Annotated in this window: 45 protein-coding genes (1 of these 45 running past the window's edge); 18 read left to right on the forward strand and 27 right to left on the reverse strand. The window is 70.9% G+C overall.

The features are described 5' to 3' along the window. The 3 genes in view from ACFC1K_RS17685 to ACFC1K_RS17695 are tightly spaced (at most 17 nt apart) and all read right to left on the reverse strand, a layout consistent with a single transcriptional unit that may run on beyond the window. Positions 1-338 carry the 5' portion of a phage tail protein gene (locus tag ACFC1K_RS17685; protein ID WP_056369810.1) on the reverse strand. It extends 184 nt beyond the left edge of the window, so the window shows 338 of its 522 coding nt (coding positions 1-338); its start codon is at positions 336-338; its stop codon lies beyond the left edge, outside the window. A 17-nt stretch (positions 339-355) separates the two neighbouring features. Next, positions 356-1,255 (reverse strand): phage tail sheath family protein, encoded by a 900-nt coding sequence (locus tag ACFC1K_RS17690; RefSeq protein ID WP_375872607.1) that lies wholly within the window; start codon positions 1,253-1,255, stop codon positions 356-358. Beyond that, positions 1,252-1,860, reverse strand: coding sequence for a hypothetical protein (locus ACFC1K_RS17695; RefSeq protein WP_375872608.1), 609 nt, complete (start codon positions 1,858-1,860; stop codon positions 1,252-1,254). The genes ACFC1K_RS17690 and ACFC1K_RS17695 overlap by 4 nt, the downstream gene beginning before the upstream one ends. Positions 1,861-2,297: 437 nt before the next feature. On the opposite strand from ACFC1K_RS17695, the gene ACFC1K_RS17700 reads away from it, so the two are divergent. Next, positions 2,298-2,981 carry a hypothetical protein gene (locus ACFC1K_RS17700; RefSeq protein ID WP_310292145.1) on the forward strand — a complete coding sequence of 228 codons (684 nt, stop codon included), beginning with the start codon at positions 2,298-2,300 and terminating at the stop codon, positions 2,979-2,981. A gap of 3 nt (positions 2,982-2,984) precedes the next feature. Here ACFC1K_RS17700 and ACFC1K_RS17705 read toward each other — a convergent pair whose 3' ends face one another. Continuing rightward, positions 2,985-4,088, reverse strand: coding sequence for a class I SAM-dependent methyltransferase (locus ACFC1K_RS17705; RefSeq protein WP_375872609.1), 1,104 nt, complete (start codon positions 4,086-4,088; stop codon positions 2,985-2,987). Positions 4,089-4,178: 90 nt separating this feature from the next. Here ACFC1K_RS17705 and ACFC1K_RS17710 point away from each other — a divergent pair, with 90 nt between their 5' ends. Then, positions 4,179-4,598, forward strand: a complete 420-nt coding sequence (locus tag ACFC1K_RS17710) for a MarR family winged helix-turn-helix transcriptional regulator (protein ID WP_082497048.1) — start codon at positions 4,179-4,181, stop codon at positions 4,596-4,598. A 64-nt stretch (positions 4,599-4,662) separates the two neighbouring features. Further along, positions 4,663-5,127, forward strand: coding sequence for a DUF3817 domain-containing protein (locus tag ACFC1K_RS17715; protein ID WP_375872610.1), 465 nt, complete (start codon positions 4,663-4,665; stop codon positions 5,125-5,127). An 81-nt stretch (positions 5,128-5,208) separates the two neighbouring features. Here the strand turns inward: ACFC1K_RS17715 and ACFC1K_RS17720 are convergent, their stop codons facing one another. After that, complete coding sequence (locus tag ACFC1K_RS17720) at positions 5,209-5,580, reverse strand: VOC family protein (protein ID WP_375872611.1); 372 nt, start codon at positions 5,578-5,580, stop codon at positions 5,209-5,211. Between the two features lie 168 nt (positions 5,581-5,748). Here ACFC1K_RS17720 and ACFC1K_RS17725 point away from each other — a divergent pair, with 168 nt between their 5' ends. The 6 genes from ACFC1K_RS17725 (at position 5,749) to ACFC1K_RS17750 (ending at position 13,129) form a co-directional block, all read left to right on the forward strand. Further along, positions 5,749-8,307, forward strand: a complete 2,559-nt coding sequence (locus ACFC1K_RS17725; protein WP_375872612.1) for an ATP-dependent Clp protease ATP-binding subunit — start codon at positions 5,749-5,751, stop codon at positions 8,305-8,307. Positions 8,308-8,546: 239 nt separating this feature from the next. Beyond that, on the forward strand, positions 8,547-9,422 hold the full coding sequence (locus tag ACFC1K_RS17730; RefSeq protein WP_375872613.1) for an LLM class flavin-dependent oxidoreductase: 876 nt from the start codon (positions 8,547-8,549) through the stop codon (positions 9,420-9,422). Further along, positions 9,419-10,183, forward strand: a complete 765-nt coding sequence (locus ACFC1K_RS17735; protein ID WP_375872614.1) for an LLM class flavin-dependent oxidoreductase — start codon at positions 9,419-9,421, stop codon at positions 10,181-10,183. Before ACFC1K_RS17730 ends, ACFC1K_RS17735 begins: the two co-directional genes overlap by 4 nt. Beyond that, complete coding sequence (locus ACFC1K_RS17740; RefSeq protein ID WP_310292303.1) at positions 10,183-10,581, forward strand: hypothetical protein; 399 nt, start codon at positions 10,183-10,185, stop codon at positions 10,579-10,581. Before ACFC1K_RS17735 ends, ACFC1K_RS17740 begins: the two co-directional genes overlap by 1 nt. Further along, positions 10,578-11,549 carry an epimerase gene (locus tag ACFC1K_RS17745; protein WP_375872615.1) on the forward strand — a complete coding sequence of 324 codons (972 nt, stop codon included), beginning with the start codon at positions 10,578-10,580 and terminating at the stop codon, positions 11,547-11,549. Before ACFC1K_RS17740 ends, ACFC1K_RS17745 begins: the two co-directional genes overlap by 4 nt. Positions 11,550-11,596: 47 nt before the next feature. Beyond that, positions 11,597-13,129, forward strand: a complete 1,533-nt coding sequence (locus ACFC1K_RS17750; protein WP_375872616.1) for an ATP-dependent DNA ligase — start codon at positions 11,597-11,599, stop codon at positions 13,127-13,129. A 13-nt stretch (positions 13,130-13,142) separates the two neighbouring features. On the opposite strand, the gene ACFC1K_RS17755 is transcribed toward ACFC1K_RS17750, so the two are convergent. Beyond that, positions 13,143-13,799: a response regulator gene (locus tag ACFC1K_RS17755; RefSeq protein WP_375872617.1), complete on the reverse strand. Its 657-nt coding sequence runs from the start codon at positions 13,797-13,799 to the stop codon at positions 13,143-13,145. Next, on the reverse strand, positions 13,796-15,445 hold the full coding sequence (locus ACFC1K_RS17760) for an ATP-binding protein (RefSeq protein ID WP_375872618.1): 1,650 nt from the start codon (positions 15,443-15,445) through the stop codon (positions 13,796-13,798). Before ACFC1K_RS17760 ends, ACFC1K_RS17755 begins: the two co-directional genes overlap by 4 nt. A 181-nt stretch (positions 15,446-15,626) precedes the next feature. On the opposite strand from ACFC1K_RS17760, the gene ACFC1K_RS17765 reads away from it, so the two are divergent. From ACFC1K_RS17765 to ACFC1K_RS17775, 3 genes are all read left to right on the forward strand, one after another. After that, positions 15,627-17,159 (forward strand): CitMHS family transporter, encoded by a 1,533-nt coding sequence (locus ACFC1K_RS17765; protein WP_310292127.1) that lies wholly within the window; start codon positions 15,627-15,629, stop codon positions 17,157-17,159. A 91-nt stretch (positions 17,160-17,250) separates the two neighbouring features. After that, positions 17,251-17,871, forward strand: coding sequence for a hypothetical protein (locus ACFC1K_RS17770; RefSeq protein ID WP_375872619.1), 621 nt, complete (start codon positions 17,251-17,253; stop codon positions 17,869-17,871). Beyond that, positions 17,868-18,575: an NAD-dependent deacylase gene (locus ACFC1K_RS17775; RefSeq protein WP_375872620.1), complete on the forward strand. Its 708-nt coding sequence runs from the start codon at positions 17,868-17,870 to the stop codon at positions 18,573-18,575. Before ACFC1K_RS17770 ends, ACFC1K_RS17775 begins: the two co-directional genes overlap by 4 nt. Before the next feature lie 59 nt (positions 18,576-18,634). On the opposite strand, the gene ACFC1K_RS17780 is transcribed toward ACFC1K_RS17775, so the two are convergent. The 7 genes from ACFC1K_RS17780 to ACFC1K_RS17810 form a co-directional block, all read right to left on the reverse strand. Beyond that, positions 18,635-19,903: a sugar ABC transporter permease gene (locus ACFC1K_RS17780; RefSeq protein WP_375872621.1), complete on the reverse strand. Its 1,269-nt coding sequence runs from the start codon at positions 19,901-19,903 to the stop codon at positions 18,635-18,637. Next, on the reverse strand, positions 19,900-20,730 hold the full coding sequence (locus tag ACFC1K_RS17785) for an ATP-binding cassette domain-containing protein (protein WP_375872622.1): 831 nt from the start codon (positions 20,728-20,730) through the stop codon (positions 19,900-19,902). The genes ACFC1K_RS17780 and ACFC1K_RS17785 overlap by 4 nt, the downstream gene beginning before the upstream one ends. Before the next feature lie 93 nt (positions 20,731-20,823). Continuing rightward, on the reverse strand, positions 20,824-21,903 hold the full coding sequence (locus tag ACFC1K_RS17790) for a sugar ABC transporter substrate-binding protein (RefSeq protein WP_375872623.1): 1,080 nt from the start codon (positions 21,901-21,903) through the stop codon (positions 20,824-20,826). 298 nt (positions 21,904-22,201) lie between these two features. After that, the gene (locus ACFC1K_RS17795) at positions 22,202-23,449 is read right to left on the reverse strand and encodes a sugar ABC transporter permease (RefSeq protein ID WP_375872624.1); all 1,248 of its coding nucleotides are present in this window, start codon (positions 23,447-23,449) and stop codon (positions 22,202-22,204) included. Continuing rightward, a complete protein-coding gene (locus ACFC1K_RS17800; protein ID WP_375872625.1) occupies positions 23,446-24,378 on the reverse strand; it encodes an ATP-binding cassette domain-containing protein in 933 nt (310 codons plus the stop codon). The genes ACFC1K_RS17795 and ACFC1K_RS17800 overlap by 4 nt, the downstream gene beginning before the upstream one ends. Before the next feature lie 51 nt (positions 24,379-24,429). Continuing rightward, positions 24,430-25,527 carry a sugar ABC transporter substrate-binding protein gene (locus ACFC1K_RS17805; RefSeq protein WP_375872626.1) on the reverse strand — a complete coding sequence of 366 codons (1,098 nt, stop codon included), beginning with the start codon at positions 25,525-25,527 and terminating at the stop codon, positions 24,430-24,432. Positions 25,528-25,536: 9 nt separating this feature from the next. Continuing rightward, entirely contained in the window at positions 25,537-26,739 is a 1,203-nt protein-coding gene (locus ACFC1K_RS17810) for an ROK family transcriptional regulator (RefSeq protein ID WP_310292115.1), read from the reverse strand. Positions 26,740-26,838: 99 nt separating this feature from the next. Here ACFC1K_RS17810 and ACFC1K_RS17815 point away from each other — a divergent pair, with 99 nt between their 5' ends. Both ACFC1K_RS17815 and ACFC1K_RS17820 read left to right on the forward strand, forming a co-directional pair. Beyond that, positions 26,839-28,224: an FAD-binding oxidoreductase gene (locus ACFC1K_RS17815; RefSeq protein WP_375872627.1), complete on the forward strand. Its 1,386-nt coding sequence runs from the start codon at positions 26,839-26,841 to the stop codon at positions 28,222-28,224. A gap of 1 nt (position 28,225) precedes the next feature. Further along, positions 28,226-29,038 (forward strand): alpha/beta fold hydrolase, encoded by an 813-nt coding sequence (locus ACFC1K_RS17820; protein WP_375872628.1) that lies wholly within the window; start codon positions 28,226-28,228, stop codon positions 29,036-29,038. 1 nt (position 29,039) lies between these two features. Here ACFC1K_RS17820 and ACFC1K_RS17825 read toward each other — a convergent pair whose 3' ends face one another. The 4 genes from ACFC1K_RS17825 to ACFC1K_RS17840 form a co-directional block, all read right to left on the reverse strand. After that, positions 29,040-29,915, reverse strand: a complete 876-nt coding sequence (locus ACFC1K_RS17825) for an NYN domain-containing protein (RefSeq protein WP_056368154.1) — start codon at positions 29,913-29,915, stop codon at positions 29,040-29,042. Between the two features lies 1 nt (position 29,916). Next, complete coding sequence (locus ACFC1K_RS17830; protein ID WP_375872629.1) at positions 29,917-30,909, reverse strand: Gfo/Idh/MocA family protein; 993 nt, start codon at positions 30,907-30,909, stop codon at positions 29,917-29,919. Positions 30,910-30,957: 48 nt separating this feature from the next. Further along, complete coding sequence (locus ACFC1K_RS17835; RefSeq protein WP_375872630.1) at positions 30,958-31,815, reverse strand: hypothetical protein; 858 nt, start codon at positions 31,813-31,815, stop codon at positions 30,958-30,960. Positions 31,816-31,876: 61 nt separating this feature from the next. Next, a complete protein-coding gene (locus ACFC1K_RS17840) occupies positions 31,877-33,247 on the reverse strand; it encodes an O-acetylhomoserine aminocarboxypropyltransferase/cysteine synthase family protein (RefSeq protein WP_375872631.1) in 1,371 nt (456 codons plus the stop codon). Positions 33,248-33,362: 115 nt separating this feature from the next. Between ACFC1K_RS17840 and ACFC1K_RS17845 the strand changes: the two genes are divergently transcribed. Further along, the gene (locus ACFC1K_RS17845) at positions 33,363-34,214 is read left to right on the forward strand and encodes a sulfurtransferase (RefSeq protein WP_375872632.1); all 852 of its coding nucleotides are present in this window, start codon (positions 33,363-33,365) and stop codon (positions 34,212-34,214) included. A gap of 9 nt (positions 34,215-34,223) precedes the next feature. On the opposite strand, the gene ACFC1K_RS17850 is transcribed toward ACFC1K_RS17845, so the two are convergent. Both ACFC1K_RS17850 and hrpA read right to left on the reverse strand, forming a co-directional pair. Further along, positions 34,224-35,165 carry a zinc-binding alcohol dehydrogenase family protein gene (locus ACFC1K_RS17850; protein WP_375872633.1) on the reverse strand — a complete coding sequence of 314 codons (942 nt, stop codon included), beginning with the start codon at positions 35,163-35,165 and terminating at the stop codon, positions 34,224-34,226. 29 nt (positions 35,166-35,194) lie between these two features. Further along, complete coding sequence (gene hrpA, locus ACFC1K_RS17855) at positions 35,195-39,139, reverse strand: ATP-dependent RNA helicase HrpA (protein WP_375872634.1); 3,945 nt, start codon at positions 39,137-39,139, stop codon at positions 35,195-35,197. A gap of 79 nt (positions 39,140-39,218) precedes the next feature. Here hrpA and ACFC1K_RS17860 point away from each other — a divergent pair, with 79 nt between their 5' ends. Then, the gene (locus ACFC1K_RS17860) at positions 39,219-40,055 is read left to right on the forward strand and encodes an aldo/keto reductase (protein ID WP_375872635.1); all 837 of its coding nucleotides are present in this window, start codon (positions 39,219-39,221) and stop codon (positions 40,053-40,055) included. A 28-nt stretch (positions 40,056-40,083) separates the two neighbouring features. After that, the gene (locus tag ACFC1K_RS17865; RefSeq protein ID WP_375872636.1) at positions 40,084-41,934 is read left to right on the forward strand and encodes a thioredoxin domain-containing protein; all 1,851 of its coding nucleotides are present in this window, start codon (positions 40,084-40,086) and stop codon (positions 41,932-41,934) included. Positions 41,935-41,941: 7 nt separating this feature from the next. Here ACFC1K_RS17865 and ACFC1K_RS17870 read toward each other — a convergent pair whose 3' ends face one another. After that, complete coding sequence (locus tag ACFC1K_RS17870; RefSeq protein ID WP_375872637.1) at positions 41,942-43,525, reverse strand: dolichyl-phosphate-mannose--protein mannosyltransferase; 1,584 nt, start codon at positions 43,523-43,525, stop codon at positions 41,942-41,944. 23 nt (positions 43,526-43,548) lie between these two features. Between ACFC1K_RS17870 and rsmI the strand changes: the two genes are divergently transcribed. Continuing rightward, positions 43,549-44,367 carry a 16S rRNA (cytidine(1402)-2'-O)-methyltransferase gene (rsmI, locus tag ACFC1K_RS17875; protein ID WP_375872638.1) on the forward strand — a complete coding sequence of 273 codons (819 nt, stop codon included), beginning with the start codon at positions 43,549-43,551 and terminating at the stop codon, positions 44,365-44,367. On the opposite strand, the gene ACFC1K_RS17880 is transcribed toward rsmI, so the two are convergent. The 6 genes from ACFC1K_RS17880 to ACFC1K_RS17905 all read right to left on the reverse strand — a co-directional run bounded on the left by ACFC1K_RS17880 (position 44,340) and on the right by ACFC1K_RS17905 (position 57,641). After that, positions 44,340-48,698 carry a hypothetical protein gene (locus tag ACFC1K_RS17880; protein ID WP_375872639.1) on the reverse strand — a complete coding sequence of 1,453 codons (4,359 nt, stop codon included), beginning with the start codon at positions 48,696-48,698 and terminating at the stop codon, positions 44,340-44,342. The two genes, rsmI and ACFC1K_RS17880, sit on opposite strands and share 28 nt — an antisense overlap. Before the next feature lie 179 nt (positions 48,699-48,877). Beyond that, positions 48,878-51,607, reverse strand: a complete 2,730-nt coding sequence (locus tag ACFC1K_RS17885; protein ID WP_375872640.1) for a glycosyl hydrolase 53 family protein — start codon at positions 51,605-51,607, stop codon at positions 48,878-48,880. A gap of 44 nt (positions 51,608-51,651) precedes the next feature. After that, positions 51,652-52,572: a sugar ABC transporter permease gene (locus ACFC1K_RS17890; protein WP_375872641.1), complete on the reverse strand. Its 921-nt coding sequence runs from the start codon at positions 52,570-52,572 to the stop codon at positions 51,652-51,654. Continuing rightward, the gene (locus ACFC1K_RS17895; protein WP_375872642.1) at positions 52,572-54,191 is read right to left on the reverse strand and encodes an ABC transporter permease subunit; all 1,620 of its coding nucleotides are present in this window, start codon (positions 54,189-54,191) and stop codon (positions 52,572-52,574) included. The genes ACFC1K_RS17890 and ACFC1K_RS17895 overlap by 1 nt, the downstream gene beginning before the upstream one ends. A 159-nt stretch (positions 54,192-54,350) precedes the next feature. Further along, entirely contained in the window at positions 54,351-55,580 is a 1,230-nt protein-coding gene (locus tag ACFC1K_RS17900) for an extracellular solute-binding protein (RefSeq protein ID WP_310292091.1), read from the reverse strand. Positions 55,581-55,622: 42 nt separating this feature from the next. Continuing rightward, entirely contained in the window at positions 55,623-57,641 is a 2,019-nt protein-coding gene (locus tag ACFC1K_RS17905) for a beta-galactosidase (protein WP_375872643.1), read from the reverse strand. Between the last annotated feature and the right edge of the window lie 30 nt (positions 57,642-57,671).

Here is a 57,671-nt window from a genome sequence, read left to right on the forward strand (position 1 = left end):
TCGTTGTAGAGCTCGACGATGAGGTCCTTGCGGAAGTCTTTGAGCGACACCTCCGCCCCGAGTCCCGACCCGAAGTTCCACACCTTGTTCGCCCACTGCTCGAACTCGACGTCGTGCGTGACACCGCGCTCGAGGGTGATCGCCTCGAACTTGACCCGGCCGGGCGACTTGCGCGACGTGGACGGGTCTCCGCCTTCGCGGTGCTCCACGACCTCCGTGGTGCGTTTGAGGCCGCTCACCTTGCTGACACCCGCGACGTACTTGCCGTCCCACTTCACGCGGAACTTGAAGTTCTTGTACGGGTCGAACCTGCTGGCGTTGACGCTGAACTGTGCCATGTCCCGATTCCTTCGGCTCAGACGGCGCTCGCGCCGGCGATCTGCTGCAGTCGGATGACGACGAACTCCGCGGGCTTGAGCGGCGCGAACCCGACGTGGATGTTGACGATGCCCCGATCGATGTCGGACTGCGTCGTCGTCTCCTTGTCGCACTTGACGAAATACGCGTCGCGCGGGGTGCTGCCCTGGAAGGCGCCCTGCCGGAAGAGGTCGTTCATGAACGTGCCGACGTTGAGGCGGATCTGCGCCCACAACGGCTCGTCATTGGGCTCGAACACCACCCACTGGGTCCCGCGGAAGAGCGACTCCTCGATGAAGAGCGCCGTGCGCCGCACGGGGATGTACTTCCACTCGTTCGCGAGCGAGTCCGCGCCCTTCAGCGTGCGCGCCCCCCACACGACACGGCCGGCGCCGGCGAACGCGCGCAGGCTGTTGATGCCGAGCGGGTTCAGCTGCCCGATCTCGCCGTCGCTCAACGGGACGGAGAGCTCCGGCACGCCGTTGAGGGTGGCCTCCAAGCCCGCCGGCGCCTTCCAGACGCCACGGGTCGCGTCGGTCCGTGCGAGAACGCCGGCCACCGCGCCCGACGCTCCGAACGTCTCGAGCTGGTTGTCGCGCAGCGGGTTGGTCTGCCGCAGTCGCGGGAAGTACACCGCCGCGTTGGCGCTCACCGTCCCGAGCGACGCGAGGCCGGACTTCGCGTCGCCGACGGAGTCCCAGGTCGGCGGTGCATCGATCACGAAGAACGCGCGCCGCGCCTCGGCGTACGTCGCCGCCTCGGTGACCACATCGGCCTCGATCTCCCCGCCCGGACCGTCGGGCGAGACCCCCTGATAGGGAGGGATCACGAGGAGGTTGAAGATGTCGGCATCCTCGAGCGCGTACATCCCCGACTTGGCGCCGAGCGAGCCCTTCACATCGGCGGCGACGAGATCGTCGCCGTCGTCTCCGCCTGCGAGCCGTTGGCTCGCCTCCTGCGAGGGATCGCCCGGCGTCGGCGTGATGCGTCCCAGATCGTCTTGCCCGCGGCGGGCGTGCCGGTGTGGACCTTGGGGCGACTGCTGTCGGGCACGGTCCCTGCGGTGCGCACGAGGTCCGACTCGTTGTCGAGCACGCGCGACAGCAGCCGGGGATGGTCGGCGGGCGTGAGAACGACGTTGCGGTGCGCCTCGATGGCTCCCGTCGCGCTGTCGCGGACGGTGAGGTTGAACAGCGTGTCGGGTTCGTCTCCGAACGCGGGGTCTTCGGGACGCGTGTCGTGGTCGATGCGCACGCGCAGGCCGTCGCCCCACAGGCCCACGTCCACGGCCTGGAGCGTGAGGAGATCCGCACCGGCGTCCAGGGCGAGGTCGACCGAGGACGATGCCGGGTCGTCGGCGTCCGAGGCCGCATCGTTCACGACGCGGACGATGACGGCCGTACCGCCGCCGTTGAGGAAGAAATCGCGGACGGAGAAGCCGAGCCGGCTGAGCTTCCACAATCCGCCGAACGTGCGTTCGTATTCACCGAAGTTGGTCACCACGATCGGTCTGTCCACCGGTCCGCGGGGCGCCCGCCCCACGAAGGCGGTGACCGAGGTGGAGACCCCGACGATAGTCCGAACCCCGCTGGCCACCTCCTCGATGTACACGCCGGGATAGGTCAGTTGGGACGGCATGGCTGTCTCCAGAGAGGATGCATCGATCTGGGGGCCCCGCCGGCGGTACCCGAAGCCGACGGGAGGGTGGCGACCCCACCACGTGGCGTCGTCGGCGTGGCCTCGACGGCCACGGTGCGAAATGCAAGGACCTCGATTCGAGAGTCAATCCCTCGCGGTGGGGGCTGTCAAGAGCCCGGCGTGCAGGGACGAATTCCCGGCGAACAGGTGACACGGGGCGTCCACGTTCCTACAGTTGAGTCACGACGCCGAGGCTGTGGGAGTCCGGCGCCGAAGACGCGCGCGGTGGAAGGGGAGATGCCGTGGTCCAGGACGTGCAATCGACCGAGGACCCTGCGCCTGCGGCCGCCGCCGCGCATGCCGCACCGCCGGTGACCCGCGGCACACTCGTGTGGTTCGGTCTCGGCTTCGTGGTGCTGTCGTTCTTCGCCGCGTTCCTCGGATCCTGGCTCGCGCGCTCGGTCGACACGGCCACGCCCGCGCCGGCGCCCGAGACGTCGGCTTCGGCGACGGCGTCGCCGGAGTACGAGGACGTGCTCGCCGAGATCCTCCCGGCCGGGTCGGCGGTTCGCGCCGGCTCCGGCGCACCCGAGGAGGGCAAGGGCTACGAGGGCGACGTCTACATCGACATCCTCAACGCCGACGTGTACCTCTTCAAGGACGACGCGTGGACGCTCGTGGGCAATCTCCGCGAGGCGGCCGCCGAGAACCTCACGGGTGAGCAGGGGCCGGCCGGCGCACAGGGTGCGCAGGGCGAGCAGGGCGAGCAGGGTGCCTCGGGTGCTCAGGGACCGAGCGGCGCCCCCGGGGCACCGGGAACGCAGGTGATGCTCGGCACGGCTGCGCCCGAGGACGACACCTGCACCGCCGACGGCGACGTGTTCATCGACACGGCAGCCGTCGAGTTCTACGAGTGCAGCGATGGAGCGTGGGTGCTGTTCGGGCCGACGACCGGGCCGGAGCCGAGCCCGGACGCCGGCGAATAGACGTCAGCGGCGAGTGGATGCCGTCACCGTGAACTTGGCGTTGCGTGCGATCTGTCGCGTCGGGCCGACCGCGCGCTCCAGCGCAGGGCGATAGCGCAGGCCCGAGTTCCACACCGCCCAGAGCTCCCCGCCCGGCCGCAGCACGCGGGCGGCCTCGGCGAACATCCGCGGCGCGATCCTTTCGTGCACCGCGGAACCGGAGTGGAACGGCGGGTTCAGCGCGATGAAGGTCGCGCTCGCGTCCGGCTGCGTCCCGAGCATGTCGTCGCGGACCACCTCGACGCGGTCGGCGACGGCGTTCGCCTCCGCGGTCGCCCGCGCGGAGGCGACCGCGGCCGCCGACTGGTCGCACGCGAGCACGCGGAGGGACGGATGCCGCATCGCCAGCGCTGTCGCCACCACGCCGGTTCCGCAGGCGAGGTCGATGGCCGCCCCGTCGGGGAGCGGGGGCAGGTGCTCCAGCAGGAACCTCGTGCCGATGTCGATCGACGCGCCCGCGAAGGCGCCTCCGAAAGCACACACGATGATCCCGTCGTGCGTCGCGCGTGCAGGCACCGGGTCGCGGCCGTCATGAGGTTCGCGCGCGACGAGCACGCGCGACTTCTGGCGGGCATGCGTGACGTCGAGGCGGGTGAAGCGCTCGCGCAGCACGTCGTTCATGGCGAGCGTCATGTGCTTCACCCGACCGCCGGCGAAGACGACGACGTCGGGTGCCGCGTGCGCGGCGATCAGCCCGGCGATGTCGCGAAGCGCGTCGAGTGACCGCGGCAGCCGCAGCAGCACGACACGCGCGTCGCGCACCAGCTCGGGGGAGAGGGGCAGCGACACGAACGCGTCCCCGAACCCGAAGCGCTCGGCGTTGGCCGCGAGGGCGCGCTCGCCCGTGAGCGGGTCCTGATGGACACGGATGCCGCGACCGCCGTCCGCGGCGGTGCCGAGTGTGAGCGCACCGTAGCCGTCGCCGATCACCACGATCCCGCCGTCGCCGGCGCCGGTTCGGGCGGCGGCGGACTCGTCGAGGAGCAGCCGGTCCGCAGCATCCGTCGCCAAGAGGTCGGGAGCCTCCACATCGGGCCACCGGCGCAGGGCGTCGAGCGAGAATGTCACCGTCCCACGGTAGCCGGACCGTCGGCGTCCGGTTCCGGGAACTGCGGGCGAATGCGTGCCGTCCCGCAGCAGCGGGACTAGCATTCAACGGTGCCAGACCGTGCGTTCAGTCCCGTCATCTCGCTGCTGACTGTGGCCGCCGTGTGGGACGCGCACCTCGGCGCGCAGCTGCGCGATCTCGGTCTCACCACGCGGAAGTACGGACTGCTCGCCCACATCGAGGCGACGCCGGGCATCTCGTTCAGCGAGCTCGCGCGGCGCTCGCAGATCACCGTGCAGTCGGCACACACCGCCGTGCAGACCCTTGTCGCCGATGGGCTCGTCGCGGATGCGACGAAGCACGCGGGCGCGGCATCCGATCTGCGGGTGACCGACCGGGGCAGCGAGGTGCTGCAGGCCGCCGAACAGCGCCTGGCGGCTCTCGACGCCGGACTCGCCGCAGGCGCGCCCGCGCTCGCCACGGCGCTCGAGGGGTTGCACGAACAGCCGTTCGGGCTCGCTCCCGAGTAGATCGAGCCGCCCGCGTACGGCCAACCTTCAGAAAGCCTGAAGCACTTTCAGTTAGACTGAAGGTGTGTTCCGCAACCCCCATACCCTGTTCCGTGCGCTCGCGATTCTCGAGGCGATCTCGTGGACGCTCCTGATCACCGGCCTCATCCTCCGCGCCACCACCGACTGGGCGCTCGGCGTCACGATCGGTGGCGGCATCCACGGCTTCATCTTCCTCTCGTACGGCGCGACCGTGATCCTCGTCGCCCTCAACAATCGCTGGCGCGTCGGGCCCACTGTGCTCGCGCTCGTGAGCGCCGTCATCCCCTACGCCACGATCCCGGCGGAGCTGTGGCTCCAGCGCACTGGTCGTCTTGCGGGCGCGTGGCGTCTCGAGGCCACGGACGACCCGCGCGACGCCACCTGGTACGACCGGCTCATGCGGTGGTTCCTTCGGCGCCCATGGGTGCTCGGCGCCCTGATCGCTCTCGCGGTCGCGCTGCTGTTCGTCGTGCTCCTCATCCTGGGCCCGCCCGGAGGTCGCGACTGACGACACCCGACCCCGGCCGCCTCACTCCCTCGGGAGTGGGGCGGCCGCATCGCGTCGTGGATCGGTGACGGACGTCGCGGCTCAGCGCCAGGCGGGCAACTGCTGCAGCGTCCAGGTGTTGCCGTCGGGGTCGTTGAACTGGACGAACCGACCCCAGTCCTGCTCGTCGACACCGCGCCCCTCGACGCCGTTCGCCCGCAGGTGGGCGAGCGCCTCGTCGGCGTCCGGCACGACGATCTGAACCGTGTTCTGCTGACCGGGCTCGAGGGTGTTGCCGAGACCGGTGCCGAAGGCGATCGAGCAGGCGGAGCCGGGTGGGGTCGCCTGCACGAAGCGGAGGCCTTCGACGGGCGTCTGATCGTGGTCGATGTTCCAGCCGATCCTCTCGTAGAACTCCTTCGCGCGATCGACGTCCGTCACCGGCACGAAGATGAGCTCGATCTTCCAGTCCATCGTGTTCCCTCTCGTCTCTGAAGCAGGTCCCCCGTGGAGGCGACGTTACGCCGGGGGTCCGACATCCGCCGCTGGGGAATACCTGCGGATGGGTGCGGTTGAACTTGACAATGCCTGTGTCAAGTTCAAAACTTGATACTCCTCCACTCAAGTTTCAGGAGAGATGGAATGCCAGAAGACTTCACCCCCCAGGCCGGCGACGACGCGAGCTCGTTCGACGAGTTCCTGTCGCGGTACCTCGCGGGCGAGCGCGCCCGCGCCGAGCGCTCGATCGACCTGAGCCGCTACCTCGGCGCCCGGACCCAGGAGCTGCTCCAGCGCGCCGGCAAGTACGCCCTCGAGCGCGGCCAGCACGAGCTCGACGCTCTGCACGTCCTGCGCATCCTCGTGGCCGAGGCCCCGGCGCGCGACGCCGTGCAGCGCATCGGCGCCGACGCCGATGCCATCGCGCGCGCCACCGAGGAGCGTCTTCCCGCCGCGACCGCGGCGGCCGACGTCGACGGGGCCGTCGTGACCTCGTCCGTGCAGCGGGCGCTGTTCCACGCGTTCCAGGTCGCCCGCTCGTCGGGATCGACCTACGTCGACCCCGAGCACCTGTTCTTCGCCCTCGTGCTCGCCCAGGACACGCCCGCCGGCCAGGTGCTGGCCCGTGCCGGCGTGACGGCCGAGGCCCTCATGCAGGGTGCGCGCGAGACCGTGACGCCGGGCGAGAGCACCCAGGCTGAGGTGCGGCCCGAGGGCGCAGCATCCGACACCCCCCTGCTCGACACGTACGGCACCGACCTGACGGCGCGCGCCGTCGCCGGCGAACTCGACCCGGTGATCGGGCGTGCCGACGAGATCGAGCAGACGATCGAGATCCTCAGCCGCCGCACCAAGAACAACCCGGTGCTGGTCGGCGAGGCCGGCGTCGGCAAGACCGCGATCGTCGAGGGGCTCGCCCAGGCGATCGTCGACGGCTCCGTGCCCGAGCAGCTGCTCGGCAAGCGCGTGATCGCGCTCGACCTGCCCGCCATGCTCGCGGGCACCCGTTACCGCGGCGACTTCGAGGAGCGCCTCACCAAGACGATGGACGAGATCGCCGCCCACAAGGGCGAGCTGATCGTTTTCATCGACGAGGTGCACACGGTGGTGGGCGCGGGCGGCGCCGGCGACGGCGGGATGGACGCGGGCAACATCCTCAAGCCGCGCCTCGCGCGTGGGGAGCTGCACCTCGTGGGCGCGACGACGCTCAAGGAGTACCGCGTGATCGAGAAGGATCCCGCGCTCGAGCGCCGGTTCCAGCCGGTGCGCGTGGGGGAGCCGTCGGTCGAGGACGCGGTGCTGATCCTGCGCGGACTCAAGCCGGCCTACGAGGAGCACCACGGCATCGTCTACACCGACGAGGCGCTGCGTGCGGCCGTCGAGCTCAGCGACCGGTATCTGACCGAACGCGTGCTGCCCGACAAGGCGATCGACCTCATCGACCAGGCGGGTGCGCGACTGCGGCTGCGTCTCGGGTCGAAGGTGGACGTGAGCGGGCTCATCGAGCGGCTTGCGACCCTGGAGGCCGACAAGAACGCGGCCGTGTCGGCGGAGCACTACGAGGAGGCGTCGCAGATCCGCGACCAGATCGCCGAGGTGCAGGACCGCCTCGAGCGTGCCACCGCGGCGGGCGCCGCCGTGCGTACCGAGGCGATCGTCGACGAGCCCGAGATCGCTGCGGTGATCAGCCGGGCCACCGGCATCCCGGTGAACCGCCTGACCGAGACCGAGCGCGAGCGCCTGGCGTCCCTCGAGGACGAGCTGCACGACCGCGTGATCGGACAGGACGACGCCGTGACCGCCGTCGCCAAGGCGGTCCGCCGCAACCGCACCGGCATGGGCGACGCCCGTCGCCCGGTGGGGTCGTTCCTCTTCCTCGGCCCGACCGGCGTGGGCAAGACCGAGCTCGCGAAGGCGCTCGCGGCGTCGCTGTTCGACGACGAGGGTGCGGTCATCCGCTTCGACATGAGCGAGTTCGGCGAGCGGCACACCGTGTCGCGCCTCGTCGGCGCCCCTCCCGGATACGTCGGCTACGACGAGGCCGGGCAGCTCACCGAGCGCGTGCGGCGCAACCCCTACTCGATCGTGCTGTTCGACGAGATCGAGAAGGCGCACCCCGACGTGTTCAACCTGCTGCTGCAGGTGCTCGACGACGGGCGTCTCACCGACGGGCAGGGTCGCACGGTCGACTTCCGCAACACGGTGGTCGTCATGACCTCGAACCTCGGCTCGGAGTTCCTCGCGTCGCGCGGCGGTGCGATCGGCTTCCTCGCCGATGGGGGAGGGGGGACCGGCTTCGGCTCCGAGAAGGATCTCCGCGACCGCGTCTTCGGCAAGCTGCGCGAGGCGATGCGCCCTGAGTTCCTCAACCGCATCGACGAGATCGTGCTGTTCCGCAAGCTCGAGAAGCCGCAGCTGCAGAGCATCGTGCGACTGCTACTCGGGGCATCCGATGCGCGCCTCGCGAAGCGCGAGGTGGAGCTGGTCGTGACCGACTCCGCCGTGGCGTGGCTCGCCGACAATGGCTACGAGCCCGAGTACGGCGCGCGGCCGCTGCGCCGCCTCATCCAGCGCGAGGTGGACGACCGCATCGCCGACCTGTTCGTCACGGGCGCGCTCGTGGACGGCGGGATCGTGACGGTGGATGCCTCGGCCGAGGCGCTCTCCGTGGTCGCCGGTTCACCCTTCGCGGTGGCGGCCTGACCTGACACGGTCGGCAGAGAGGCGCCGGGCCTTCGGCTCGGCGCCTCTCGCCTTGCATGAGCGCGGGAGCGGGCGGGCATCGCGCCGCTTCGACAGGTCAACCGCGGCTGTGCAGGACCCATTCGGGCCGAGATCTCCTGCGGAACCCTGGTTGACCTGTCGAAGCGGTGGGCAATGGGTGCCGCCGGTCGCCGAGGCCGCGCTTCGCGTGTGTCGGCGCGCCCTGCCAGAGTGGGTTCATGACCCGCATCGGCGCGATCTTCAATCCGTACACCCACACCCCCGACGAGTTCCGCGACGCCGTGCTGGCGGCGGAGTCCGCGGGACTGCCCGAGCTGTGGATCTGGGAGGACTGCTTCAAGCAGTCCGCGTTCGCCACGGTGGGCGCGGCCCTCGCGTGGACCGAGGCGCTGCGCATCGGCATCGGTATCGCTCCGATGCCGCTGAGGAACGTCGCCGCGACGGCGATGGAGATCGCGACGGTCGAGCGCCTGTTCCCCGGCCGGCTGCTTCCCGGCGTCGGCCACGGCGTGCTCGACTGGATGGGGCAGGTCGGGGCGCGCGTCGCCTCGTCGCTGACCCTCATGCGCGAGTACGTGCCCGCGCTGCGCGGCCTGCTCGCCGGTGACCAGATCAGCCTCGACGGTCGCTATGTCACTCTCCGCGACGTGCGTCTGGACTATCCGCCTGTCGCGCCGCCGCTCGTGTACGCGGCGGCAGAGGGGCCGAAGACACTGCGGCTGAGCGGCGAGGTGGGCGACGGGACCGTGCTCGACAGCGGGCACACGGCGGGGGAGTATGCGATCGCGACGGCCGCCGTCCGCGAGGCGCGTGCCGCGTCGGGTCGCGCCGGTGACCACGACGTGGTGGCCTACGTCGTCACCGCCTTCGGCGCGGATGCCGAGGCCCGGGCGATCGCCGACGTGGGCGACAAGCCCGATCCCGCCGAGCGCGCGCTGTGGGGCGACCCGGCAGACGTCGCCGCGGGCGCGCAGCGCTTCTTCGACGCCGGGGTGGACGACGTGGTGCTGCTGCCCTCGTCGCGCGGCGACATCGCCGAGTTCTACCGGTCTGCCGCCGAGGTGTCGCGCCTCGTCGGCGCGAGCGTCGCATGACGGCGGCCCTGTCGATCGGGATCGCCGCCGCAGCCGGCGCGGACGTCGGTGCGCGCGTCGCGGCGGCTGCCGAGGCCGCCGGGCTCCACGCGCTCTGGGTGAACGACACCCCCGGACACGACGCACTGGCCGTCCTCGCTGCCGCTGCGGGTGCCACCGAGCGGCTCGTGCTCGCCACGGGAGTGCTTCCGGTCGACCGTCGCACGCCCGACGGCATCCTCGCGAGCGCCGAGGCGCTTCCGGCCGACCGCCTCGTGCTGGGCATCGGCTCGGGCCAGCTTCGCACCGGAGCCGTCGCGAGGGTCACGGATGCTGCCACCGCCCTTCGCGCCCACACTCGCGCCCGCGTCGTGGTCGGCGCTCTGGGGCCGAAGATGCGCCGCGCGGCCGCCGCAGAGTCTGATGGACTCCTGCTCAGCTGGCTCACCCCGCAGGTCGCCGCCACGCAGGCGGCGCAGGCGCGGGAGATCGCACCGGCCACGCACGTCGCGCTCTACGTGCGGGCCGCCGCAGATCCTGCGGCGCTCCGCGCCCTCGAGGACGAGACCGCCCGCTACGCGGGATACCCGGCGTATGCCGCGAACTTCGCGCGGTTGGGCGTCGCCGCCGCAGACACCGTGATCCGTCCGGAGGAGCTGCGCGACCGGATCGCCGCGTACCGCGCGGCCGTCGACGAGGTCGTGCTGCGCGTCATCACGGCGTCGGGAACCGTCGACGACCACCTCCGGTTCATCGACGCGATCGCGGACGCCGTCGCGTGATCCGGACCATCGCCCGCTGGGCGCTGGCGGCACTGGTCGTGGCCGCAGGCGTGTCGCACCTGACCTGGGGGCGCCGCGGCTACCGCATCGTCGTCCCCGACTGGGCGACGCGACTGTTCCGCACCGACCAGGACACGATCGTCGTCGTGTCCGGTGTCGTCGAGCTGATGCTCGGCGGTGCTCTCATAGCGCTCCCCGGCGAGCGGCGCCGCACCGGATGGGCGGTCGCCGCGTTCTTCGTGGCGGTCTTTCCGGGCAATGTCCATCAATGGCGGACGCGCCGGCCGGCACCCCTGCTGCGCACCGATCGGGCGCGGTTCGTCCGGTTGCTGCTGCAGCCGCTGCTCGTCGTGTGGGCGCTGTGGAGCACGAGCGGCACCTCGGGAACCGGCCGGTGAGCCGACCCGTCGCGGTGGTCGCGGGGGCGTCCGGCTTCGTCGGTCGGGCCCTCGTCGGGGCCTTCGCCGAGGATGGCCACGACGTCCGCACCATCGGCCGGGCAGGCGCCGACGCGACGTGGGACGACAGTCGCGGCATCCGTGCCCTCATCGATGGCGCCGCGGTGCTCGTGAACCTCGCCGGGAAGTCGGTGGACTGCCGCTATACCGACGCGAACCGCGACGAGATCCTGCGATCCCGGGTGGAGACGACGAAGACGCTCCGCGAGGCGGTGACGGATGCTGCGACCCCGCCTCCGCTGTGGCTCAACGCCAGCACCGCCACCATCTATCGCTACGCGATGGACCGGGCGCAGACCGAGGCCGCCGGCGAGCTCGGGGTGGGATTCTCCGTCGACGTCGCGCGGAACTGGGAGGACGAATTCTTCGCGGGCGATCTGCCGGCGACGCGACGCGTCGCGTTGCGCATGGCCATCGTCATCGGCGACGGCCCGGCGACGAACATGCTCCTGCGCCTCGCGCGGCTCGGTCTCGGCGGCCCGCAGTACGACGGCTGGTGGTGGGCGCACCGTCGGTACCGCGGGATCGGTGCGCGTCCGACAGGGAACGGCAAGCCGCCGTGGCACCGGTCGGGCGGGCGGCAGCGCTTCAGCTGGATCCACCTCGACGACGTCGTCGGCGCGGTGCGTTTCGTGCGCGACCGGTCCGAGATCGACGGTCCGGTGAACCTCGCGGTTCCCGAGGCGAGCGACAACCGGACGCTCATGGCGACGCTGCGACGCCTCGTCGGGCGGCCGATCGGTCTTCCCGCCTACCGCTTCATGCTGGAGCCGGCGATGGCGGTGCTGCGCACCGAACCGGAGCTCGTGCTCAAGAGCCGGTGGGTCGCGCCCGAGGTGCTGCTGTCAGCCGGGTACGAGTTCGCGCACCGTGACCTGGAATCCGCGCTGAGGACGGTCACGCGCTAGCCGTCAAGCCGGGGACATGTGTCGGGGGCCGATGCCAGAATGCCGGTGTGCTGCTGAACGAGCTGGTGACCGCGACGGGCGAGGTCGCGGCGACCTCATCGCGCCTGGCCAAGATCGCCGTCCTCGCCACTGTGCTGCGCGGGCTTCAGCCCGACGAGATCGCTCCCGCCATCGGATTCCTCACCGCCAACCCGCGGCAGGGGCGGCTCGGCGTCGGGTGGCGGAGTCTCATGGGCCTCGATGTCGTCCATGCCGAGACGCCGACGCTGACCGTGCTCGATGTCGACGCATCCCTCAGCCGACTGGCGGGGGCCGACGGCGCGGGCTCGGTGCTCGCGCGCCGCGGCGAGCTCGATGCGCTCGCCGGGGCCGCCACGGCCGACGAGTGGGACTTCCTGGCGCGCGTCATGATCGGCGAGCTGCGCACCGGGGCGCTGGAGGGTGTGCTCCTCGATGCGATCGCGAAGGGTTCCGAGCGCGAAGCGCCCGTTGTGCGGCGGGCAGCGATGCTGTCCGGCGACCTGGGTGCGACGGCGCGCATCGCGCTCACCGGCGACGTCGACGAACTCGCGGCGGTCGGTCTGGAAGTAGGGCGCGGCGTGCTGCCGATGCTCGCCGCGACGGCAGGCTCGACGACGGAGGCGCTCGAGACGCTCGGGGCCGCAGCATCCGTCGAATACAAGCTGGACGGGGCGCGCATCCAGGTGCATCGCGACGGCGACGACGTTCGCGTCTTCACCCGGAGCCTCGCCGACATCACCCACCGCGTGCCCGAGCTCGTCGAAGCGGTGCGGGCACTGCCCGCCGAGCGGATGATCCTCGATGGCGAAACGCTGTCGCTCGACGAGGACGGTGGCCCGCGGCCGTTCCAAGACACGATGTCGCGATTCGGATCGATGGGCGACGACGCGGCGGCCACGGTGCTGAGGCCGTGGTTCTTCGACATCCTCCATCTCGACGGCCGCGACCTGATCGACGAGCCGCTGGCCACGCGGCTCGAGCTCCTCGATCGAGCCGTCGGCGCCGCACGCATGCCCGGCGTCGTCACCGACGACCCGGCAGAGGCCGAGGAGTTCTCGCGGCAGGCGCTCGCCGCGGGCCACGAGGGCGTCATGGTCAAGGCGCTCGACGCTCCGTATGCCGCCGGGCGGCGCGGCAAGAGCTGGCTCAAGGTCAAGCCGGTGCTCACCTACGACCTCGTCGTGCTGGCGGTCGAATGGGGGTCGGGTCGCCGCACCGGAAAGCTGTCGAACCTGCACCTCGGCGCCCGCGACCCGGAGGGGGTCTTCGGCGAACCGGGCGGCTTCGTGATGGTGGGCAAGACGTTCAAGGGCCTGACCGACGCGACGCTGACGTGGCAGACCGAGCACTTCCCGACCATCGAGACCCACCGCTCGGCGTACGCCGTGCACGTGCGGCCCGAGACCGTGGTCGAGATCGCGATCGACGGCGTGCAGCGGTCGACGCGGTACCCCGGCGGCGTCGCGCTGCGCTTCGCCCGTGTGAAGGGTTACCGCCCCGACAAGCGCTCCGACGAGGCCGACACGATCGAGTCCCTCCGGTCCCTCCTGCGAGGGTGACGACGTCGCCCCGTCAGCCGCGGGCGGCGACGTACCGGTGCTCGGGTCTTCCCGTGGTGCCGTAGCGCAGCCGCACCTCGACCTGTCCGCGCGCGGCGAGCGTGGCGAGATGGCGCTGCGCGGTCGCGCGCGAGATGCCCACCCGGTCGGCGACCTCGGCGGCGGAGGCCTCGTCGTCGCCGAGGCCCTCGAGGATCAGCTGCTCCGTCGCGGATCGGGCGACGGTGGCAGGCTCCGCAGAGCCGTGGAGGATCGTCAAGGCGCGGTCGATCTGCTCCTGCTCGAGCGGGCGGTCGGTGGCGAGGAGATTCCGCATGCGTGCGTAGCGGTCGAGGCGCTCCGCCAGCACGCGAGCCTCGAAGGGCTTCGTCAGGTACGCGAGTGCGCCCGCGCGCAGCGCACGACGCACGGTCGCAGCATCCGTCGCAGCCGACAGCACGAACGCGTCCACGTCGACGCCCGCAACGAACTCGACTCCGTCACCGTCGGGGAGGAATGCGTCCACGAGCAGCAGGTCGGGAGCGTGGGCCCGCACGGCCTGGCGCGCGGCCCCGAGCGAATGCACGGGGTCCAGTGCGGTGAAGCCGGCGCGGGAGGCCACGACGTCGCGGTGCAGCCCGGCGACGCGGAAGTCGTCGTCGACGACGAGCACACGGATGGGCTGGCTCATGCGTTCTCCTCTCGAGGGACAGCGGTGTCGATGCGCAGCGCGCCCGGTAGCCGCGCCCCGAACACGGCACCCGAATCGAGGCCGCCTGCGTCGATGAGCCACACGTCGCCGCCGTGCCGGCGGGCGAGGTCGCGGGACAGCGGCAGACCGAAGCCGTGTCCGTGCACCGCGTCGCCGGGGCCCGAGTCTGCCGAGCGAGAGCCGGCGCGCCCGAATGGATCGCTCCCGACCGGACGGATGCCGCGGCCCGAGTCGGCCACCGTGACCACGAGTGCATCGCCGTCGCCGAGCAGCGCGACCTCGACCCAGCGGGGTTCGTCGCCGGCGACCGCCGCGGTCACCGCGTTGCCGACGAGGTTGCCGAGGATCGCCGCGACGTCCTCCGGCAGCGCGACGTCGCTCAGCAGCAGAGTGTCGTCGGAGACCCGCACGCTCACGCCCCGTTCGCGCGCCGCCGCGCCCGTCGCGCCCAGGAGGGACTGGAGGAATGCGTCGGGAACGCGCTCGAGCCCGGCGACGGCGAAGTCGACGGCTCCGCGTTCGGTGAGGTCGCCGAGGAACGCGCGCGCCTCGTCGACGCGGTCGGCGTCGATCAGCCCGGATGCGACATGCAGACGATTGGCGAACTCATGGCGCTGCACGCGGAGCGCCTCGGTCATGGCGCGGACGGTCTCGAGCCGCCCGGCGAGCGCCTCGACATCGGTGCGGTCGCGCACCACGACGATCTCTCCGAGCGCGCGGGCGTCGCGGCGCACCGGACGCGTGTCGAGGTACAGGACGCGGTCACCCACGACCGCCTCCACGGCGGTCGCGCCCTCGCGCACGGCCCGGAGCACGTCTTCCGGCAGCGTCAGCTCGTCGAACCGGCGGCCGACGGGATCGTCGAGTCCCAGCATCCGCTCCGCCGCCTCGTTGCACACACGGACGACGCCGTCGGGATCGAGGGCGACGACGCCGTCGCCGACGCCTTCGAGCACCGCGGCCTGGTTCTGGACGAGGGCCACGAGCTCCTCCGGCTGAAGTCCGAGGGTCAGCCGTTCGAAGCGCCGCCGCAGGAGCAGCGTCGCCAGCGTCGCCAGGGCCACTCCGCCGAGCGCGGCGACCGCGATCGTCGTGAGGAGCGCGGGGAGGTCGTCGAACACGCTCGCGCGCTCGAAGCCGACGCTGACCTCGCCGGCCGGGGCGCCCCCGTCATCGGCGTAGATCGGCACCTTCGCGCGGGCGGACTCGCCGAGCGTGCCGACCTCCCAGTCGACCACCTCGTTGCCCTCGAGCACCTCGGCGAAGGGGGTGGAGACCACCTGGCCGAGCAGGTCCTGATTCGGGTGGGCGAGACGGATGCCGTGGTCGTCGGTGATGACGACGAACAGCGCGTCGGTGCGGTCGGCCACATCGGTGGCGATCTGCTGCAGCGGACCGTCACGGAGGTCCGCGGCATCCGGGGTTCCCGGGTCCGCCGAGAACTCGGCGACGAGGGACTTGACGTCGGGGTCTTCCGCGACGGTGCGGGCGATGTTGAGGGCTGCGGCCTCGGACTCCGCGCGCAGCTGGCGCACGCCCAGCCATCCGAAGACGAACGCGCACACGACGACGACGGCGGCGACCGTCGCCAGCTGCACCAGCAGCAGCCGTGTCGCGAAGCGCATGACACCTCCCGGGTGTGTGAGCGGACTGCGCGTGAGCAGAATGCGCAGAACACACGCTACGCGCACAACGTGAGGGAATGCGACTTACCGCGCGCCCGTCCGGGGCTCGACCCTAACCTCTCTCAGACGCACCGCGAAACGGTGCGAGAGACCTGACGCACCCCACGACGAAGGAGTCGACATGAACGCGGCAGCACCGTTCCTCCTCCAGGCCGCCGAGGCCGACGAAGGCTACGCGACGGCCTTCGTCCCGCCCGAATGGGTGCTGGTCGCCCTCGGGTTCACCATGGTGCTCGTCTTCATGGCGCTCATCATGACGCGGCGGCTCACGCCGATGGTCGCGCTCATCCTCGTGCCCACGGTGTTCGGCCTCTTCGCCGGCGCGGGGCTCGGGCTGGGCGACATGATCATCGACGCGATCGGCAGCATGGCTCCCACCGCCGCTCTGCTCATGTTCGCGATCATGTACTTCGGCATCATGATCGACGTCGGGCTGTTCGACCCGCTCATCCGCGCGATCACGAGGCTGCTGGGCGACGACCCGGCGAAGGTCGTGCTGGGCACGGCGCTCCTCGCGGGAGCGGTGTCGCTCGACGGCGACGGGTCGACCACGTTCATCATCACGACCTCCGCGATGCTGCCGATCTACCTGCGTCTGGGCATGAGCCCGGTCGTGCTCACGTGCGTGGCGGGCCTCATGAACGGGACGCTCAACATCGTGCCCTGGGGTGGTCCGACCGTGCGTGCCGCGACCGCTCTGGGCCTGCAGCCGACCGACATCTTCGTGCCGATGCTGCCGTCCCTCGCGGCCGGCCTGGTCATCGCGCTGACGTTCTCGTGGTTCCTCGGCCTCTCGGAGCGCAAGCGCATCGGCAGCATCGACGCCTCGCGCCTCGGCGACGACGGCTCGCTCGCCGGCCCGCGGATCTTCCGCGGCGCCGACACGAAGCCAGGCGCCCGTGCGACGCTGCGCACCGGCAACATCGTCACCGTCGCCGGCGGTCACGGGGGCGTGCCCGCGGCGACCGCGGTGGTGGACCGTGAAGACACCGCGATGGCGGATACCATGCTCGACCCGAACCGCGCGACGCTGCGGCCGAAGCTGATCTGGTTCAACCTGGCGCTCACGCTCGTGGTGATGGTGTTGCTGGTGCTCGACATCTTCCCGCTCGCGTACGTCTTCATGGTCGGCGCCGCGATCGCGCTGGTGGTCAACTTCCGAAAGCTCAAGAGCCAGGCCGACGAGATCGTCGCGCATGCCCCGAGCATCGTCGGCGTGGTGTCGATGGTGCTGGCCGCGGGCGTGCTGGTGGGCGTGCTGAACGGCACGGGCATGGTCGACGCCATGGCCACCTGGATCACCACCGTGATCCCGGCCTCGCTCGGCCCGTTCCTCGCCGTGATCACCGGCATCCTGTCGATCCCATTCACGTTCTTCATGTCGAACGACGCGTTCTACTACGGCATCCTGCCGGTGCTCGCGCAGAGTGCGGAGCACTTCGGGATCGCACCGGTCGAAATGGCGCGGGCATCGATCACCGGCCAGCCGGTGCACCTGCAGAGCCCGCTGGTGCCGGCGATCCTCCTGCTGGTGTCGCTGGCGAGCGTGAACCTCGGCGACCACCACAAGAAGGTGCTGTGGCGCGCCACGATCGTGTCGCTCGCGATGCTCGCGGTGGGCGTGCTGGTCGGCGCTATTCCGCTGATGGCCTGACCGACGGCGAAGCGCGGGCGGCGGGCATCCGTCGCCCGCGTTCCGCTGTCAAGGCCTGCGGCGTCGCCGCCCGGGCTCGTAGGATTTCGCCATGACCAAGGGACCCGCGCCCGACGCCTCGTATGAGAACCGCAGCTTCGGGGCCCCCGGGGCGAAGCGCACCGTGGTGCTCCTCCGTTCGGGGGTTTCGACCCTGTCGGACCCACGCCCCGATGCCACCGCACGGCGTGACGCGAGGATCGTCGCGGTGGGGCTCACGGTCGACGACATCGACGACCCCGCCGCGTACCGCGGCGCGACCCCTGCGGAAGCGACCGCGAGCGTCATCGCGCGGTTCGTCGCGGAAGAGTCGCACGGGCGCCCGGTCGGTCTGGTGGGAGTCGGAGAGGCCGGCGAGCTCGCGATCCTGGTCGCGGCCCATCTCGGCGAGGGCGTCGACAGGCTGGCGCTCGTCGCCGTCCCCCGACCCGAGTCCGAGCTCGGCGCGAGCGAGGTCGCCGAGATCCTCGACCGCATCGCCGCGAAGACGCTCCTCATGAACGGCCAGGCGGATCCGGCCGCCGCGTCGGGCGCGGCGCAGTGGTTCAAGAACCACCTGTCGTCGGCGCGCGTGGAGATGGTGCCGCGGACAGACGACCTCGAGGCTCGGCTGATCCTGGCCGACGTCTGGGAGCGCGTGCTGTCGCACGTCGCGCCCGGCACCGTGCGATGACCCGCATCGTCGTGCTGACCGGCGCCGGCATCTCGGCCGAGAGCGGCGTGCCCACGTTCCGCGGGGCGGACGGGCTCTGGGAGGGGCACGAGATCGAAGACGTCGCGACGCCGGAGGGCTTCGAGCGCGACCCCGACCTCGTTCAGGCGTTCTACGACGCCCGACGCCGGGCCGTCGCATCCGTCGTTCCCCACGCGGCGCATCGCGCGCTCGCCCGGCTGGAGGGCGCCATCGGCGCCGACCTGCTCGTGGTCACGCAGAACGTCGACGATCTGCACGAACGCGCCGGCACCCGCAACCTCGTGCACATGCACGGCGAGCTGCGCCGCGCGCTCTGCCTCGCGTGCGGATCCCGCCCCGAGTGGGACGACGACCTCCTCGACCGTCCCGCCTGCCCGGTCTGCGGAGAACGGATGCTGCGCCCCGACGTGGTCTGGTTCGGCGAGATGCCGTACGAGCTCGATCGCATCGAGCAGGCGGTCGTCGCGTGCGACGTGTTCGTCTCGATCGGCACGTCGGGGGAGGTGTATCCGGCTGCGGGATACGTCGCGCTCGCCGCCGCCTTCGGGGCGCGCACGGTGGAGCTGAACCTCGAGCCCAGCGACCCGGCCGTGCCATTCGACGAGGCACGCGCGGGCCTGGCGAGCGAGCTCGTGCCGGCGTGGGTCGACGAGGTGATCGCCGCACGGAGCGCATCGCGCTAGCGACATGAGAGCGCCGGGTGGACGAATCCACCCGGCGCTCTTCGCATGCCGTCGCGACGCTACCGCGCGCCGCCCGACCGCACCCTCGAGAGGGCGTCGACGGTGGCCGCGAGGATCAGCACGCCGCCGGTGACCAGCAGGTTGACGCCGGCGGGCAGGTTGAGCAGGCCGAGGCCGTTGGTGATCGTCGCGATCACCAGCGCACCGATCGCCGCATGCATGAGACGGCCCTTGCCGCCGAACAGGCTGACGCCGCCGACGACTGCTGCCGCGACACCCGACAGGACGATGTCGCGCCCGACGGTCGCGTCGACCGAGCCGACGCGGGCGACGCTCAGCAGAGCCGAGAACACGGCCAGGCTGGAGCAGATCACGAACGCCCACCACTTGATCCAGCGCACCTTCACGCCGGACCGGCGAGCCGCCTCCGCGTTGCCGCCGATCGCGTAGATGTAGCGGCCGAACTTGGTGCGATCCAGCAGGAAGGTACCGATCCAGAGGATGACCAGCACCACGGGCACCACGATCGGCACGCCGGCGACCTCGATCACGGACTGGCCGCGGTTCTGGTTCAGCACATACACGACGATGCCGCCGATGACGGCGATGGCGGCGAGCTTGATCCACACCATCGACAGGGCCCGGTTGGGAACGCCCGCGCGCTTGCGTCGCGCTCGGTCCCAGAACGACGTCCCCGCCGAGATGGCGAGCATGATCACCAGCATCGCCCAGCCGCCCCACACCGGCAGGTTGCCGTTCTGCAGCGCGATGAGCTCGGGCACCTCGAGACGGAACAGGCCGCCCGGGCCGATGATGACCAGCGCGAGCCCCTGGAAGCCCAGGAAGAGGCCCAAGGTGACGACGAACGACGGGATGCCGACTCTCGCGACGAAGAAACCTATCAAGGCGCCGGTGAGGAACCCGAACCCGAACCCGATCAGCAGCGCCAGCGGCCACGGGATGCCGAACTGCGCGTTCAACACGACGAACAGCGCCATGCCGACGCCGCCGGTGACACCGGCCGACAGGTCGATCTCACCGAGCAGCAGCACGAACACGAGCGCCATGCCGAGCACGACGAGCGTCGCGGCCTGGTTGAGAAGGTTGGCGAAGTTGCGTTCGGTGAGGAAGAACGGGCTGAGGATCGAGAACAGTGCTCCGAGGACGACGAGGCCGCCGATCGCGGGGAGGGCGCCCATGTCGCCGCCGCGCACGCGCTGCCACCACGCGCGGATCTGATCGCCGACGCCGCCTTCGACGCCGCTGCCGATCATGTCGCTGGCGAGTGGGTCGGGAGCGGCCTCGGTGCGGGTGACGTTGCTGCTCATTCCGCGCCTCCTTCGGTGCGAACGGTCGACGTGTCGAGGATCGAGACGCCGGCGGGTGTCTTGGTGCCGGTGATGTAGCCGACCACGTCGTCGCGGGTGGTCGAGGACGTCGGGATCTGCGCGACCATCTGGCCGAGGTACAGCACGGCGATGTCGTCGGCGACCTCGAACACGTCGGCGAGGTTGTGGCTGATGAGGATCACCGCGACGCCCTGCTCGGACAGGCGCTTGACGAGGTTCAGCACCTGCTCGGTCTGCGCGACGCCGAGCGCGGCGGTCGGCTCGTCGAGGATGACCACGCGCGCCTTCTTGAGCACGGCACGGGCGATCGCCACGGTCTGGCGCTGGCCGCCCGACAGGCTGGACACCTTCTGGCGGACCGACTTCACGGTGCGCACCGAGAGGGAACGCAGCGTATCGGAGGCCTCCTTCTCCATGCGGCCCTCGTCGAAGGTGCCGAAGGAGAGCTCCTCGCGGCCGAGGAACATGTTCTGCACGATGTCGAGGTTGTCGCACAGTGCCAGGTCCTGGTAGACGACCTCGATGCCGAGGCCCGAGGCGTCGCGCGGGGCGTGCAGATCGCGGTGCTGGCCGTCGATCAGGACTTCGCCCTCGTCGTAGGGCTGCACGCCGGCGAGGCCCTTGATGAGCGTGGACTTGCCGGCGCCGTTGTCGCCCACCAGGGCGGTGACCTTGCCGGGGTGGACCCTCAGGTCGACGCCCTTCAGGACGCTGACCGGTCCGAAGGATTTCTTGACGCCGACCAGCTGGATGATCGGCTCGGCGCCGGCCGTGGTGGCCGGGGCGGTGGTGATTGTGTCTGACATGCTCGCTTCCTTGGGAATGCCATGGTCCGGCGCGAAGGGGCGTCACGCCGTGCGGCGCGACGCCCCTTGCGGTTCAGTCCGCAGACCGCTCCATTACTGGGCGGTGACTCCGTACTGCTCGCAGGCTGCCATCACGTCCGGCGTGCAGACATCGTCGTAGTCGGCGTCACCGGCGGCGACGACGTCCTTGACCTTGTCGGGTCCGACCAGGATCGGCGTGACCTGGATGTAGGGCGTGCCGTCGTCGAGCTTGGCCTGCGCGGTGACGTCCTCACCCTTGAGCAGGGAGACGGCGGTGTCGACAGCGGCCGTGGCCTCGTCCTTGACCGGCTTGTAGACCGTGGCGGTCTGCCAGCCGAGCAGGATGTTCTGCAGGCCCGCGACGTTCGCGTCCTGACCCGACACGGCAACACCGGTCAGGTTGTTGTCCTGCAGGACCTTGATGACGCCCGCCGCGTTGGTGTCGTTCGCGACCCACACGCCGTCGACCTTGCCGCCGAGCGAGGTCAGCGCCTGCTCGAAGTTGGTCTGCGACTTGGCCTGGTCCCACACCCCGGGAGGCTCGGCGGCCGCCGTGATGCCGGCGGCCTCCATGACCTCGACGGCGCCGTCGTGGAACATCTTGGCGTTGCCGTCGGTCGGGTCGCCGCCCATGTACACGACGACCGCGGTCGCCGGGTCCTTGCCGGCGGTCTTGAGGCCGTCGAGGACGGTCTGGCCCTCGAGCTTGCCGACCTCGTTGTTGTCGAACGACACGTAGTAGTCAGCGCCGGTGAACGGACGGTCGTAGGCGATGACCGGGATGCCCTCGGCCTTGGCCTTCGTCGCGACGGCCTCGGCCGCGCCCTGGTAGTCGACCAGGAGCATGACGCCGCAGCCCTGCGTGAGCTGCTGGTCGGCGATCGTCGAGTACTTGTTGACGTCACCCTGCGCGTTCTGGATGTCCGCCTCGAATCCGGCCGCTTCCAGGCCCTCCTGGAGGTACTTGCGGTCGAAGTTCTCCCAGCGCGGCGACGAGGCCGCGTCCGGCAGGATCACGCATGCGCGGCTCGCGGCGTCGCCGCCGCCCTCGGTGGAGCCACCGTTGCCGTTGCCGCTGCTGGAACAGCCGGCCAGCATCACCGCGGCGGCGCCCGTGAGGGCGACCACGGCGAGGATCGAAGACTTCTTCATCTCTTGCCTTTCGTCATTGAAGCGGGCGAGTCCCCAGGATCGTCCCTGGCGTTCATCGCGCTGATGCGATCATCGACGACATGGATTCTTATCGTCAAGTCTTGAACATAACGCTTTGGCAACGCCCGGGATAGAGCGCCGCGCCCGCCGGTGCGCGGGGCCGTTAGAGAGCGTTTACCGTGCAGAATGCATGAAAAGCGGGTGAAAACCACTGTTTTCGCGTAAGCGAAGCCATTTCAGAACCTGTACTCCCGCTGGGAGCGTTCGTCAAGTGAAGACAGCGAGCGTGAGGAAGCGCTCAGGCTCGGCCCGTCGCGGCGCGGGTTCGGCGCGACAGCGAGTCGACGATCACGGCGAGCACGAGCACGACGCCCGTGACCATGAACTGCACCGACGAGTCGAGGTTGAGCAGCGTCAGGCCCGATGAGATCGACTGGATGACCACGATGCCGATCAGGGCCGAGAAGGCCGATCCGCGCCCGCCGAACAGGCTCGTCCCGCCGATGACGGCGGCGGCGATCGCGTTGAGGTTCACGTCTCCGGTTCCCGAGCTCTGGTTCGCAGACGCCAGTCGTGCGGCCGCGAGGATGCCGCCCACCGCCGCGAGCGTGGAGCACATCGCGAAGACGGAGAGGTAGATGCGATCCACCCGGATCCCGGCGCGCCGGGCCGCCTCGACGGACCCGCCGGTCGCGTAGACCGCGCGGCCCCAGCGGGTGCGCGTCAGGGCGAAGTTCATCGCCACCACCAGCCCGAGGAAGAACAGGAACATCACGCCGATGCCGCGGTAGAGGTTCAGGTACCAGGAGGCGGCCAGCAGGAACGCAAGCAGCACGCCGCTGCGAACGGCGATCTCTCCGTAGCTCTGACTCACGAGGTTGGCCGCCGCGCGCCGCCGCGATCGTCGTACGAGCGACCAGGCGAAGGCGGCCACGGCGAGCACGGCCACCACGTACGAGGCCCAGGCGGGCAGGAACATCTGCTGCGCGAACTGCACGAGCCACGAGTCGAACGGGATCGCGATCGACCCGGTCTCGCCGAGCACCCACAGTTGCAGCCCGAGGAAGCCGAGCAGACCGGCGAGCGTGATGACGAAGCTCGGTAGCCCGAACCTGGTGTAGAGGAAGCCGTAGAGCAGCCCGACGAGGCAGCCGATCGCGACGGCCGCGATCAGCGAGAGCACGAGGTTCCACTGCAGCTGCACGAAGGTCACGGCCAGCACGGCCGCGGCGAGGCCCGACACCGAGCCCACGGAGAGGTCGATCTCGCCCACCAGGAGCACGAGCACCACGCCGAGCGCGATCGTGCCGATGGCCGCGCACTGCATCGTGAGGTTGACGAGGTTCTCGCTGGAGAGGAACACGGGATTGAGCAGCTGGAAAACCGTCCAGATCACCGCGATGCCGAGCACGACGGGCAGCGCCCCCAGGTCGCCGCCTCGGACGCGGGAGACGAACGCCTCGAGCGCGTGGCGGATGCCGCTGCCGCTGAGGAGGCGCTCCTCCGCGATGGGCTCGGCGAGGCGCTCGTCGCCGTGCAGACTCATCGGGACCCGTCCCCGCGGGGACGAGGCGTGCGGGAGCCGGCGCGGGGCATGCGGATCACGGTGCCGCCGGCGGTGTGCTCGTCCAGCGGCGGCTCGTCGATCGGCGGGCCCGTCGGCGTCGGAGGGGGCGCAGCATCCGTCCGCTCCGGTGCGCGTCGGGCGGCCGAGTGATCGACCGCACCGGTGATGGCCGCGATGAGCGTCTCGCTCGTCACGTCGGCGACGTTGTAGACGCCGTTGTTGCGGCCCAGGCGCAGCACGACCACGCGGTCGGCGACCGCCATGACGTCGGCCATGTTGTGACTGATGAGGATGACGCCGTGGCCGCGTTCGCGCAGCCGCTCGATGAGGTTCAGCACCTCGGCGGTCTGCGCCACGCCCAGCGCGGCGGTCGGCTCGTCGAGGATGACGACACGGGGCTCGCCGATGAGCGACCGCGCGATCGCGACGGTCTGGCGCTGCCCGCCCGAGAGCGAGGCGACGGGCACGCGCACCGACGGGATCTTCGCCGACAGTTCGCGCAGCAGGGTCCAGGTGCGCTGCTCCATGTCGACCTCGTCGAGCGTCGCACCGTCACGCAGCTCCCTGCCCAGCCACAGGTTGGCGACCACGTCGAGGTTGTCGCACAGGGCGAGGTCCTGGAAGATCGTCTCGATCCCGAGCTCCTGGGCGTCGGCCGGGGTGTCGATGCCCACCGGCTCGCCGTCGAACTCGATCGACCCGCTGTCGGGCGGGTGCACGCCGGCGAGCACCTTGACGAGCGTCGACTTGCCGGCGCCGTTGTCGCCGACGAGGGCGACGACCTCGCCCTCGTTGACCCAGAAGTCGACGTCGGTGAGCGCCTTGACCGCGCCGAAGCGCTTGCCGATGCCACGCATCGTCAGCACGCGTTCGCGCGGGCGTCCCGCCCGCGGGTGCGTCATCGACATCCTCGCCTCGTCCTCATCGATCCCCAGCCGACCCCTGTCAGAGTCAGGACCCTACCCGATGCCCGCCGCTTCGCACGCATCCGCGTACGCCGGGGTGCAGATGTCTTCGACGGTCCAGAACCCGTCGGCGACAACGGTATCCATGATGTCGTCGATCGTCACGGCCACCGGGTCGAGCAGAGTGGCCGGCGTGCCCTGGATCTCGAGCGGCGCGGTGACCTCCTCGCCGTGGAGCAGCTTGACCGCGACCTCGGCGGCGAGCTCGGCCTGCGGCTTGATCGCCTTGTAGACGGTCATGTACTGGTCGCCGGTGAGGATGCGCTGGATCGCCGACAGCTCGGCATCCTGGCCCGTCACGATCGGGAGGGGATCGACGTTGGCGACCCGCAGCGCCGCAATGGCGCCGCCGGCCGTCGCGTCGTTCGCCGCGTACACCCCGGCGATGGCGCCGCCGTGCTGGGCGATCTGGCCCGACACCCACTCCTGCGCCTTCTCGGGGTTCCACCCGGGGGTGTCGTACTCGGCGAGCACGCGCAGTCCGCTGCCGTCGATGATGCTGTGGGCGCCGCGCTTGAACAGCGCAGCGTTGCTGTCGGTGGGCGAGCCGTTGACCATCAGGATGCCGCTGCCCTCGTCCTCCGCGTCCACGCCCTGCACGAACGCGGTGGCCTGGAGCACCCCGACCTTCTCGTTGTCGAACGAGATGTAGTACGCCAGGTCGCCGCCGGCGATGAGCCGGTCGTAGGAGATGACGGGCACGCCCTTGGCGTTCGCCGAGCTCACGATGCTGACGGCGGCGTTCGCGTCCACCGGATCGAGCACGAGCACCCCGGCCCCGGCGGTCAGCGCCGACTCCGCCTGCTGCTGCTGCTTCGCGGCGTCCTGGTCGGCGTTGGCGTAGAGCACGTCGTAGTCGCCGAGCTCGGCGACGCGGGCCTCGAACATCGGCCGGTCGAACGTCTCGTACCGTGCGGTCTTCGCATCGGGCAGCAGCAGCGCGATCGTGTCGTCGGAGGGAGTCCCGCCCGGCGCGGGTGCGCCGGAGCACGCCGACAGCAACGCTGCGACGAGGAGGAGACCGCATGCTGTCGCCAGCGCGCGACGCCCGCTCGGGCGCCGTCGCGGCCGATCCAGTCGCGTACGGGGCATCGGACGAGCCTATGCGGTGATGGGCAGCGACGGTGCAGTCGGAAGCTGGGCGTCGACCGTGACGTGGTCGAGGGCGATCGCGATGGCGCCGCGCGTCTCGGCCCACTCCCCGAACGAGGCGCCCACGATCTCGGGGAGGCCGTCGGCCGACGGGAGGGCGGTGCGCTCGAGCGAGTGACGCATCGGCGCCATGAGGATCTCGCCGGCCTGGCCCAGCTCGCCGCCGACGACGATGATCTCGGGGTCGAAGAGGTTGCACAGGCTCGCCGCGGCGATGCCGATGTGGCGGCCGGCGTCGGCGATGACGCGGCGTGCGGCGCCGTCACCGAGTTCGGCCGCGTGCAGCAGGTCGCCGAGGCGGTGCATGCCTTCGCTCGGCGGGAAGAGCGACAGCAGTGCCGGGCCGCCGGCATAGGTCTCGAGGCATCCGCGATTGCTGCAGCGGCAGATGGGGCCGTTCTCGTCGAGCGTCACGTGGCCGATCTGGCCCGCCTTGCCGTTGACGCCGCGGAAGAGGTCGCCGTTCACGACGAGGCCGGCGCTGATCGTGTGGCCGACGCGGATGAACACCGACGATGCCGCAGACCGCCCGTTGCCCTCGCGGGCCTCGGCGAGTCCGCCGAGATTCGCCTCGCTGTCGACGTGCACCGGGCGGCCGATGCGGATCGCCAGGCTCTCGGCGACGGCGACGTTCTCCCAGCCGCGCAGCAGGCCTGGTGTCGACACCATCCCTGTGCGGGGGTCGATGGGCGCTGGAAGGGCCAGGCCGACGCCGAGAAGGTCGGTGATGGACCCGCCGAGGGACTCCATCATGTCGCCGAGCAGCAGTGCGAGGCGGTCGAGCTCGGAGTCGTGGCGGTGGTCGAGGGGGAGCGGGAGCGACGACTGCGTCACGATGGTGCGCGCGGTGTCGGCGATCGCGATGTGCAGGTGGCGGGAGCTGTAGTGGACGCCGGCGACGAGGCCGAGACGGCGGGCGAGCGACACGAGGGTCGCGCGGCGTCCGCTGCTCGTCGTGAACGACGTGTGCAGGAGGCCCGACGCGGTCAGCTCTTTGACGATATTCGAGACGGTGGCGGGCGAGAGGCCCGTGCTGCCGGCGAGCTCGATCTGGGTGAGGCGGCCGTGGCGCTTCAGCGACTCGATGACACGCGCGCGATTGGCCTCGCGGAGCGAGGTCTGCGAGCCCGGCGGGGCTTGACGGCGTGCCACAGGTGACACTGTATCCCACGGCCGATTTCCCAGGTCGGCTGTGGGTTCACGCAGGGTCGCGGACCCGGCTCTCGCGGCACGCACTAGCATCGGTACGCCATGCACACCGTCGTCGAGGCGCTCCGCGCCGCACTGCCCCCGCACGCCGTCGTCACGGACGACGAGACGCGCGACCGTCTGAGCCACGACGACGCCGAGTGGGCCGACTACGCGATGCCCGCCGCCGTCGTGTTCGCATCGTCCATCGACGACGTCGTCGCGACGGTCCGCACCGTCGCCGCGCACGGCGTGCCGATCGTGCCTCGCGGGGCCGGCACGGGGCTCTCGGGAGGCGCGAATGCGACGGACGGATGCCTCGTCCTCTCGCTCGAGCGCATGACCGGGATCACCGAGGTGAACGTCGCCGAGCGGTATGCGGTGGTCGAGGCGGGCGTGCTCAACGACGACCTGCGCCGGCACGTCGCGGGATCGGGGCTCTGGTATCCGCCGGACCCCGCGAGTCAGGCGATCTCGACGATCGGCGGGAACGTCGCGACGAACGCCGGCGGCATCTGCTGCGTCAAGTACGGCGTGACGCGCGACTACGTGCTCGGTATGACCGTCGTGCTCGCCGACGGGAGCGTGGCGAAGCTCGGACGCACCACGGCGAAGGGGGTCACCGGCTACGACCTGGCCGGCCTCTTCGTCGGCTCGGAGGGCACGCTCGGCATCATCGTCGACGTCACGCTCAAGCTCCGGCCGCTCGGTGGTCGCGAGGAGCGGGCGGTGGTGGGCTACTTCCGGACGCTGACGGATGCCGGTCGCGCGGTCGCCGCCGTCACCCAGGCGGGCATCGTGCCCTCGGCCCTCGAGCTCATCGACCGCACGTGCCTGCACGCCGTCGCCGAGTGGCAGGGCTGGGATCTGCCCGAGGACGCGTCGGCGCTCCTGCTGGCCAAGGTCGACGAAGCAGGCGCCCGCGGCGAGGAGCTCGCCGCGGCCATCGAAGAGCTGTTCCGCACCGCGGGCGGCAGCCGCGTCGAGCGCGCCGCCGACCCGGACGAGGTCGACCGGCTGTTCACCGCCCGTCGGCTCGCCTACCCCGCGCTCGAACGGCTCGGTCCGGTGCTGACCGAGGACATCTGCGTACCGCGTGCTGCGGTGCCCGAGATGCTGACGCGCATCGAGGCCGCCGCGTCGGACGCCGGCGTCGTGATCGCGAACATCGCCCACGCGGGCGACGGCAACCTGCATCCGCTGATCATCGCGCCGGAGGGCGACGACGAGGCGAAAGCGCGGGCGAAGGTCGCGTTCGATCGCATCGTCGACGACTGCCGCGTCCTCGGCGGCACGGTGACCGGCGAGCACGGGGTCGGGCTGCTGAAGCTGCCGGGTGCGGCGATGGAGCTGAGCCCGGCGGTGCTGCGCCTGCACCGCGCGATCAAGGACGCGCTCGACCCGGCGTCGATCCTCAACCCCGGCAAGGCCTTCCCGAACGGAGAATGACATGCCCTCGATCCGCGCCGACGACGGTGTCCGGCTGGAGTACGAAGAGTCCGGCGATCCTGCGGGCCGCCCCGTGGTGCTTCTCGCCGGCTTCAAAGCCGCCGCCTCGAGCTGGACCTACCAGCTGCCGGAACTGGAGCGCGCCGGGTACCGTGTGCTCGCCGTCGACCTCCGCGGGCACGGCGCCGCCGAACGCCCGTCATCGGGTGTCGACATGGACCGCAGAGGGCGGGACGTCCGCGACCTCCTCGAGGTGCTGGATCTCCGCGGCGCGGTGCTCGTCGGCGGGTCGATGGGTGCCAGCACGATCTGGTCGTACCTCGGGCAGGAGGGCGCCGACCGGGTCGCCGCCGTGGTGAGCGTGGACCAGACGCCGAAGATGCTCAACACCTCGGACTGGCCGCACGGGTTCTACGGGTACACCGAGGGCAACGTCGACACCTGCTTCGCCGAAGGCATCCCCGCCACGGGGCACGGCACGCCGATGCTGCGGCGGGGGAGGCGACTCGTGCGACTGCTGCGCGCCATGAAGGGCGCCGAACGGGAGTTCACCCACGGCGAGCTCGCGCTCCTGAACGACCACGCCAAGGCGGACTGGCGCAAGGTCATCGCCGCGACCGATGTGCCGGCGCTGTTCGTCGCCGGCGCCGAGAGCGAGTTCTGGCCGAGCTCCCACGCCGCGGCATCGGCGGCGCTCGCCTCGCGAGGCGAGTCGGCCGTGATCGCCCAGGACGGACACGCCGCCAACATCGAGCAGCCGAAGGCTTTCAACGCCGGGATGCTCGAGTTCCTCGCGCGCGTCGCCCCCGCCTGACTCAGCGCCGGTCGGCGGCGAGGCGGATCAGGACGATGTTGCCGGACTCGTCGACTTCGGCGACGCCTGGGTGGGCCTTCACGAACTCCGAGAAGCTCTTGTGGCCCAGGGCCTTCTCACTGAACGACGGGTCGAGCCGCTTGATGAGGCTCTTCACCGCCGAGGCGTGCTGCCACTCCACGCCCTCCTTGTCGCTCTCCAGGCGCAGCGCGCGTTCGAGGAGCGACTCGGTCGGGTCGACGGCGGCCTTCCTCGAGCGTCGGCTGCCGGACGCGCGCTGCGGCGCGGCATCCTTCTTCCCCGTCGGCGGAGCCGCCACACCCGGGAGCGCGTCGTACGAGTCGAACTGGTCGCACGCCGCGGCGAGGGACTTCGCGGTCGATCCCGCGACGCCCACCCCCACGACGAAGCGGCCGAGGCGCCGGCAGCGCTGGGCGAGCGGCACGTAGTCGGAGTCGCCGGCGACGATGACCACGTGCGTGAGGTCGGGGAGTCGGAACATGTCCTCGACGGTGTCCACGGCGAGGCGGATGTCGGCGCCGTTCTTCGCGTATGCGGCCGCGGGGAAGAGCTGCACCAGGTCGACGGCGCGCGCCACGAGCTGCGAGCGGTACTCCGCGTTGACGGGTGCCGACCAGTCCGCGTACGCCCGGGTGAGCACCAGGGTGCCGAACGACGTCGCGTAGTCGATGATGGCGCCGACGTCGATCGTCGCGGCGGCGAGGCGCTCGGCGATCTCGGGGTCCGAGGCATCCGTCGCGATCTTCTGACGGTCGCGCGAGTAGGAGTTCTTGCCGTGCACGCGGTCGTACCAGGACATCACGATGTTGTCGAAGTCCAGGTACACCGCCACGCGGGGGCTCAGCAGATCGGGCATGTCACTCCTCACCGGGATAGTGGACGCCGACGAGGTCGCGGATCTCGTCGAGCGTCGCCATGATGGCGACGGTCTCGTCGATCGGCAGCACGTCGGAGTCGGTGCGGCCGTCAGCGAGGTACCGCTCGGCCGCGAGCGCCTGGTACTGCATGCCGCGGCCGTCGATGTCGGAGCGGAACTCCTCGATCACCGTGCCGTCGGGGCTGACGAGGCGGAACGAGGTGGCCGAGTACCAGACGCTGTCGATGTCGATGCGTGCCTCGGTGCCGATGATCGTCGCGGTGTTGGGTCCGGCGCCGCGGGATGCGGAGATCGAGGTCGACAGCGCACCCGACGCGTGCGTCATGATCGTCGCGACCTCCGTGTCGGATCCGGCATCGCCGATGCGTGCGGCGGCGGCGATGGAGAGGGGCTCACCGAGGATGTCCCACGCGAACGAGACCGGGTAGATCCCGAGGTCGAGGAGGGCACCACCGCCGAGTTCCAGCGCGTTGATACGGTGCGCCGGGTCGGAGGGGAGCAGCTGGGTGTGGTCGGCGGTGACGGCGCGGATCTCGCCGAGGGCGCCGGACTCCACGAGTTCGCGGATGCGGACCATGTGCGGCAGATACCGCGTCCACATCGCCTCCATTGCGAGGAGTCCGCGCTCCGCTGCCGCGTCGCGCACCGCCGCGGCCTCCGCCGCGTTGAGGGTGAACGGCTTCTCCACCAGCACGTGCTTGCCCGCCTCGAGGGCGAGGAGGGCGTTCGCCGCGTGCATCGGATGCGGCGTCGCGATGTAGACGATGTCGACGTCGGGATCGGCGACGAGCTCCTCGTACGAGCCGTGGGCGTGCGGGATGCCGAACTCGGCGGCGAACGCGTCGGCGGTCTCGCGGCGCCGCGAACCCACGGCGGCGACGTCGAGTCCTGCGGTGCGCAGGTCGCTGGTGAACGCACGGGCGATGCCGCCCGGTCCGAGGATCCCCCAACGGGGGGAGGAGGGCGAGGTCATGAACAAGAGGCTAGCGGCGCGATGCCCCTCGTGCCCGGAGGAGGCCGTCTACTGCTGCAGCGCGGCGGTGAGATCGTCCTGGCGAAACCACACCCCCAGGTAGGGCGGGTTCTGAGTGAGGTAGAGCCGGTCGAACGCGACGTTGTCGTGCTCGGCGACGATCTCGCCTTCCACCCCGCCGCTGCCGGTCTGGATCGCATAGCCCTTCGGACAGTAGTACAGGGCGGCGCCGCCGCCGCCGTTCGGGTCCATCGGCGTCATCCCGGTTCGGTAGCAGGGGTCGCCGAAGCCGCCGGGTGTGGGATCGTTGAGCGTCGAGTCGGGCGGGTTGTCCAAGTAGGCGACTGTACTGCCGGCGATCGTCATGCAGCGGGCCTGGTCGCCAGCGTCGCACCACGTTCCGTCGATGGTGTCGAAGGCGGGCATGTCGGCGGCGGCGCCGGCGGGCACGAGCGAGAGAGGGATCGTGCAGGCGTAGCCGTTCGTCCCGCCCGGATGGATGCCGCCGGCTTCGCCCGTTCCGCGGACGACCCCGTCCTGACCGAATGTCGCGGTGATGTCGATCGCGTCCTTGGTCGGCGTCGTGCGCTCGAGGTGCATCGTGACGGCGTCGCCCTGCAGCTCGACAGGCCCGGTCAGCGGCGTCACGCCGGTATCGAGACTCCCCGTGCCGCCGGCGACCGTCAGGTGGCGATAGCCGAGTGCCATGATGCAGCCCGGATCAGGGTCCGCGAGATCAACGATCCACTCCCCGTCGATGCGGGGGCCGGTCGGGGTGGGCGTCGCCGATGCCGTCGGCGTCTCGGGCGATGACGAGGGCGCAGCGGTGTCGCCTGCTGCGGGTGTGCACGCAGCGAGCATGATGACGAGCGAGAGTACGGCCAGGCTCCCCAGAGACCGCGCCATGTTCGTGAAAGTACCGACCCTGCCCGGCCGGGTCAAGGGCTCGGCGCGCGAGCGATCGCGGCTAGCGGGCGACGCTCTCCGCGAGTTCGACGCGGCTCTCGGCAACCGGGATCTGGTCGAGAGCGCGGGCGAGGTCGTCGACGATGTCGCGGGCGTCCTCCAGGCCGATCGACAGGCGCACCGTGGTCGGGCCGATGTGAGCCTCGGCGAGCTGTGTCGGTGACATGTGGCTGTGCGTCATCGACGAGGGGTGCGCGACCAGGCTGCGCGCATCGCCGATGTTCGCCACGAGGCGGATCACCTGCAGGCGCGAGATGAACTCCTCGACGAGCCGGAAGTCCGCCTCGGCATCGCCCGTGGCGGGCAGGTCGAACGCGAACACCGAGCTCACGCCGTGGGGGAGGTACGCCGCGGCCTGCGCGTGCCACGGGCTCGACTCCAGCCCCGGGTGGTGCACGCGCGACACGGCGGGGTGGGTCGCGAGGAAGCGGGCGACCGTGAGGGCGCTCGCGGTGTGCCGCTCCATGCGCAGGTCGAGGGTCTCGAGACCCTGCAGCAGCTGGAAGGCGTTGAAGGCCGACAGTGACGGACCGAGGTCGTGCACGTACTTGGTCTTGACCAGCGCGATGTACGGAGACCCGGTCTCGCCGAAGCGCTCCACGAGGCTGCCGTCCGGCACGCGCGGGTAGTTCTGGGTCAGCTGCGGCCAGCGCTCGGGCTCCGCCGTGAAGTCGAAGGTGCCGAGGTCGACGACGACGCCCCCGAGGGAGGTGCCGTGGCCACCGAGGAACTTCGTGGCGGAGTGCACCACGATGTCGGCGCCGAAGTCCTTCGCGCGCTGCAGGTACGGCGTCGCGACGGTGTTGTCGATCACCAGGGGCACGCCGGCCTCCTTGGCGACGGCGGCGACCGCGCCGAGGTCCAGCACCTGCGCGATGGGGTTCGAGATCGACTCGGCGAACAGCGCGCGGGTGGTCGGCCGGACGGCGCCGCGCCACGCGTCGAGGTCGTCCTGGTCGACGAAGGTCACCTCGATGCCCCAGTCGGCGAAGGTGTCCTGGAGGAGGTCGATGGTGCCGCCGTAGAGCTGACGGGCGGCGACGATGTGCTCGCCCTGCTTGGCGAGCGCCAGGAGTGCGACGGCGACGGCGGCCTGCCCCGATGCGACACCGGCCGCGGCGATGCCGCCTTCGAGCTCCGCGACACGACGCTCGAACACGAGCACGGTGGGGTTCGCCGCACGGCTGTAGATGTTGCCGTCCTTGCGCAGCGCGAACAGGTCGCGTGCCTCGGCGAGCGAGCGGAACTCGAAGCCGTTGGACTGGTGGATCGAGGGGATGGCGGTGTTCTCCGCGATGCCGGAGTCGAACCCGGCCTGCACCTGCGCCGTCGCGAACGAGCGAGGGGCGGCAGGACGAGTCTGTTCAGGCATGCAGACCATTGTCGAGCCGCGGTGCCCCGGGCGGTGTTTCGTGTGTCGAACTGTTGCGCGCCCGGCCCTGGGCCGCTCGCGGGGCGGTAGCGCGCGGGCACGCGAGAATGGTCGGGTGGCGCAGCTGATCACCCCCGCAGAACTCGACGATCTCCTCCGGTCCTCCGCCGTGCGCGTGCTCGATGTGCGCTACCGGCTCGACCGCCCCGACGGCAGCGCCGAGCACCTCGAAGGTCACGTGCCGGGCGCCGTGTACGTCGACATGGAGACGGAGCTCTCGCAGCACGGCCGTCCCGACGAGGGGAGGCATCCGCTTCCTCCCCGTGACGCGCTGCAGGCGGCCGCGCGCCGCTGGGGCATCGACGACGGCGACACGGTGGTGGTGTACGACGACGATCGCGCCCTGGGCGCATCACGCGCATGGTGGCTGCTGACGCGCTCCGGCATCGCGGACGTCCGCCTCCTCGACGGAGGTCTCGGCGCCTGGACCGCGGCCGGCCTGCCGCTGGAGTCCGGACCCGTCACGCCCGAACCGGGTGCGGTCTCGCTCGCGCCGATCGCCGAGCCGGTGCTGTCGATCGACGAGGCCGCCGCGCTCGCCGCCTCGGGCGTCCTCATCGACGTGCGCGCCGCCGAGCGCTACCGCGGCGAGGTGGAGCCGATCGACCCGATCGCGGGCCACATCCCGGGTGCCGTGAACCTCCCGACCGGCGCCTACATGGACGGTGAGCGATTCCGGGATGCTGCGGCCCTTCGTGCGCTCTTCACCACGGTCGGCGCAGGCGACGGCGTGACCGCGGCGGCCTACTGCGGGTCGGGCGTCACCGCCGCGCAGGCGGTGTTCGCCGCGGAGCTCGCCGGGTTGGAGCTGCGGATCTACCCGGGCTCGTGGAGTGAGTGGTCGAACACTCCGGGACGCCCGGTCGCGACCGGCCCGGCGCCTGCGGAGGTCACCGGCACCGTGTGACCGGCCGGGTCACGGCACGAGCGTGATCTTGCCGGGGACGCCGGATTCGATCGCGCGATGCGCCTCGGCGGCGTCGGCGAGCGCGAAGGACGGGCCGAGCTCGACCGAGAAGCGTCGAGCGGCCATGAGGGCGAGCGCGACGGGCACCGCCTCGGTGCGCCAGACCTGCTGCTGCGCGGTGAGCGGTCCGGGCGAGCCGCCCGAGAAGGCGCGGATGCCGAGGCCCGCGGCATCCCGTCCTCTCACGAGCGTCGCGATCCGCTGCCGGTCGGCGACGAGCTCGAGGGAGGTCTGGAGGGCCTCGTCGGTGCCGGCGGCGTCGATCGCGACGGTCACGCCCTGCGGAGCGGCTGCGCGCACGCGGTCGGCGAGCCCCTCGCCGTAGGCCACCGGGAGGGCGCCGAGCTCGCGGACGCGGTCGAATCGGCCTTCGGACGACGTGGCGACGACGGTCGCTCCCCACAGCACGGCGAACTGGATGAGCGCCTGGCCGACCGCGCCCGAGCCGCCGTGCACGAGCACGGTGTCTGCGCTGCCGACCGCGAGCGAGCGGAGCGTCTGGTACGCCGTGCCGATCGGGATGCCCAGCGCAGCGCCCTCGGCCGCACTCACCTGCGGGGGTCGGGGGAAGACGTGGGCGGCGGTCACCGCGACATCCGTCGCATACGCTCCCGACGCCCCGGCGAACACCACCGGATCGCCGACGCGGAACCCGTCGACCCCTTCGCCGACGCCGGTCACCACACCCGCGCCGTCGCCGCCGACCCGGCGCGGCGCGGTGATCTCGCCCGATGGCCGACGACCGGAGCGGAGTTTGCCGTCGATCGGGTTGACGCCGGCGGCCGTCACGCGGATCGCGAGCTGCCCGGCGGCCGGCAGCGGCTCGGGAACGGGGATCTCATGCAGGACCTCAGGGCCCCCGAACTCGGTGTACGCGATCGCAGTGGTCATGACGGGGGCAACTCCTGTCGTCGGGACGGCTATTCCCTGAGGGCCTTCTGTATCCGCTGCAGCGACACGGGCTCGGCCGTGCCGAGGGACTGCGCGAACAGGCTCACACGGTACTCCTCGAGGAGCCACCGGGCGTGCACGAGCGGCAGCGGGGCGTCATCCACTGGCGGGATCACGCCGCCGGCCTCGGCGAACACGGTCGTGGCGCGTTCGAACTCGGTCATGCGCTGGCGGTCGCGGCCCGGGTTGTCGGCGAGTGCCCGCACGCGATCCAGCGCGCCGCGCAGGTAGCGGGGGAGCTGCGCCAGCCGGGCAGTGCCGGTGCGCGACACGAACCCCGGGAACACCAGGCCCGCCAGCTGTCCCTTGATGTCGTTCAGTGCGCCGAGCAGCGTCAGCGAGTTCGCGTCGCGCATGGCGCGCTCCACGTCGCGCGCGGCCGTGAGGATGCGGGCGGTCAGCGACACCGTCTGGAACAGCTCGTCGACGACCGCGCCCGAGAGCGCGTCGCGCACCGCCTCGAATCCGGCACGGGTGCGTACGACGGCGTCGGGAACGGTGCGTGCGATGACGGCGTCCGCCACCGCGACGCGGCCGTCCTCGATGAGCGCCTTCGCGGACGGATACGGGGATGCCGCGAGCGCGAGCTTCTCGGCGGACGTCAGGTGCTCGAGCACATAGGCCGACGGCGACGCGACCGACAGGAGCACGAGGCGCCGGACGCCGGCCCGGGTCGCGCGGGCCGCGGCTTCGGGGGTCGTCTCGATCCGGAGCGCGACCGAGGTGCCTTCGTCGACGATCGCGGGATAGCCGCGCACGACGCCGCCGGCGACCTTCGTGTCGACGACGTCGGGCAGGTCTCCGAACGTCCAGTCGGTGAGGGCGATGCGCTCGGTGAACGTCGACTCGGGCCGCGAGGCACCGCCGGGTGTTACCGCGAGGCGGGACGCGGGGCCCTTCACGGCGCGGTCGCCGCGCCCGTTCGCCGGGCCCGTCGCGGTGAGCGAGCGGGACACGGATGTGCGGGCCCGGTCGGCCAGCCGCGCCTGCAGCGCGACCAGGTCGCGGTCGGAGCCCACCGCTCGCCCGCGCTCGTCGACGGCCCGGAACGACACCTGCAGATGCCCGGGCACCCGCTCCATCTCGAAGTCGGCGGCGCTCACGGGCTGGCTCGCGACGCGTTGGATGCGCGCCGCGAGCGCGTCGCGGAGCGGCATCGGGGGAACACCGTCGTGAGCCTCGGGACCCTGCCCGGCGAGGTCGGCGGCGAAGGTCGCCGCCCAGTCGGCGGCGGGGACGACGTGACGGCGGATGGACTTGGGCAGCGAGCGCAGCAGCGCCGTGATGAGCTCGTCCCGCATCCCCGGCACCTGCCAGTCGAACCCGCCGGGGCGCAGCTGCGCGAGGAGGGCCAGCGGAACGACGGCCGTCACGCCGTCGTCGGCGGCGCCGGGCTCGAACCGGTAGGCGAGCGAGAGCACCTGGTCGCCCTGGGTCCAGCGCGCCGGGAAGTCGCGCTCGTCGCCGCGCGACGCCTCGTCGACGAGGTCGGCCTCCGTCATGTCGAGCAGGCGTGGCGTGCGGGCCGAGGCATCCTTCCACCAGGCCTCGAAGGAGCGCGCGTCGAACACGTCGCGGGGAAGGCGGGCGTCGTAGAAGCGGAAGACTGCCTCGTCGCCCACGAGGATGTCGCGGCGGCGCTCGCGCTCCTCGATCTTCTCGAGGCGCCGGCGCAGCTCGAGGTTGCGGCGCTCGAACGCCGTGAGCTTCTTGTCGAGGTGCGACGAGTCCCACTCGCCCTCGACGAGCGCGTGGCGCACGAACAGCTCGCGCGCGAACGGCCGGTCGAACCGCGCGAGCTGCACCCGGCGCTTCGGCACGATCTCCAGGCCGAAGAGCGTGACCTTCTCGTAGGCGGATGCCGCGCCCGACGCCTTCGACCAGTGCGGCTCGCTCAGTGAGCGCTTGGCGAGGTCGCCCGCGAGCGGTTCTGCCCAGGCCGGGTCGATCGCGGCGACGGTGCGCGCGAACAGGCGACTCGTCTCGACGACCTCGGCGGCCATGACCGCTGTCGGCCGCTTCTTCTTGAGCCCGGAGCCCGGGAAGATCGCGAACCGGGTGCCCCGCGAACCCAGGTACTCGGCGCCGCGCCGCTGTTCGGCGCGGTCGGAGCCGGTGCGGCCTCGCGTGGCGGTCGACGTGGTGCGCTCGTCGAGGATGCCGAGGTGCGAGAGCAGCCCCGACAGGATCGCCTTGTGGAGCTCGTCGGGGTCGGCGGTGTCTCCTCCACCGGTCCTTGAGCGTGTCGACGTGCGCGGGGCGTTCACGAGTGCGCTGAGCTGACGGTGCACGTCGGCCCACTCGCGCACCCGCACGTAGTTGAGGTGCTCCGTGCGGCACAAGCGCCGGAAGGCGCTCGAGCCCAGCTCGGCCTGCTTCTCCTGCAGGTGGTTCCACAGGTTGAGCAGGCTCAGGAAGTCGCTCGACGGATCGGTGAACCGCGCGTGCAGACGGTCGGCCTCGTCGCGCCGGTCTTCGGGGCGCTCGCGCACGTCCTGGATCGACATGCCCGCGACGATCGCGAGCATGTCGCGCAGCACCCCGGTGCGACGAGCCTCGACGAGCATGCGCGCGAAGCGCGGGTCGATCGGCAGGCGCGAGATCTCGCGGCCCAGGCCGGTGAGCGTCGGGTGGTCGCGGCCGGCCTTGACCGCCCCGAGTTCGACGAGGAGATCGAGTGCGGCCTTGACACCGCGCGAGTCCGGGGGAGTGAGGAACGGGAACGACGAGATGTCGCCGAAGCCGAGCGACAGCATCTGCAGGATGACCGAGGCGAGGCTCGTGCGCAGGATCTCCGGCTCGGTGAACTCGGGCCGGGTGCCGAAGTCCTCCTCGGAATACAGCCGGATCGCGATGCCGTCGCTGGTGCGGCCCGCGCGCCCCGACCGCTGCTGCGCGGACGCCTGCGACACCGCCTCGATCGGCAGACGCTGCACCTTGCTGCGGTTGCTGTAGCGCGAGATGCGCGCCGTGCCGGTGTCGACGACGTATCGGATGCCGGGCACCGTGAGGCTCGTCTCGGCGACGTTCGTCGCCAGGATGACACGGCGACGGATGCCGGCCACCTGCGACCGCTCGAACACCCGGTGCTGCTCGGCCGCGGACAGGCGTCCGTAGAGGGGGAGCACCTCGGTGGGCGCAGCATCCTTCGCGTACATCCCGCGCACGGCGTCCGCGGCGTCGCGGATCTCGGCCTCGCCGGGGAGGAACACGAGCACATCGCCGGACGCCTCGCGGTCGAGCTCACGGAGCGCCGAGGTGATGCCGTCGACATCGTCGGACTCTTCTTCGCCCTTGGCCGGACGCGCCGGGGGGCGGTACCGGATCTCGACCGGGTACGTGCGACCGGAGACCTCGACGATCGGCGCCGGTGTGCCGTCAGGCTTCGCGAAGTGCTTCGCGAAGCTTTCGGGGTCGATCGTCGCGCTCGTGATGACGACCTTGAGGTCGGGGCGCTTGGGCAGGATGCGCCGAAGGTACCCGAGGAGGAAGTCGACGTTGAGCGAGCGCTCGTGAGCCTCGTCGACGATGACCATGTCGTAGCGGCGCAGGAGCCGGTCGCGGTGGATCTCGTTGAGGAGGATGCCGTCGGTCATCAGCGCGATGCGCGTGTCCTCCGACACCTTGTCGGTGAAGCGGACCTTGTAGCCGACCGTCGAGCCGAGGGGCACCTGCAGCTCCTCGGCGATGCGCTCGGCGATCGTGCGCGCCGCGATGCGGCGGGGCTGTGTGTGCGCGATGCGCGTCCGCCCGAGCTCGAGCGCGATCTTCGGCAGCTGCGTGGTCTTGCCCGACCCGGTCGCGCCCGCCACGATCACGACCTGGTGGTCGCGGACGGCGTGCGCGATCTCGTCGCGCGCGGCGCTGACGGGGAGCTCCGGCGGATACGAGATGACGGGTTCGGACGCGGACATAGCCTTCGATCGTATCCCCTCGGGCCGGGCGCCGGATCGACCCGTCCGACGCCATGTCCGCGCGCCTAGGCTGGGAACCATGACAGTCCCCAGCGTGACCCTCAACGACGGCAACACGATCCCTCAGCTCGGCTACGGCGTCTTCAAGGTGCCGCCGGCGGACACCGAGCGGGCCGTCAGCGAGGCGCTCGAGGTCGGCTATCGCCACATCGACACCGCCGCGATCTACGGCAACGAAGAGGGCGTGGGTGCGGCCATCGCCGCGAGCGGCATCGCGCGCGACGAGCTGTTCATCACCACGAAGCTCTGGAACGACCGCCACGACGGCGACGAGCCCAACGCCGCGGTCGCGGAGAGCCTCGCCAAGCTCGGACTCGAGCAGGTCGACCTGTACCTCGTGCACTGGCCGACGCCCGCCCAGGACAACTACCTGCACGCGTGGGAGAAGCTCATCGAGCTGCGCGACGCCGGCTTCACCCGCAGCATCGGCGTCTCCAACCACCTGGTGCCGCACCTCGAGAAGATCGTGTCGGCCACCGGAGTGGTCCCGGCCGTCAACCAGATCGAACTGCACCCCGCCCACCAGCAGCGCGACATCACGGACTGGGCCGCCGCCCACGAAGTGAAGATCGAGTCGTGGGGCCCCCTCGGTCAGGGCAAGTACGACCTGTTCGGCGCAGCGCCGGTCGCCGCCGCCGCCGAGGCGCACGGCAAGACGCCGGCCCAGGCGGTGCTGCGCTGGCACCTGCAGAAGGGCTTCATCGTCTTCCCCAAGTCGGTCCGCCGTGAGCGCCTCGAGGAGAACCTCGACGTGTTCGACTTCGAGCTCACCGCCCACGAGGTCGCCGCCATCGACGCGATGGAGCCGGGCGACGGCACGGGGCGCGTCAGCGCGCACCCCGACGAGGTCAACTGACCGCTCGCGAGCGGGAGGAGCGGATGCCGTGAACCCTCGCCTCGCGGAAGCGACGAGCCCGTACCTGAGAGCCCACGCGGGCAATCCGGTCGCGTGGTTCCCGTGGGGCGAGGAGGCGTTCGCCGAGGCACGACGCCGGGACGTGCCGGTGATGGTGTCGATCGGCTACTCGACGTGCCACTGGTGCCATGTGATGGCACGGGAGTCGTTCGAGGACGAGACGACCGCCGCCGAGCTCGACGCCGGCTTCGTGTCGATCAAGGTCGACCGCGAGGAGCACCCCGAGGTCGACGCCGCCTACATGGCCGCCGCCTCGGCGTTCTCGCCGAGCCTCGGCTGGCCGCTGACCGTGTTCGCGACGCCCGAGGGCCGGCCGTTCTACGCCGGCACCTACTTCCCGCCGCAGCCGCGCGCCGGCATCCCGGCGTTCCGGCAGGTGCTCGCCGCGGTGCACGAGGCGTGGACCGAGCGACGCGACCAGATCGACGAGACGGCGGACGCCGTCGCCGGTGCTCTCGCGGAGGTCCGCGAATCCGCGCCCGCCTCGGAAGCGACGCCGCCCTCCGCCGATGACCTGACCGTCGCCGCACGCGCGCTCGCCGGCCGAGAGGATCCGCGGCACGGCGGGTTCGGCGAGCCCGCCGCCGGCGCCCCGAAGTTCCCCGTCGCCACGGCGCTCCGGTTCCTGCAGACACGGATCGTCCGCGAGCACGCGCCCGAGGCATCCGCCGTCGCCGATCGCGCCCTCACCGCGATGGCCGCCTCGCCGCTGCGCGATGCGGTGGAGGGCGGATTCTTCCGTTACGCGACCCGGCCCGACTGGACGGTGCCGCACTACGAGCGGATGCTGACCGACAACGCCCAGCTGCTCGAGGTCGCGATGGACGCGGTTCCGCCCCGCGACGACGTCGCTCGCGGCATCGCCGGGTTCCTGCGCGATGTGCTGCAGCAGCCCGGCGGCGGCTTCGGCGCCGCGCAGGACTCGGAGTCGTGGATCGACGGTGCCCGCAGCGAAGGCGGCTACTACGCACGCGATGCCGCCGATCGCGGCGTGCTCGAACCCCCGGCCGTCGACGGCAAGGTGGTGAGCGGCTGGAACGGCCTCGCCATCTCAGCCCTCGCGCGAGCCGGCGCACGGCTGGACGAGCCGTCGTGGATCGAGTCGGCGCGCTGGGCGGCGGACGCCGTGCTCGAGGTCAACGTCACCTCGGACGGCCGGCTGCTGCGCGCCTCCCTCGATGAGGTGCCGTCGCGCGCGCACGCGACCCTCGCCGACCACGGCCAGCTCGCGGCGGGGCTCATCGCCCTCGCCGTCGCCACAGGGGAGGTCGCCTACGCCGTGCGGGCGCGGGAGCTCATCGACGCCTGCGTCGATGAGGAGCACCGTGTCGCCGTGCCCGGCGGGGGAGACCCGGTGCTGTCCCGGCAGGGGATCGGCGCACCGGATGCCGCCTCCGACGCCGACGAGCCGTCCGGGGCCGCGTCTGTCGCGGCGGCCGCCGCGGCGCTCTGGGTGCTGGGCGCAGGAGACCGCTATCGGTCGATCGCCGCGCGGCTCGTCGCGGTCCATGCGCCCGCAGCCCTCGCTCAGCCGCTCGCGTACGGCGCGCTCCTGCGCGTCGCCGCCGGCCTCGCCGGGCCGCCCCGGCAGCTCGTCGTCGTCACGGACGATGCCCGAGCCGCGCTCGCGACGGCGGCGCGCAGCATCCGTGCCGATGTCGTGCCCATCGTGTCGACGCAACAGTCGCTCTCGTGGGCTGAAGCGGGATTCGAGCTGTTCGCCGAGAAGGGACAGCGCGACGGACGCCCGACCGCGTACGACTGCCGGGACTTCGCGTGCCGGCTGCCGGTCACCGAGGTCGCCGACCTGCAGGCCTGAGCGCGGCTCACACCCAGCTGTTGATCCACATGTGCAGGTGCCAGAAGTCGTAGGGCACGGTCATCGCGGAGATGATCGGGTACCAGAACGCCGACAGTGCGAGCGCGACGACGAGGAAGACCAGCACGAGCCGCTGACCCGTGAGCCGGCGGTAGGAGTCCGCCGAGGGGGGACCGGCGATGTCCTTCAGGGCGAACGTGAGTGCGAGCAGCATGAACGGCAGGATCAGCACCGTGTAGAACTGGAAGATCGTGCGCTCGGGCAGGAACAGCCACGGCACGTAGGTGACGGCGACACCGGTGAGCACGAGGGCGTAGCGCCAGTCGCGCGCCACGACGAAGCGGTACGCGAGGTACAGCACAGCGGCCACCCCGGCGTACCAGATCAGCGGGTTGGGCATCGTCGAGATCACGTCCACGCAGCCGCTCGGCGCGGTGCAGCCGTTCACGCCCATCGCGTCGTGGTGGTAGTACACGCCGGTGGGACGCCACAGCAGCGGCCACTGCCATGCGGGGCTGGCGTAGGAGTGCCCCGATGTGATGCCGGCGGTCGACTTGTACATCGCGACGTGATAGATCCACAGGCTCTGGAGCGGGTTGCTCCCGGACTGGCGGTCGTAGCCTCCTGAGCTGAACAGCCATCCCGACCACGACGCGACGTAGACGACGAGGGCGACCGGGACGAACAGCACGAACGTCGCGAAACCCTGGCGCACCGCATCCGTCGGCCAGAACAGCACGCCCGCGCGGCGTCGGGCCAGCGCGTCCGTGACGACGAGGTAGACCCCGAGGCCCGCGAGCACCCACGCGCCCGACCACTTCACGGCGCTGGCCGCCCCGAGCGCGGCGCCTGCGGCGATGATCCAGGGCCGGTTCCACAGGACGGGACCCCAAGAGGGCGGCGCGTCAGCGTCGTAGCGCGCCGCGACGGTCTGGGCGATGCGCGTCATCGTGCGCTCGCGATCGCGCAGCACGAACAGGAAGGCGAGCAGCACGAAGAAGGTCAGCGACGTGTCGAGCAGCGCGATGCGGCTCATCGAGATGGCGAGGCCGTCGACCGCCATGAGGAGCCCCGCCACGACGGCGAACGTGGTCGAGCGGGTGAGGCGCTTCGCGATGAGCATGAGCACCAGCACCGACGCGATGCCGAGGAGCGCCGTCGTGATGCGCCAGCCCCAGCCCGAGTCGGGGCCGAGCACCGCCATGCCGAGCGCGATGATCCACTTGCCGAGCGGCGGATGCACGACGAACGACGGATTGGTCGTGAACACGTTCACATCGCCCGAGAGGAAGCTCTCGTTGGCGCCCGCGGGCCAGGATGCCTCGTACCCGAGGTTGAGCAGCGTCCAGGCGTCCTTGACGTAGTACGTCTCGTCGAACTGGTTCATGAGGTCGTGCGCCGCGGCGAGGTTCCACAGCCGCAGGACCGCGGCGATCACCAGGACGATCGCAGGACCGAGCCACCGATACAGCCGCCGAGCGCGCGCGTCCTCGCTCAGCCGGCGGGCGAAGCGGTCGTACAGGCTCGGTCGTGCCGGGGGGTTCAGCGGCGCGGCGGGCTGGTCGGCCTCGAGCCGCGGGGCATCCGTCACCCGGTCAAGTTTAGGCTGAGGGGGTGATCATCCTCGCGGCGACCCCGATCGGAAACCTCGGGGACGCGTCCCGCCGGCTCGTCGAGGCCCTCGAGGAGGCGACCATCGTCGCCGCGGAGGACACCCGCACGACCCAGCGCCTGCTGGCCGCACTCGGCATCGCCAACCGCCCGCGGCTGATCGCGCTGCACGATCACAACGAGAAGGAGCGGGCGCCCGAGCTCGTGGAGCTCGCCCGGGAGCAGGACGTGCTCGTCCTGAGCGATGCGGGCATGCCCACCGTGAGCGACCCCGGCTACGGCCTTGTCGCGGCGGCCGCGGCGGCCGGCGTCGACGTCACGGCGATCCCCGGGCCGAGCGCGGTCGTGACGGCGCTCGCGGTCTCAGGGCTGCCGACCGACCGCTTCACGTTCGAGGGCTTCGTGGCCCGCAAGGCGGGGGAGCGCGGGGCGGCGTTCCGAGCGTTGAGCACGGAGCCGCGCACGATGGTCTTCTTCGAGGCGCCGTCGCGCGTCGCCGCGACGCTCGCCGACATGGCGGCCGCGTTCGGCGACGATCGTCGCGGCGCGGTCTGCCGAGAGCTGACGAAGCTGCACGAGGAGGTCGCGCGCGGCACCCTCGCCGAGCTCGCCTCGTGGGCCGAGGGCGGTGTCCGCGGCGAGCTCGTGATCGTCGTGGAGGGAGCGCCCGCGCGCGGCGTCGCGTTCCCCGATGCGGTCACGCAGGTGCTCGAGCTCGTCCGCAGCGGCACGCGCCTGAAAGAGGCCGCGGCCGAAGTGTCCGGACTCACCGGACACTCCAGCCGCGAGCTCTATCAGGCCGCGCTCTCCGTCCGCGGGTAGCGCCGCCGGCGGATCACGAACAGGATCACGCCGCCTGCGAGCATCGTGAGTCCCACCCACAGCGCGGTCAGGGTCACGCCCGTCGGCGGGAGGACCGCCGGCACCGGCGCACAGGCCGTCGCGGTGGCCTCCCCATCCGTGAAGAGCACCGTCGCCGCGTTGAGGAGACCGGTGCCCTCCGTGTCGGAGCCGGTCGTGCAGTCCGCCTGATCGGTGGTGATCGTCGACGACACCCGCGCCGTGGCCGTCACGTCGTAGGTGTGCGTCACGCCGCCGTCGATCGTGATACCCGTGGCGATCCGCAGATCGGTGAGGCCGTCCCATCCGGCGTTGACCGGAAGACCCTCGACCGACGAGACGCTCGCCGAGACGACGGTGATGCCGGTCCCGAAGCGGAGCTTGTCGTCGAGGTCATAGGTGTCGGTGAGTGCACCCGGGTTCGTGACGGTCACCGAGTAGGCGATCGCGAACGTGCCGTCCGCCTGCGTCGTCGGACCCGAGGTGACGGTCTTCTCGATCTCGAGCGGGGCCAGATACGCGTTCACGAACGTGCAGTACACGGCGCCCTGGAGCGGGACCTCGACCGATACGGAAGTCCCCTCGATCAACGGCTCGCGGTCGGATCCGACGCACTCGATGTCGTCGAGCAGCCAGCGCTCGAGCTCGCTCGTCTCGGTGACGGTATACGAGCCGGGGGCGAGGAGCCCCGTCGAGTACGGGTCGGCCTCGTCGGTCAGCGTGAACGCCTCGCCGTCGGGACCCCACTCGAAGTCGAACTCCTGCGCGGACCCGGCGGGGAGCGTCATCTTGTCGACGATGAGCGAGCCCCATTCCGTGTTGGTGAAGGTGCAGACCACGGTCTCGCCCGGGTCGAGCACGATGGATCCGACGAGCTCGTCCACCGTCGACTCGCCGCCCAGCGGGCGGCTGTCGACGCAGACGAGGTCGGTGTTGTCGTAGCCGTCGGGCGTGACCTCGCTCACCTGGTATTCGCCGGGTGCGAGCTCCTCGAACGTCGCCGAGCCGGTGCCCTCGGACGTCTCGATCGAGAAGTCCTCAGGGTCGAGCCACGTGCCGGTGAAGTCGAACACGCCATCGGCGCCTTCGACGTTCTTGACGACGACGATGCGGCCGACCGCGAAGTTCTCGATCTCGCACTCGATCTGGTCGCCGGGCTCCACACGGAAGCCGGTGATGTCGAGGCTGTCGACGTCACCGTCGGCGTGGGCGACGGTGCAGAAGAGCTCGCCCTCGATCCACCCAGGGAGGTCGCGTTCCGCGAGCGAGTACAGCCCGCGTGCCGTCAGACCCGTGAAGGTGGCCGTGCCGAAGCCGCCCTCGGTGACGACCGACGACACGATGGCCTCACCCGCAGGGTCGATCGGCGTGAGCACGTACTGGAACGTGGCGTCGCCGCCGCGCGCCGCCTTGTAGATCGTGATGTCGATCGAGTCGGGGGTGTTCTCGATGTCGCAGCTGATCTCGGCGCCCGGTTCAGCCCTGAAGGTGAACGAGGCGGGGTCGTCGTCCATATCGCCCTCGAACCCGGCACAGGTCAGCGTTCCCTGCATCCAGCCCGGGACCGGCAGCTCGGCGATCGTGTAGATCTCTCCCGCGAGCAGGCCCGTCCAGGTCGCCGCCTCCGAGCTCTCGCCGGTGCCCGAGATCGACTGCTCGCCGCCTTCCGGCGTCACGCCTTCCGACGGCGTGAGCGCGAACGGGAACGACCATTCGTAGTCGCTCGTCACGCCGGTGACGGTCTTCGTGACGGACACGGATGCCGGCGCCGCCGTGTTCGCGGCGGTGCATGACAGCGCCGCTCCCGGAGGCAGCGTGAACTGCCAGCCGTCCGCGGTCGTGCCGACGCTGTCTTCCACGTCGCACGTGAGTGTGCCCGCCCACCCGCTGCGGGCGACCTCGCGGAGGCTGTAGTCGACACCCGGAACGAGGTCGGTGAGGCTGATCTGAGGGTCGTCCGACGACAGCGTGATGTCGCGCACCGTGCCGGTCCCTGTGTCGGTCAGCTCGAAGTCGAAGGACCAGCCGAAGCCGTCCACGACGCCGGTGACCGTCTTCTCGAGATCGAGCGAGACCGGCGTCGCGGTGTTGTGGAACACGCACTGGGCGACCCCGGCATCGGGCAGGTTCACCGTGGCGGTGAGAGTCTCGAGGTCGCTCGTCCAGCTGCCCTCACCGGAGACGTCGCACGTGATGCTCGTCAACGCCCAGTCGGGCAGCTCGGCGAGGATCTCCGTGATGTCGTACGAGCCCGCTTCGAGGTTCTGGAGGCTCCACGTCGCCTGGCCGGGCAGGGGGTTCAGGTCGAAGGTGTCGGTGACTCCGCCGTCCGTGGGTCCGAACTGGAACGGGAAGTCCTGGTCGTACTCGAACGGGTCGGTCTCCTTGACGACGAGGATCTGTCCCGGAGTGACGTTGACGTAGTAGCAGGTCACGGTGTCGCCGGGAGCGAGCTCGAACTCGGCCTCGGTCGTGTCGGTGAAGACGGTGTCGACACCGCCGATGGTGCAGATGAGTGAGCCGAGCAGAGTGCCGTGCCGATCGCCGATCTCATCGACCGAGTACGTGCCGGGCGTGATCCCGGTGAAGGTCTCGTAGTAGTTCGTGCCGTCGCCGACCTCGGTGTTGATCGTGAAGATCCCGTCGGGCGTGCCCGTCGGCCACGTGCCCTGGAAGGTGAACTCCGTGTCGTCCGGCGTCCCGATGGCCTCCTTGCTGATGACGATGCTGCCGAGCTGGGTGTTCGTGAAGGTGCACGCGACGTCCTGCCCGGCGACGGTCGTCACCTCGGCGAACGCGTCGGACTCGTTGATCACCGCGTTCGGGTCGGTGCACACGATGTCGGGGGCGCTCATCCAGCCGTCCGGGACGAGCTCGCTGATGTCCACCACCGTGCCCGGCGCGAACGGCAGGGTTACGCTCTGGCCGTCGGTGAGCGTCGCCGAGTTGCCGCCGACATCGAACGAGAACTCCTGAGGCGAGCCGTCGGGGAGCGTCTCCTTCGTCACTGTCACCGTCGATGTCGCGTTCGTGATGACGCAGTCGGTCTGGGTGTTCGGGAACAGCGTGAACGTGTCGGTGGGACCCGCGAGCACGAACTCGACGCGTTCACCGGTGCCCGGCCGCGTCGCAGTACACACGATCGACTGCTGCACCCAGGGGTCGGTGACGGTCTCCGTCAGCTGGTAGTCGGTCGCGCCGAGCACGTTCTGGTACGTGTGGGTCTCGCCGATGCCCAGGTCGTCGACGATCTGCGTCGCATCAGTGTCCGGCAGCACGATGCCGCCGCCGGCGCGATCGACGAGGTACGGGAAGCGGTCGTCGGACTCGTATCCGGTGGGCACGACGTCCTTCGTCACGGTGAGCGTTCCGCAGTTCGACAGCACCATCGGTTCGTCCGGCGTGAGGTAGTCCTGCGTCTGCGCGCCGAAGTCGGAGCCGGTGCGCGACAGCTGTGTCGACACCGTGAACGTCGTGCAGGTGTCGGGGTTGAACAACCCGGCCGTGCTCAAGTCGATGGCGAACTCGCCGAATGTCGCCTGGGGCTGGTTGCCCACGGGCATCGGTCCTTCGGTGCGCTCGCCGACGGCGTAGGCGAAGTCGATCGCCTGCCCGGTGGGCAGCCACTGTCCGGCGCCGTTCGGGTTCGCGCAGCCGTCGTTCGCGTTCGGCGTCCACCGGCGGAAATGCACCGTGACGGTCCCGAGGTTGGACTCGTAGTCGAACACGACCAGCACGTCGTCGCAGCGGCCCGCGGCGGGACCCTCGAGGTTCTGCAGCAGGCTCAGGCTGCCGTTGCCGACGAGGCGGGTCCAGTAGGAGTACAGGATTGCGTGGCGCTGACCCTGCCCATCGGTGAGCACCTCGTACGCCGAACCGGTGCTGCACACGTTGCCCTTGTCGTTGACATTGGCCGAACCGGGCGCCCACGGTATGGTGTTCGGCGTCTGCGATCCGGGCGAGCCCGTCGCGTCCTGCGCGGTCGAAGGACACGCGCCGGCGAGCGTGCCGTTGTCCCACGCGAACGTGGCGTCGAGGATGCCGGTCGACGACAGCCCTGCGGCGGTGGTGTACGGCCCGGTCGGGGTGAACGTGTAGCTGCCGTCGGGCACCGGGGTCGTCAGGAACGAGTCCCAGTCGAACGTGCTCGGCGGCGTGCCCCCCGCCTTGTCTCCGTCGAGTTGGAATCCGGTCTCGAGGCCCGATGGCTGCAGCGTGGCGGCGGACGCCGCCCCCGCTCCGGCCAGGGGCACCAGCAGAGCGCCGACCAGCGCCCCGATTCCGAGCAGCGAGACGATACGAGCACGCGACATGGCGGTTTCCTCCCCAGGAAAAAGGGCCGTCGCCAGGCGCCGAGGCCCCCACAGCCTCCCGTCGGGACCCGCGAGAGCGCACGGATCATCGACTGAGGGGAACATACCGGATGCCGGGGGTCTGGCGCGACCCCCGGCATCCGGGATGTTCTGCAGCTGTTATCGCCGCGTGACCTGCACTATTTGCGCACGGTGACCGCGAGGTCCTTGCTCGTGGTCGCGCCGGCGTCGTTCGCGAAGACCACGCGGTAGGTGTGCGTGCCCCGCGTGGCGCCGGCGACGGAGAGCGTCGCACGCTGCGCGCTGGGGGTCGCCGCGGAGAGCGCGCCTTCGCCGACGACCGCGTCGCCCTCGTAGAAGCGGTAGCTCGTCGCGTTCGTGCCCCACCACAGGTCGGCGGTCAGCGTGTACGTGCCGTCGCCGTCCTTGTTGTCGTGGCTCAGCACGGGCTTCGCGGGAGACGCGTCGGTCACCGTGACGGTGACCCGCTGCAGCGCGGTGGTCCCCTTCGAGTTCACGAGCTCGCCGGTGTAGACGTAGACGCCGTTCTTCTTCCCCGTCACCGGGATCTCGGCCGACTGCGCGCCGACGCCGCCGTAGGCGAGCGCCACCGTGGCGATACGCTCCCCGTTCTCGAACACGCGCAGCTTCGTCGCGTTCTCGCCCCACCAGAGGTTCATGCGCACGGTGTACGCACCGTCCTTGAGGCCCGTGTCCCAGCCGTTGTCGTGCGACAGGACGCCGCGTCCCGGAGCCTTGCCCGCCGCGTCGAGCACCAGGAGCGCGTCGACGGCGTCGGCCAGGGCGGTCGTCGCGCCGTCCACCGCGGTGCGGGACGGGGCATCCGCCGACAGCACGATCCGCGCCCGCCCGATCGCCGCCTGCAGCACATCCGCCGTCGCGGGCGTGTGAGCGGACAGGTCGACGGCCTCGGCGTCCGCGAGGGCCGCGGCGAGGGCGGCGGTGTCGACGCCGGTCGGCGTGGCGCGCACCAGCTCGACGTCGTCGATCGTGCCCCACGCGCCGCCGGAGAGGGCCGCGGTGACGGTGACGGTCACACTGCCACCCGCGGGGACATCGATCGGTGCCGTGGTGGGCACCGACCAATTGCGCCACCCGTCCATCGAGAAGGGGACGGATGCCTCGCCCGACGCGCTCGAGACGCTCAGGCGCACGCTGCTCGCGGCATCCTCTCCGTCGCCCTGCAGTGCACCGCGCACGACATACGATCCGGCGGGGACGCCGTCCACGCGCTGCGAGAGGGTGAAGGAGTACGCGTTCGCGGCCCAGAAGTGTGCCGAGTGCTCCCCGGTGCGCGGGTCGTCCCACGCGCCGACCGTGAGGCCCGCGCCGGTCTTCGTCCAGGCGCTGTTGTCGCCTTCGAATCCGGGGCTGCGCAGCAGGTTCTTCTGTGCGACCACGACCGTGGCCGTCGCCGCGAGCCCCGACGTGGTGACGCCTGAGATCGTGTACGTGCCGGGGCCGTCGATCCACTTCGCGGCGTCGGACCACGTGACCGGCTGCGTCTCGGACGAGCCGTCGTTGTACGACACGGTCACGGTGGCGGGAAGGGCGACGGCATCGCCCTCGGCGACCGTCAGGTCCACCGGCCCGACTGCGGTGACCTCACGCGGCGCGACGGCGCCGGTGCGGGCGTAGGCGAAGACGTTGAGCGACTCCAGCGGTGTGCCGTCGTGCGCGAACAGCGCCTGGTTGTCCCAGGCGGAGCCGCCGTACCACTGGCCGGCGTCGTCGGGGTCGTACTCGCCGGCGTAGCTCGAGGCCCAGCCCGAGCCGTGCGCCTCCCACAGCGCCTTGTTCGCGTCGAGCGCGGAAGGCGGTCCGACAGGGAGCCACGCGGGCTCCCAGTAGAAGACGCCGATGCCGGCGGAGCCGACGTTCGCGACCGCCTGGATCACATCGCGCACGGCGTCGGCCTGCCCCTGCACGCTGACCGGGTACTGCGTGGCCTCCGCGGGGAGGTCGATGACGTTGCCGTGGCCGTCGCCGTCCTCGAGCGTGTACGCCCACGAGGTCTCGGCCACCATGACCTTCTTGCCGTACGTGTCGGCGACGTTCTTCAGCACCGAGGTGAGGTTCGTGACGGTGCCGTGCCAGTACGGGTAGTAGCTGGAGGCGAACACGTCGTAGTCGACGCCGCGTGACGCGAGGTTCGCCGCGTAGCCGGCGTAGCGCCCGCTGGACTCGGGGTTGGTGAAGTGCACCGCGACGAGGGCGTCGGGGAACACCGCGCGCACGGCCGCCGATCCGGCGGAGAAGATCTGCGCCATGCCGTCCCACCCGCTGACGCCGGCGACCGCGTTGTTGGTCTCGTTGCCGACCTGCACCATCTGCACATCGACGCCCGCGGTCCTGAGCTCCTCGAGGGCATCCGTCGTGAAGTCGGTCACCGCGACGGCCTTCTGGGCCACGGTCATGGCCGCCCAGGCCTTCGGCGCCTGCTGCTTCGCGGGGTCGGCCCAGAAGTCGGAGTAGTGGAAGTCGACGAGCACGCCGAGTCCGGCATCCGTCGCGCGCTTGCCGATCTCGACGGCGTGGGCCACGTCGTTGTCGCCGCCGCCGTAGCCGTTCCCGGCGGCGTCGAACGGATCGTTCCACACGCGCACGCGGACGTCGGTGACGCCGGCGTCGGCGAGGACGTCGAACAGATCGGCGGGCTGCCCGGCCGCGTCGCGGAAGACGACGCCGGACTCCTCGAGCGCGATCGCCGACGACACGTCGACGCCGCTGATGAAGTCCGCCGGAAGGTTCTCGACCTTGGGGACGGTGATGCCGGCCTCGACGGGGCCGTCGTCTGCGGCGGCGGGCGCCGCCGCGAGCCCGGTGACGACCAGGGCGAGGGATGCCGCGACCGCCGCGAGGCGCGCGGATCGAGGGTGGTGAGACACGTGAGTTCTCCGATCGACGTTGATCTAGGGGGGTGGGCTGAGGCTCAGCCCTTGACGGACCCCGCGGTGAGGCCGCCGACGATGTAGCGCTGCAGCGACAGGAACAGGACGAGCACGGGGATCGCGGCGATCACCGCACCGGCGGCGAACAGACCCCAGTTGGAGGCGAGCTGGTTCGAGACCCACTGGTACATGCCGACCGCGAGGGTCCAGTTCTCCTCCGAGACGAGCACGATCTTGGCGATGATGTAGTCGCCGAACGCCGCGATGAAGGCGAGCAGTGCGACGACCGCGAGGATCGGCGTCACGAGCGGGAAGATCAGCCGCCAGAAGATCTGGGCGTGGGATGCGCCGTCGATCTTGGCGGACTCGTCGATCTCGATCGGCACGGTGTTGAAGAAGCCGTACATGAGGAACGTGTTCACGCCGAGCGCGCCGCCGAGGTACACGCAGATGAGCGCGATCTTGGAGTTGAGGCCGAGGGCCGGCACGACCTCGCCGAGACCCAGCAGCATCAGGAAGATCGCGACGAACGCGAGCGCCTGCGGGAACATCTGGATGATGAGGAGTCCGGTGAGCCCCGCGCGGCGGCCCGAGAACCGGAAGCGCGAGAACGCGTATGCGGCGGCGGCACCCATCAGCACGGCGCCGACCGAGGCGATGCCGCCGATGAGGAGGGTGTTGCCCGCCCACGTCCAGAAGCTCGTCTCGCCCAGGGCGGCGTAGTTCGACAGGTCGACGACGCTGAAGAGGGCGTTGCTGGCGGCGAGCGTGCCGTTCGGGTTCAGCGACGCCGACAGCACGTACACCAGCGGGAAGATCGCGTAGAAGATCACGACGACGGCGAGCAGGTACTTCCAGCCGACCTCGAGCAGCCAGCGGCGTCGGCGTGCGGAGCGGCGGTCGCGCGGTGCGCCCGGGGTGCGGGTGCTCTGTCCCGTGGCGACATCGGTGGCGGTGGACATCACTGGAACTCCTCGAGCTTGCGGGTCTGACGGAACGCGATCGCCGAGATGCCCCCGACGACGGCGAACACGAGGATCGACAGGGCGCTGGCGAGGCCGTAGTCCGCGGCACCGCCCGACACCCCGGAGATGTCGTAGATGGCGGAGATGAGGATGTCGGTGGCCCCGAGCGCGTACGGGGCGCCGGGGATCGCCGGGCCGCCGTTGTTGAACATGTAGATGACGGTGAAGTTGTTGAAGCTGAACGCGAACGACGAGATCAGCAGGGGTGCGGTGGCCACCAGTACGAGCGGCAGGATGATCGAGCGCAGCTGCCGGGAGCGGCCGGCGCCGTCGAGGGATGCCGCCTCGAGGGTGTCCTGCGGGAGCGCCTGCAGCGCGCCGGTGCACACGAGGAAGTAGTACGGGTACGTGAGCCACAGGTTCACCCATACGACCGCCGCGCGGGCGAGCCATGGGTCCCCGAGCCAGTTGATGTTCGCACCGAAGAAGAACAGGTCGTTGATGACGCCGAACTCGGCGTTGAACATGCCGCGGAACAGCAGCGCCGACATGAACGCGGGGAAGGCGTACGGGAGAATGTACAGCGTCCTGAGGAACCGGCGGCCCTTGAGGCGCGCGTCGTTGTAGATGAGCGCGAGCAGGAGGCCGAGCGCGAACGGCAGCACGACCGACAGCGTCGCGAAGACGAACGTCCAGACGGTGACGGAGAGCAGCGTCTGTGCGAGAGCGGGGTCGGTGAACAGCCGGACGAAGTTCTCGAACCCGACGTTCACATACCAGCCGGTGGGGAGCGCCGAGCCGTCGTCGGCGACGAACAGTCCCTTGTCGTTCGCGGCGTAGACGGTGCCGGTCGTGGTGTCGGTGATGGTCTGGGCCTCGGCATCCCATACCAGCGTCGATTCGTAGACGGCGCCCGAAGAGCCGTCACGCGTGCGGATCGAGCCGTCGTTGGGGTCGTCGGAGACCGGCACGCGCAGACTCGCGATCTGCTCCTGCAGGGCGGCGTCGGTGATGACCGTGGCGCGCGGCACGACCTCCCAGCCCGGGACCTCCGTGGGGGAGCCGGCGCTGCCGACCTCGGCGCCGCGGGCCTCCTCGAGCGGCTGCTCGGCGGAGCCGACGAGCACGTCGCCGTTCTCGTCGACGATCGCGAAGCCGACCTCGCCGACGCGCTCGACGACCGAGAGCGGATAGGTGGGGGAGTCCTCGATGCGACGCTCGCCCTGGATGAGCGCGGCCTCGACCGCCTGCTCCTGGGTGCCGGCGTGACCGGTGCCGTAGTTGGTGAAGGCGATGTACGCGGTGTAGCCGAAGATGAAGACCTGGAAGACGAGCAGGAACGCGAGGCCCGGCAGCAGGTACTTGAGCGGCAGCGCCCGCTTGGTGAAGTAGACGACGTCGGCGGCGAGGAGCAGCACGAGCGTCGCGGAGAACACGACCCACGACTCGACGCGGAATGCGCTCAGCAGCGTCATCACGCCGAAGGCGTTCACGAGGGCCATCAGGGCGAGCTTCGCGAGGAAGCCCCAGCCGGGGCCGCGCCAGCGGCGGGCGTGCGATTCGCGGGGCGGGGTCTCCGCCGGCGCCTGGGGGAGGGTGGGGGCGTCCACCGTCATGCGTCTGCTCCTGTCACGGGGCCTCATCGCCGGGCGTGAGGGGGATCGACGGGGTCGATCCGGGAAGGGGGTGGGATCCGGGAGGCGGGGAGAGGCACTCACCCGCCTCCCGGAGCATGTCGGCCACCGTGTCGGTGACCGGGTTTCAGCCGGTCGGGATCAGCCCTCGACCGCGGCCTGGACGTCGGCCACCATCGTGTTCCACGTCGACACGGGGTCGGCGCCGCTGATGATCTGCGACTGCGCCGCGTTCCAGAGGTCCCACACCGAGCCCATCTCGGGGATGCTCGGCATCGGGACGCCGTTCTGCGCCGACGCGAGGAAGCCCGCGATGATCGGGTCGGACGAGACCTCGGTGGCCAGCGTCGACCACGCCGGGATGCGGGGGTCGGCCTCGTAGAGGGCGCGCTGCGCCTCCTCGGTGCCGAGGTAGTTCACGAGGAACTCCTGCGCGAGCAGCGCGTTCTTCGACTGCGAGCTGAGGTAGAAGCCCTGCACGCCCACGAACGGAGCAGCCGTCTCGCCGCCCGCCGAAGGGATCGGGTTCACGGCGATGTTCTTCACGTCGGTGTAGGCGCTGATCGCCCACGGACCCTGGATCGTGTAGGGCGCCTTGCCGCTGTTGAACAGCTCGTTGTTGATGTCGTAGTCGACAGTGGTCGAGATGTAGCCGGTGCCCGAGGTGCCGTTGGCGCCGAGCCACGACGCGAACGCCTCGCCCGCGGCGCCGCCCATGCCGACCTCGGTCGTGTACGAGCCCGACGCGTCCTGCACGAAGACGGGGGCGGCGAACGACGTCTGGAAGCCGTACATCGTGTACCCGTCACCCGTCTCGCCGGCGGTGTTGATGACGAACGGACGCTCGGCGCCGGACGCCAGGCCCTTCTGGATCATGTCGTCCCACGACGCGGGGGCCTCGGCGCCCACGAGGTCGACGTTCTGCACGAGCGCGATCGTCTCGAGCGAGTAGGGGAGCGCGTACAGCTGACCGTCGTAGGTCATGGCCTCGAGGGCGACGGGCTCGAACTCCGACGCCTTGTCGCCGAGGTCGATCGTGTCGACGACACCGGCGGCGACGAGCGCGCCCAGCCAGTCGTGCGCGCCCACGGTGATGTCGGGGCCCTCGCCGGTCGGCACCTGCGCGATGAAGTCGTTGCGGAGGTCCTCGAAGTTCTTCTTGACGATCTTGACGGTGGCGCCGGTCTCCTCCTCGAAGGCCTTGGCCGCGTCCTTGACCGCCGTCTGGCGCTCCTCGTCGGTCCAGACGACGAGCTCGGCGCTGCTGTCGGCCGCGTCGTCGGAGTTGTCGGACGAGCCTCCGCCGGCGCAGCCGGCGAGGACGACCGCTGCCGTGAGCGCCAGCGCTCCGAGTGCGATCTGCTTTCGCATGGTTTCCCTTTCGGTGATGTGGTGTTGCAGGGTTCGGGTGGGTCAGGGGGTGTGCGGCGTGCGGACGACCGCGACGCCGCCGGCGGGCACGAGGAACTCGCCGTCGACGTCCGCGCCGGTGAGGAGCTCGACACCGGATGCCGCGAGGGAGGCGTCGTCGTCGCGGTGGTTGATCACGATCGCGTAGTCCGCGTCGTCGCCGCGGCGGACGACGACCTCGAGGCCTTCGGGGTGGCCCGAGGGGGCGACGCCGGCGTCGGCGTACACGTCGGACATGACGGTGCCGAGGCTCGCGGCATCCAATCGCGTGCTGATGTACCAGCCGTGCCCGGTGCCGTGCGCGTGACGCGTGATCGCGGGCTTGCCGGCGCCCGGGCCGTCGACGTACGTCGCCTTCACGTCGGCACCGTGCAGGACGAGGTCCTCCTGCCAGGCGTCGGCGACGAGCGACTCCGCGGTCGAGCCGGTCCATCCGACCGTGTGCCGCGCGCCCTCGCGGAGCGGCAGGAACTCCTCCACGACGACGCCGAGCGCGTCGCGCAGCGGTGCGACGAAGCCGCCCGGGTGCACGGCGTCGTTCTCGTCGACGATGGCCGAGAAGAACGAGACGACGAGCGTGCCGCCGGCCTCGACGTAGCGGGTGAGGTTCGCGGCGTCCGCGGCGCTCAGCAGGTACTGCGCCGGGGCGACCACGAGCTTGTACGCCGAGAGGTCCTGGCCGGGCAGGGCGAAGTCCACCGTGATGCCGTCGCGCCACAGCCGCTCGTAGAACGCGCGGACCTGGCCGGCGTGCGACACGTCGACCGACGGGCGCCACTCGAGGTCCTGTGCCCAGAACGACTCGAAGTCCCACAGGATGGCGACGTCCGCCGCGACCCGCGAGCCGCGGACCTCCTCGAGGCGTCCGAGCGCGTCGCCGAGCTCGACGACCTCACGCCAGACGCGCGAGGAGGTGCCGGCGTGCGGGATCATCGCCGAGTGGAACTTCTCGGCGCCCGAGCGTGACGCGCGCCACTGGAAGAAGAGGATGGCGTCGGCCCCGCGCGCGAGATGCGTCAGCGAGTTGCGGGCCATCTCACCCGGCCGCTTGGCGACGTTGCGCGGCTGCCAGTTGACCGCCGACGTGGAGTGCTCCATGAGGATCCACGGCGTGCCGCCGCCGACCGAGCGGGAGAGGTCGGCCGCGATCGCGAGGCCGATCTCGCCCTCGGGGTCTGCCGCCCACAGGTAGTGGTCGTCCGACACGATGTCGACGTCGCGGGCCCACGCCCACAGGTCGGTCGTCCAGCTCTGGTTCGCCATGAAGTTCGTGGTGATGGGCTGCGTCGCGTGGGCGCGGATCGCGTCGCGCTCGGCGACGAAGCAGGCGCGCAGCTGGGCGTCGGTGAAGCGGGCGAAATCCAGGCGCTGCGCGGGGTTGACGACGGAGGGTGCCGCCGCCGGGGCGCCGATGTGGTCCCACTCGCCGTAGCGCTGGCCCCAGAACGTGGTGCCCCACGCGGCGTTGAGCGCGTCGAGCGTGCCGTACTTCTCGCGAAGCCAGCCGCGGAAGGCGTGCACCGACTGCGCGGAGTAGTCCTCGCCGACCGGCACGCCGTACTCGTTGTGGACGTGCCACATGACGACCGCGGGGTGCGAGCCGTAGCGCTCGGCGAGCGCCGAGGCGATGCGCACGATCGCCTCACGGTAGGCGGGCGACGCGTGCGAGGCCATGCCGCGCGCGCCGAAGCCCATCGTGACCCCGTCGCGCGAGACCACGCGGGCGTCCGGGTGCTCCGCGAAGAACCACGCCGGGGGAGAAGCGGTGGGCGTGCCGAGGTCGACCGAGATGCCGTTCTCGTGCAGCAGGTCGATCAGCTCGTCGAGCCACGCGAAGTCGAAGACCCCCTCGCTGGTCTCGATGAGGGCCCAGGCGAAGATCCCGACGCTGACCATGTTGACGCCGGCCTCGCGCATGAGGGCGACGTCCTCGCGCCAGACCTCTCGCGGCCACTGCTCGGGGGTGTAGTCGCCTCCGTAGGCGATGCCCCGGATCTCGGGCCAGCGGTCGGGCGAGGTCATGGACGCTCCATCGGATCAGGGCAGTTCTTG

Origin of the sequence: Microbacterium sp. NPDC056057, from assembly GCF_042266945.1 — a bacterium.
Taxonomy (GTDB): Bacteria; Actinomycetota; Actinomycetes; order Actinomycetales; family Microbacteriaceae; genus Microbacterium; species Microbacterium trichothecenolyticum_C.

Bases quoted from the DNA above. Each gene is read 5' to 3' on its own strand.
- ACFC1K_RS17800 (WP_375872625.1), bottom strand. From the start codon at position 24,378: ATGTCGATGACGCACCCGCGGGCGGGACGCCCGCGCGAACGCGTGCTG.
- ACFC1K_RS17775 (WP_375872620.1), top strand. From the start codon at position 17,868: ATGACCCGCATCGTCGTGCTGACCGGCGCCGGCATCTCGGCCGAGAGC.
- ACFC1K_RS17820 (WP_375872628.1), top strand. From the start codon at position 28,226: ATGCCCTCGATCCGCGCCGACGACGGTGTCCGGCTGGAGTACGAAGAG.
- ACFC1K_RS17790 (WP_375872623.1), bottom strand. From the start codon at position 21,903: ATGAAGAAGTCTTCGATCCTCGCCGTGGTCGCCCTCACGGGCGCCGCC.
- ACFC1K_RS17890 (WP_375872641.1), bottom strand. From the start codon at position 52,572: ATGTCCACCGCCACCGATGTCGCCACGGGACAGAGCACCCGCACCCCG.
- ACFC1K_RS17795 (WP_375872624.1), bottom strand. From the start codon at position 23,449: ATGAGTCTGCACGGCGACGAGCGCCTCGCCGAGCCCATCGCGGAGGAG.
- ACFC1K_RS17895 (WP_375872642.1), bottom strand. From the start codon at position 54,191: ATGACGGTGGACGCCCCCACCCTCCCCCAGGCGCCGGCGGAGACCCCG.
- ACFC1K_RS17760 (WP_375872618.1), bottom strand. From the start codon at position 15,445: ATGCGCTTCGCGACACGGCTGCTGCTGGTGCAGCTGGCGACGGTCGCC.
- ACFC1K_RS17835 (WP_375872630.1), bottom strand. From the start codon at position 31,815: ATGGCGCGGTCTCTGGGGAGCCTGGCCGTACTCTCGCTCGTCATCATG.
- ACFC1K_RS17905 (WP_375872643.1), bottom strand. From the start codon at position 57,641: ATGACCTCGCCCGACCGCTGGCCCGAGATCCGGGGCATCGCCTACGGA.
- ACFC1K_RS17825 (WP_056368154.1), bottom strand. From the start codon at position 29,915: ATGCCCGATCTGCTGAGCCCCCGCGTGGCGGTGTACCTGGACTTCGAC.
- ACFC1K_RS17785 (WP_375872622.1), bottom strand. From the start codon at position 20,730: ATGTCAGACACAATCACCACCGCCCCGGCCACCACGGCCGGCGCCGAG.
- ACFC1K_RS17765 (WP_310292127.1), top strand. From the start codon at position 15,627: ATGAACGCGGCAGCACCGTTCCTCCTCCAGGCCGCCGAGGCCGACGAA.
- ACFC1K_RS17730 (WP_375872613.1), top strand. From the start codon at position 8,547: ATGACCCGCATCGGCGCGATCTTCAATCCGTACACCCACACCCCCGAC.
- ACFC1K_RS17755 (WP_375872617.1), bottom strand. From the start codon at position 13,799: ATGAGCCAGCCCATCCGTGTGCTCGTCGTCGACGACGACTTCCGCGTC.
- ACFC1K_RS17735 (WP_375872614.1), top strand. From the start codon at position 9,419: ATGACGGCGGCCCTGTCGATCGGGATCGCCGCCGCAGCCGGCGCGGAC.
- ACFC1K_RS17860 (WP_375872635.1), top strand. From the start codon at position 39,219: ATGACAGTCCCCAGCGTGACCCTCAACGACGGCAACACGATCCCTCAG.
- ACFC1K_RS17850 (WP_375872633.1), bottom strand. From the start codon at position 35,165: ATGACCACTGCGATCGCGTACACCGAGTTCGGGGGCCCTGAGGTCCTG.
- ACFC1K_RS17840 (WP_375872631.1), bottom strand. From the start codon at position 33,247: ATGCCTGAACAGACTCGTCCTGCCGCCCCTCGCTCGTTCGCGACGGCG.
- hrpA (WP_375872634.1), bottom strand. From the start codon at position 39,139: ATGTCCGCGTCCGAACCCGTCATCTCGTATCCGCCGGAGCTCCCCGTC.
- ACFC1K_RS17900 (WP_310292091.1), bottom strand. From the start codon at position 55,580: ATGCGAAAGCAGATCGCACTCGGAGCGCTGGCGCTCACGGCAGCGGTC.
- ACFC1K_RS17805 (WP_375872626.1), bottom strand. From the start codon at position 25,527: ATGCCCCGTACGCGACTGGATCGGCCGCGACGGCGCCCGAGCGGGCGT.
- ACFC1K_RS17830 (WP_375872629.1), bottom strand. From the start codon at position 30,909: ATGACCTCGCCCTCCTCCCCCCGTTGGGGGATCCTCGGACCGGGCGGC.
- ACFC1K_RS17725 (WP_375872612.1), top strand. From the start codon at position 5,749: ATGCCAGAAGACTTCACCCCCCAGGCCGGCGACGACGCGAGCTCGTTC.
- ACFC1K_RS17720 (WP_375872611.1), bottom strand. From the start codon at position 5,580: ATGGACTGGAAGATCGAGCTCATCTTCGTGCCGGTGACGGACGTCGAT.
- ACFC1K_RS17780 (WP_375872621.1), bottom strand. From the start codon at position 19,903: ATGAGCAGCAACGTCACCCGCACCGAGGCCGCTCCCGACCCACTCGCC.
- ACFC1K_RS17770 (WP_375872619.1), top strand. From the start codon at position 17,251: ATGACCAAGGGACCCGCGCCCGACGCCTCGTATGAGAACCGCAGCTTC.
- ACFC1K_RS17880 (WP_375872639.1), bottom strand. From the start codon at position 48,698: ATGTCGCGTGCTCGTATCGTCTCGCTGCTCGGAATCGGGGCGCTGGTC.
- ACFC1K_RS17815 (WP_375872627.1), top strand. From the start codon at position 26,839: ATGCACACCGTCGTCGAGGCGCTCCGCGCCGCACTGCCCCCGCACGCC.